The following is a 57,671-nucleotide window of genomic DNA, read 5'->3' as shown; positions in this document are numbered from 1 at the left end:
GCTGGCCGCCGCGGTGGCCCGCGGGCAGGTCAGGTAGTAGAGCGTCGGGAACGGCGTGCCGTCCTCGAGCCGTGGCGAGGTCTCGACGACGTCGGGCTGCCCGCACGGGCACCGGTGCGCCACCGCCACCAGGGCGCGCGGCGGGCGGCCGAGCTGCCGGGCGACGATGTCCCGCTCGGCCTCGGTGACGGGGGTGTGCACCAGGAGAGTCTGCGGCAGGCGGTCAGCAGGCCGCGCACAGCCCCCCTCCAGGCCCCGCTGCAGGGGCCCGCGCCGAGCGTGCGAGGCGTGGGGGGCAGCGGGGTCCTCTTACGAGGCGCGGGAGGCAGCGGGGTCTTCTCACGAGGGTGGGGAGGACGGGTCCTTCTGCTCACCCGTCGGCATCGGCGAGCGACTGCATGAGTCCCTCGTACCAGGGCAGCTCGGCGTCCCGGCCGGCGTCGGCCAGCGTGCCGGCGTCACCCTCCACCGCCTCGCCGTCGACGACCACCACGAGCCGGTCGCCCGGGAGGACGTAGGTGAGCCGCTCGCGCGCCTGCCGCTCGGCGTACGCCGGGTCGGACTGCCGCTCGAGCTGCTCGCGCAGGTCGGCGGCGCGCTGGTCCAGCTCACGCCCCTCGGCGGCGAGCTGCTCCAGCTCCGCCTGCCCGGCCAGGTACTGGCGGATCGGACCGGCCAGGGTCAGCGCCAGTAGCAGGATCAGCCCACCGAGCAGCACGGCCCGGCCGGTGACGAGCGGCCGTCGGCGCTGCGGCGTCCCCGCGGACCGCGGCGCCCGGCGGCCCGGGCGCCGGACGCCCGGGCGGCTGGCGGTGGCCGCCCGCACGTTGGTCCCCACCGGGCGCGTCGAGTGCACCCGCGGAGCCCGGCCGGTGCTGCGCCGCGCGTCGGCCGGAGGGCCGCCCCGCCGGCCCCGGACGCTGCTCATCCGCTGGTGCTCATCCCGCTGCAGTCGGTCCGGCCGCTGTCGAGCCGGCAAGGCGCGGGAACGCGGCGGCGCCGGCGTAGCGGGCGGCGTCGTCGAGCTCCTCCTCGATGCGCAGCAGCTGGTTGTACTTGGCGACGCGCTCGCTGCGCGCGGGGGCGCCGGTCTTGATCTGCCCGCAGTCGGTGGCGACGGCGAGGTCGGCGATCGTGGTGTCCTCGGTCTCGCCGGAGCGGTGGCTCATCATGCAGCGGTAGCCGTTGCGGTGGGCCAGGTTGACCGCATCCAGCGTCTCGGTCAGCGTGCCGATCTGGTTCACCTTGACCAGCAGCGCGTTGGCGGCCCCGCGGGCGATGCCGTCGGCCAGGCGGGCCGGGTTGGTGACGAACAGGTCGTCGCCCACGATCTGCACCCGGTCGCCGAGGGCGCCGGTGAGCGCGATCCAGCCGTCCCAGTCCTCCTCGGACAGCGGGTCCTCGATCGAGACGATCGGGAAGGCGGAGACGAGCTCGGTGTAGTAGTCGACGAGGTACTCCGCCGACCGGGACTGGCCCTCGAAGTCGTAGCCGCCCTCCTGGTGGAACTCGGTGGCCGCCACGTCGAGCGCGAAGGCGATGTCGGTGCCGAGGGCGTACCCGGCCTTGTCCACCGCGTCGGCGATGAGCTCCAGCGCGTCGCGGTTGCTGGGCAGGTCCGGCGCGAAGCCGCCCTCGTCGCCGAGGCCGGTCGCCAGCCCGCGGCCCTTCAGCACCGACTTGAGGGCGTGGTAGGTCTCGGTGCCCATGGCCAGCGCCTCGGCGAACGTCGCGGCGCCGATGGGGGCGATCATGAACTCCTGCACGTCGACGTTGCTGTCGGCGTGGGCCCCACCGTTGAGGATGTTCATCATCGGCACGGGCAGCAGGTGCGCCGACGGGCCGCCGACGTAGCGGAACAGGGGCAGGCCGGCCGAGTCGGCGGCGGCCCGCGCGACCGCGAGGCTGACGCCGAGGATGGCGTTGGCGCCGAGCCGGGACTTGTCCGGCGTCCCGTCCAGGTCGATCAGCCGCTGGTCGACCAGCCGCTGCTCGCTGGCCTCGTAGCCGACGAGCTCGGGTCCGATGACGTCGAGGACGCCGTCGACGGCCTTGGTCACCCCCTTGCCGCCGTAGCGCTCACCCCCGTCACGCAGCTCGACGGCCTCGAAGGCACCCGTCGAGGCGCCGCTGGGCACGGCGGCCCGGGCGATGGTCCCGTCGTCGAGGGCGACCTCGACCTCGACGGTGGGGTTTCCGCGCGAGTCGAGGATCTCCCGCGCGCCTACGGCATCGATGGTCGGCACGGAGGCAGCCTAACCACCCGCACGCCGGGGCAGCGCCAGCCCGGCCCCGGCGCGCGGCCTCGGGTGATCAGCGCGCCGGAACGGGCTCGGCCGTGCGGCCGGCCGGCTCCTGGTCCGAGGGCCCGCTGAAGGCCCTCGACCGCTCCCTCGCCTCGCTGCTGCCGGTGAACAGCGCGGCGTTCTCCGGGGCCGGGGCCGCCCGGGACGGCCGGGCCGGCGGCGTCCCGCCGTCCAACCGGAGCCGCGGCAGGCCGTACCCGTGGTCGCGCTGCAGCCAGACGACCAGTCCCTCGCGGACGTGGCAGCGCAGGTCGAACAGGGTCGGCCCGTCCTTGGCGCTGACCAGCGCCCGCACCCGGACGACGGAGCCGACCGCGTCGGTCACCTGCAGGATCCCCACGCGGCCGTCCCACAGGTCGTTCCCGTCCAGGAGTCGGGCGAGCTCGGCCCGCATCCGGTCGAACGGCACGCTCCAGTCCACGTCGATCTCCACCGAGCCGAGGACCGCCGACTGGGTGCGGGTCCAGTTCTCGAACGGGGTGCTGGTGAAGTAGGTGGACGGCAGCACCATGCGCCGGTCGTCCCAGATGTGGACGACGACGTAGGTGAGGGTGATCTCCTCGATCCGGCCCCACTCGTCCTCGACCACCACGACGTCGTCGACCCGGATGGCGTCGGTGAAGGCCAGCTGGAGCCCGGCGAAGACGTTGGCCAGCGAGGTCTGCGCGGCCAGGCCGGCGACGATCGAGATGACACCGGCGCTGGCCAGGATGCTGGCACCGGCGGCACGGGCCGACGGGAACGTCAGCAGCATCGCCGCGGCGGCGAGGACGGCGACGATCACGACGGCCAGCCGGCGCAGCAGCGAGATCTGGGTGCGCACCCGGCGTGCGTGCCGGTTGTCGACGACGTCGACGTCGTACCGGGCCAGGGCGAGGTCGGCGACCACGAACACGGCCACCGCCAGGAACCAGCCGACGGTGGCGATCAGGGCGAGCCCCAGAACGCGGACGACCGGCCCGTGCCAGCCGCCCAGCACCGGCGCCGCGTCGAGGACGAGGGTCACCGCCGCCAGCACCAGCAGCGCGCGCAGCGGCGTGCGGCCGCGCCGGGACAGGCCGGCGACGGCCGGCGACCGCCGCGCGAGCCGACGCACCAGAGCGCCGATGAGGACCCCGGCCAGCCAGGCGAGCGCGGCCGCGGCGGCGAGGACCACGAGCACCTGCCAGGTCTGCGTGGGCATGTGGCTCTGCACCTCATCGATATCGGTGGCGGAGAGGCCGGTGGCGGACGGATCGGCGGCAGACGGGGAAGATCCGCGGAACAGCGGAATCGCTCCTTTCGGACAGCGGCCGGTGGACGGGTCCGCGGCGCTGCGGTTCGGGGCGGGCGTGCTGGAGGGGCGCATCGGCGCGCCGGGCCCACGGCAACCCCGGGACACGGGGGGCGGACCGGCCCCTGAGGGGCGCAGCTCCACGCTAGGTGGTGCTTCCCCGGCCCGTCACCCGGAACTCCGTGGGCTGCACCACAGCTTTCCGTACCGGAAGCTGCGGTGGGCGCCGCCGCTTCCGGTACGGAAAGCGGGGTCGCGGGGTCACGCGCCGGCGCGGGCGGCGGCCTCGGCGTCGAGCTCGCCGGCGTAGCGGCGGACGGCCTCGCGGAGGGCGTCCTCGACGTCCCAGCCGCGGTGCTCGGCGGCCGTGACGACGGCGAGCAACCGCTCCCCCAGCTCCTCGGGGCTGGCCGTCGTGAGCTCGGCCGGCTCGGGGGTGCGCAGGCCGGCGCGGGCCGCGCGCCGGACGAGCGCCGCTCCCCAGGCGGCGGCGGGCTGGGACCGGGAGACGCCCTCGGTCGGCGAGCGGCGCTGCTTCTCGGCCCGCTTGATCTCCTCCCAGCCCTCCTCGACCTCGGTCACGTTCCGGGGCCCCGCGTTCCCGAACACGTGCGGATGCCGGCGGACCAGCTTGTCGACCAGGTCGCCGGCCACCGCATCGACGTCGAACCGGCGTTCCGGCGAGGCCTCGGCGGCGACGCGTGCGTGGAACACCACCTGCAGCAGCACGTCCCCGAGCTCCTCCCGCATGGCCACCGGGTCGTCGTCGACGATCGCGTCGTAGGCCTCGTGGGCCTCCTCGAGGAGGTAGCCGCGCAGCGAGGCGTGGGTCTGCTCGGCGTCCCACGGGCAGCCGCCCGGCGAGCGCAACCGGTCCATGACGGCGACGACGTCCAGCAGCCGCGAGCCCACCGGCTCGGGGGCGCCGTCGACGACGTCGGCCCCCTCCGGCACCTCGCCGGGCGTCGCGAGGAGGACGACGTCGCCGGCGAGGTCCTGCGGGTCGGGAACGTCGGTGACGTCCCATCCCGCGGCCCGCAACACCGCCGCCGTCCCGGCGGCACCGGGCAGCGCGGCCAGGGGCCCTCCGGCCGTGACCGCGCGCCAGCCGGCGGGGCAGAGCAGGCCTGGGAGACGGGGGCTGACGGTGACGACGAGGGCGACGGGCACCCGGTCAGTCTCCGGGACCGTCGCGCCGGGGCCTACTCGGCCGGGGCCGCGGCGCTCTCCTCGTCGCCGAGGATGTCCACGACGCCGCCGTCGCCGGGCACGAGCCGGCCGTCCTCCAGCACGCCGTAGCGTGGGTTCACGGTGACCCCGAGGTCCTCGCGCACCTCCTGGACGACCCGGTTGCCGGCCTCCTCCACCGACTCGGAGGCCTCGTTCTCCAGCCGCGGGCGCACCTCCTCGAACGACGGGTAGACGGTGCCTGCGACGAACGTGACGACGATGCCGCCGGTCTCGGGGACGGGGGTCGTGAATCCCGTGTTGGGCGCCGCGGCGGCGATGCCCTCGGCCAGGACGCCCGGCACGTCGTCGGGCCCCCGGGACTCCAGCGCGGGAAGGGTCGTCGGCCCGGGGTACTGCGCCGCGACCGCGGGGTAGTCCGCGGGCGCCGCGGTGAGCTGGGCGAGCACGGCGTCGGCGGTGGCCTGGTCGGGCACCGTGATGTAGCCGAAGGACACCTCGGCGAGGCTCTCCCGGACCTCGGCGTACCGGGCCCGCAGCGCCTCGTCGGAGAGGGCCTCGGCCTCGCCCTGGATCTCGGCGATCTCCCGGCGCACGAGCTGCTGCCGCACGTTCTCGAAGACGTCCTCGCGCCCGATGCCCTGCTGGGCCAGCTGGCCGAACACCGCGTCGGGGTTGTCCTCGCCGAGCAGCTGCTCGATCCGGGCCCGGACCTCGGCGTCGTCCACCTCGATGTCGTAGCGGTCGGCGGCCACCGCGTAGACCTCCTCCTGCACCAGCAGGCCGAGCACACGGCGGGTGAACCCGTCGGGGTCGGTCTCGGCGAAGGCGGCGACGGCGTCGTCGCCGAGCCGCTGGTCGACGGCCGACTCCAGCTCGCCGACCGTCACCTGGGTGTCCCCCACGTAGGCGGCGACGCTGGGCGAGGTGCGGCAGCCGGAGAGGCCGACCGCCGTGACGGCCAGGAGGAATCCGGAGACCAGCACCCGGGGAGCGCGACGCTTCAGCACAGCCGCGAGACTCCCACACGTGACGGCGATCATGGCGTCGTGACCACCGATCCGGCCGGAACGGTGGTCCCGGCGCCATGATCGCGGGGCTGCGCGGTCCAGGAGGCGGCGGCTCAGGCCCCCTGCAGGGCCCCGTCCCGAGCCTGCGGGTGGTGGGGGGCAGCGGGTCCTTCACCGAGGACGGCCCGCAGCGTCGCGTGCAGGTTCTCCAGCAGGGCCACGTCGCGCAGCGGGGTGCGCCGGTCGGGGCCGACCGGCACCTTGAGCGAGATCGTCTGGACGGCGGCCTTGTAGGAGGCGCCCTCGGCGAGGCGGGCCAGCCGCATCTGCTTGGACTCCGGCAGCGTGACCGGGCTGATCCGGATCGCGCGCCCCTGCAGCGACACCTCGGTGATGCCCAGCGCCCGCATCGCCGTCCGGAAGCGGGCGACGGCCAGCAGGTTGAGGACCGGGGCCGGCGGGGCGCCGTAGCGGTCGGTGAGCTCATCGAGCACCGCCTGCGCCTGGTCGTCGTCCTGGATGGAGGCGACCTTCCGGTAGGCCTCCATGCGCAGCCGCTCGCCGGGCACGTAGTCGTGCGGCAGGTGGGCGTCCACCGGCAGGTCGACCCGCACCTCGACCGGCTCGACCGGCGCCGACTCGCCGGTGACCTGGGCGCGGTAGTCGGCCACCGCCTCGCCCACCAGCCGGACGTAGAGGTCGAACCCCACCCCGGCGATGTGACCGGACTGCTCGCCGCCGAGCAGGTTGCCCGAGCCGCGGATCTCCAGGTCCTTCATCGCGACCGCCATGCCGGCGCCGAGGTCGGTGTTGTGCGCGATGGTGGTCAGCCGGTCGACCGAGGTCTCGGTGAGCGTGCGGGTCGGGTCGTAGGTGAAGTAGGCGTATGCCCGCTCCCGCCCACGGCCGACCCGGCCGCGGATCTGGTGCAGCTGGGAGAGGCCGAAGGTGTCGGCGCGGTCGACGATCAGGGTGTTGGCGTTCGGGATGTCCAGGCCCGACTCGACGATCGTCGTCGCGACGAGGACGTCGTACTCCTTCTCCCAGAACCCGACCATGATCCTCTCGAGCTCGTGCTCCTTCATCTGGCCGTGGCCGACCGCCACCCGGGCCTCGGGCACCAGGTTGCGGATCTTGGCCGCGGCCTTGTCGATCGACTGCACGCGGTTGTGGATCACGAACACCTGGCCGTCGCGCAGCAGCTCGCGGCGGATGGCGGCGGCCATCTGCTTGTCGTCCCACGCGCCGACGTAGGTCAGCACCGGGTGCCGCTCCTCGGGCGGGGTGAGGATCGTCGACATCTCGCGGATGCCGGTCAGTGACATCTCCAGCGTGCGCGGGATCGGGGTGGCCGACATCGACAGGACGTCGACCGCCGTCCGCATCGTCTTCAGGTACTCCTTGTGCTCGACGCCGAAGCGCTGCTCCTCGTCGACGATCACCAGGCCGAGGTCCTTGAACCGCGTGGTGGGCTGCAGCAACCGGTGCGTGCCGACCAGGACGTCGACCTCGCCGGCGGCGAGCTCCTCGAGGATCTGCCGCGACTCCGCGTCGGACTGGAACCGGGAGAGCACGCGGACCTTCACCGGGAACTGGCCCATCCGCTCGGAGAAGGTCTTGTAGTGCTGGTTGGCCAGCAGCGTCGTCGGCACGAGGACGGCGACCTGCTTTCCGTCCTGCACGGCCTTGAACGCGGCCCGGACGGCGATCTCGGTCTTCCCGTAGCCGACGTCGCCGCAGATGATCCGGTCCATCGGCACCGGCTGCATCATGTCGGCCTTGACCTCGTCGATGGCGCCGAGCTGGTCGGGGGTCTCCTGGAACGGGAAGGCGTCCTCGAGCTCGCGCTGCCACACGGTGTCGGGGCCGAACGCGTGCCCCTTGGTGGCCATCCGCGCCGAGTAGAGCCGGATGAGTTCGGCGGCGATCTGCTTGACCGCCTTGCGGGCCTGGTTCTTGGTCTTCTGCCAGTCGGCGCCACCCAGCTTGGACAGCGCCGGCGCCTCACCGCCGACGTAGCGGGTGAGCTGGTCGAGGGCGTCGGTGGGCACGAAGAGCCGGTCGGGGGGCTGGTTCCGCCGGGAGGGCGCGTACTCGACGATCAGGTAGTCGCGCTGCCCGCCGTTCACGGTGCGGCTGATCATCTCGATGTAGCGGCCGATGCCGTGCTGCTCGTGGACGACGAGGTCGCCCGGCTGCAGCTGGGCGAGGTCGACGGCGTTGCGGCGGCGGGCCGGCATCTTCACGGCGTCGCGCATCGAGGTGCCGCGCTGGCCGGTGAGGTCGTGCTCGGTGAGCAGCGCCAGGCCGATGCCCGGGAAGGCGAAGCCGGACTCCAGGTTGCCCTGGGTGACGTGGGTGAGACCGGCGTCGGGGGGGCCGGGGATGTCGGGCACCAGCCGGACCCCGAGGTCGGCCTCGGTGAACTGGTCGGCCGCGCGCTGGGCGGGTCCGGGACCGGCGAAGGTGACGACCACCCGCCAGCCCTCGCGGGTCCAGCCGCGCACCTTGTCGATGGCGCGCGGTAGATCGCCGGAGAACCGGTCGACGGTGGTCGCGTCGAGGGTGACGTGCTCGTCGTCGTCCTCGGACTGCAGGGTGAAGGCGCCGGTGGTCCACCAGGGCAGCCCGCGCATCCGGGCCGCCGTCTCGATCTCGGCGAGGTCGCGGAAGGACGAGGCACCGAGGTCGATCGGCGCCTGGCCGGCCTCCGCCGCCGTCGACCAGGACGCGGCCAGGAACTCCTCGGCCGTGCGGACCAGGTCCGCGGCGCGGCTGCGGACCCGCTCGGGGTCGCACACCACCACGTGGGTGCCCCCCGGCACGAGGTCGGTGAGCAGTTGCATCTCGCCCGTGACGAGCGCCGGGATCAGCGACTCCATGCCCTCGACGGCGATGCCCTCGGCCAGCTTGCCGAGGATCTCGGCCAGCCCCGGGTGCTGGACGGCCAGCGTGGCGGCGCGCTCCCGCACCTCCGGGGACAGCAGCAGCTCGCGGCAGGGCGGGGCCCACAGGCGCTCGGGACGCTCGTCGAGGGAACGCTGGTCGGCGGCGGAGAAGTAGCGCAGCTCGTCGACCTCGTCGCCCCAGAACTCCACGCGCACCGGGTGCGGCTCGGTGGGCGGGAAGACGTCGAGCAACCCACCGCGGACGGCGAACTCACCGCGCTTCTCCACCAGCTCCACGCGGGTGTAGGCGGCATCGGTCAGCGCACGCGCGACGTCGTCGAGCTCGGCGGTGTCGCCCGGCTCGAGCTCGACCGGGACCAGCTCGCCGAGCCCGGGGGCGAGCGGCTGGAGGACGCTGCGGACCGGTGCGACCAGCACGTCGATCGTGCCGTTCTCCCCCGGGTGCGTCAGGTCGCGCAGGACCGCCAGCCGCCGGCCCACTGTGTCCGCGCGCGGGCTGAGCCGCTCGTGCGGCAGCGTCTCCCAGGCGGGGAAGGTCTCGACCCGCCGTCCCGGGACGAAGCAGCGCAGCTGGTCGGCGACCTGATCGGCGTCCCGCTCCCCCGCCGTCACCACGAGGACCGGCACGCCGGCACCCGGGTGCTGCTCCGCGAGAGCGGCGGCGACCAGCGGCTGGACCGGCGGCGGCGCCGTGACGGCCAGCGAGGCGCGGCCGGCCGCGGCGACCACCCGCGCCATGCCGGGGTCGGTGAGGACGACGTCGAGCACGCCGCGCAAGGTCACGCTTTTTCTCCCGGGAGCTCGGAGCCGCACACGCGCCGCCGACTGCGGCAGGGGCCGAGGACCCAGGTTAGTCCGCGCCCGCGCACCTCGCCCTCGTCGTGCGGGGCCTGCTCGTCCTCACCCCGGGATCCCGCGACGGCGGCGCGCCCCCGGTCGGGAGGCAGCCCGTTCGGCGTCCCCCCAATCCGGGTGAGCCGTGACCGAGAAGTGATTCCTGACCACGGTACGTGGTCGCACGCTGGTCCTTGTCGTGCGGGGCCGCCCCCGCCACGGCGGACGGCGGGGCCCCCGGGCCGGCCACACGGAAGGGGGACCCGGTGACGATCCCGGCTGAGCTGGTACCTGTCGGCACCGTCTCCGTGATGCCCATGACCGAGGCCGAGGTCGCCGACCACGTCGCCACCGCCTGGCAGCACGGCGAGGGCGGCTCGATCCTGACCGTCAACGTCGACATCCTGCGGTCGCTCTCCCGCAACAGCGAGCTCGCCGCGCTCGCCGAGGACGCCGAGATCGTGGTGGCCGACGGCATGCCGCTGGTCTGGGCCGCCTCGCTGGCCGGCTACACCGTGCCGGAGCGGGTCACCGGCGCCTCCCTCGTGTCCACCCTCGCCGAGACCGCCGCCGGGGCGTCCCGCACCGTGTACCTCGTCGGCGGTGAGCCCGGCGTGCCCGAAGCCGCCGGCCGGGCGCTGCTCGCTCGCTTCCCCGGGCTGCGCATCGCCGGCGCGGACTCTCCCCCGTTCGGGTTCGAGAACGATCCGCAGCAGCTCGCGGCCCTGGTCGATCGCATCGCGGCCGCGCGGCCCGACCTCGTCCTCGTCGGCCTGGGCTTCCCCAAGCAGGAACGGCTGATCGCCCGGCTGCGACCACGGCTGCCCGCCGCCTGGATGCTGGGCTGCGGCGCCGGCATCCCGTTCGCGGCGGGACAGTTCCGCCGCGCGCCCGCCTTCCTCCAGCGGATCGGTGCCGAGTGGCTGCACCGGCTGCTCCTGGAGCCCCGCCGGCTGGCGCGGCGCTACCTCCTGCACGACCTGCCCTTCGCGGTCCTGCTCCTCACCACCGCGCTCGCCGTGCGGGTCGGCCGGAGCCGCCCGCTGCTGCCGCCCGACGACGCGCTGCCGGCCCGCCAGCCGGCGTCTCGCTGAGGTGGGCACCGCGTCCTCCCGGCACGAGCGGCCACTGGCCGTCGTCGTCGTCACCTACCGCAGCGCCGGCCTGATTGCGGAGTGCTTGCAGTCGGTCGCCGCGGCCCTCCAGGCTGCCGGTCGCCGCGACGCCCGGGTCGTCGTGGTCGACAACGCGTCGACCGACGACACCGTCGCCACCGCGCGGGCCGCCGCTCCGGGCGCGACGGTGATCGCGCGCGGCACGAACGACGGGTTCGCCGCCGGCGTGAACGCCGGCCTCGCCGCGGCCCCGGGACACGACGTCCTCGTGCTCAACCCCGACGTCCGCCTCGAGCCGGAGGCGATCGGACACCTGCTGGACCAGCTGGCGGAGCCCGGGACCGGGATCGCCGTCCCCCGGCTGCTCGGCGCGGACGGGCGCTTGCAGCACTCGCTGCGGCGAGAGCCCTCCGCGGCCCGGACTCTGGGCGAGGCAGTCCTCGGCGGACGTCGCGCCGGACGTCTGGCCGCGTTCGGCGAGGTCGTCACCGACGACCGGGTGTACGCGCGGTCGGCGACCCCGGACTGGGCCACCGGCGCCGCCTGGCTGGTGTCCGCCGAGTGCCTCGCGGCGCTCGGACCGCTGGACGAGCGCTACTTCCTCTACTCGGAGGAGACCGAGTTCATGCTCCGCGCCCGCACGCACGGGTTCGCGGTCCGCTACACGCCCGACGCGGTCGCCGTCCACATCGGCGGCGAGCAGTCGACCGCCCCCGCGCTGTGGGCCCTGTCGGTGACCAACCGGGTTCGGCTGCAGCGCGAGCGCCTCGGCACCGCCGCCGCCCTGCGGATGTGGGGGGCGGCGCTCGTCAACGAGTCGGTGCGAGCCCTGGTCCGCCGGGGGCCCGCCGGCGCCACGCACCGGGCGGCGCTGCGCGACCTGCTGCGCATGGACCACTGGCCCGGGCGCCCAGCCGCTCCGGCATCCCGCGGTCCCGACTACGTCTGCTTCGCGGCCCAGGACTGGTGGTACCACAACACCGCGCACTCGGACTTCCAGCTCATGCGGTCGGTCGCCGAGCAGCGGAAGGTGCTGGTGGTCAACAGCATCGGCATGCGGATGCCGGCACCCGGCCGCAGCACGCACGTGACCCGCCGGCTCCTGCGCAAGCTGCGCAGCGTCGCCAAGCTGGTGCGGCGCCCGGTGCCCGGCCTGCCGGGCTTCCACGTGATGTCGCCGCTGCCGCTCCCCTTCTACGGATCCCCCGCCCTGCGCCGGGTCAACGCCACGCTGGTCCGGGCGCAGGTGCGCCTGGTCTGCCGCCTGCTCGGCATCCGCCGGCCGGTGGTCGTGGTGACGATCCCGACCGCGTGGGACGTGGTCGCGCCCATGCGTCGCACGGCGTTGGTCTACAACCGGTCTGACAAGCACTCCGACTTCCCCGAAGGCGACCGGGCGACCCTCGAGGCGCTGGAGGCGCAGCTGCTGGAGCACTCCGACTGCGTCCTCTACGTCAGCCGGGCCCTCATGGCCGACGAGCGCGCGCTCACCGGGGACCGTGCCGCGTTCCTCGACCACGGCGTGGACGTGGACCACTTCCGGCCCCGGCCGGCCGAGGAGCTGCCCGCGGACCTGCGCGCCGTCCCCGGACCGCGGATCGGGTTCTTCGGCGCCCTGGACGACTACGTCGTGGACTTCGACCTGCTCGAGCACGTCGCCGGGGAGATCCCCGAGGCGTCCCTCGTGCTCGTCGGTGACTCGACCTACCCGATGGAGCGCTTCGCCCGCTACGGGAACGTGCACTGGCTCGGCCGCCGCCCGTACGAGGAGATCCCGGCCTACGGCTCGGGCTTCGACGTGGCGATCATGCCGTGGGTGGACTCGCCTTGGATCCACCGCTCGAATCCGATCAAGCTCAAGGAGTACCTCGCTCTCGGCCTCCCCGTGGTGAGCACGGAGTTCGCCGAGCTGGACGGCTACCGCGACCGGGTGCGCGTGGCGACCGACGCGGGGGGGTTCGTCGCGGCGATCCGCGAGTCGCTGGAGTTCGGGCCGCTGCTGGACCCGGGGAAGCTGCGGGAGTCGGTCCTGGATTACTCGTGGCGCTCGCGCGCCGAGGTGCTCACCGCCGAAGCCGAGGGCTGACGCCGGCGCGCAACGGCGCCGCTCCGTGTGAGCGCCCGGTCAGGCGTCGACGAGCGCGCCGCCCTGCGGGTACGCCCCGGTGACCGCCGTCCCCTTCCGGCGCTCGCGGCCCACGATCCGCCACAGTGCCGCCAGCAGCCCGATGAGGACGAACGTGAGAGCCCGGCCGGTCGGAAAGCTGAGGGCGTCGTAGGTGAGCCAGGTCGACGCCGCCACCGCCACCCCGGCGAGCAGGGACGCCGCGAGCTCCCGGTCGTCGTCCCGGTCGACGCCGGCAGCGACCCGCCGGGCCCGCAGGGCGAAGCCCGCGGCGAGCAGGAACAGCGCCGCGTACGCGACCTGCCCGATGATGCCGATCTCGACCGTCCCCAGCAGCACCTGGTTGTCGATGTAGCCGTAGCGCTCAGGCATGAAGGTGCCGAAGCCCCGGCCGAAGAGCGGGCGCTCGGCGATCACGTCGAGGGCGCGTTCGAGGCCTGCCTGGCGGGACTTGATGCTCGTGTCGCCGCCCGGCTCCAGCAGGAATCCGCGCAGCGTCCCGATGAGACCGGGCACCACGCCGCTGAAGGCGACCAGGCCGACGCCACCCGCGGCGAGGAGGCGGATCCGCCGGCACCAGGTCCACGTCGGCAGGAGGACGGCCAGGGCGACGATGACGCCGACGACACCGGTGCGCGACACGGTCATCGGGATCGCCACGGCGACCAGCACGAGGCAGCCGCCCCACCAGATGCGGGCGTGACCGACCGCGCGCAGGAACAGCCACAGGGCAAGCGGGAGCACCATGACGAGCACGACCGCGAGTTCGATCGGGTGCGAGGTGGTGCTGACCACACGGGTGAATCCGGCCCGGGCGGAGTCGAAGACCACCGGCGTGAAGGTCAAACCGGGCAGATGGAGCTTGGCCGCGAGGTCCAGCCCCAGCCCGAACTCCACGATGCCGACCGCGGCCACGACGGCGCCGGCGGACACGATGGCCGTCACGGCCCTCCGCAGCGCCGCCCGGTCGCGGACGACCTCGGCGGCGATCAGGGCCACGCCGATCACCGACACGATCGTCAGCAGCCCCCGGTCGGCCGCTCGGGCCTCGACCACGTCCAGCGGACGGAAGCCGGCGGCGACGTAGCTGACCATCGTCGTGAGCACGACCGCCAGCAGCGCCCAGCGCAGGGGTGTGCTGCGGGCGATCCGGGGACGGCCGGTGACGAATCCGAGGGCCCAGAGCGCCATGCAGGAGAGCCCGACGAGCGAGGCCGGTGTCCCGGCGACGCCGAGCGGCTCGATCCGGAAGCGCGCGGGGACCACGAGGAGCACCACGACGAGGACCAGGAACACCTGCGAGGCCCGCACACCGCCCCGGAACGTCCAGGCCAGCGCGGCGAGGACGAGGAGGCCGCCGAGGAGGAGCGGCCCTCGCCCCGCCGACGTCGCCAGCGCGCCGAGGACGATCAGCGCCGCTCCCGCGCCGACTACCGCCGGACCCGCGTACCTCAGCCGCGCGGGCGGCACCTCAAGCCTCGGGATAGCCGAGTCCACCGATCCGCTCCCCCGTCCGCGCCGGAGCGGCGCCCACGGGCTCCAGGTCGCGGGCGGGACCGGTTCCGCCGTCGGCCGAGGCGCCGGACGCCGGCGGTCGGGACGCATTCGGCGCACCCGTGCCGACGGCTTCCCGGGCGGTCTCCCCCGCCGGGCGGCTGCCGCGCTGCCGGCGCAGGCTCTCCAGGAGGACGACGACCGCGGCGCTGACGCCCAGCCCGATGGCCGCCGCCACGCCGGTCAGCTTCGTGCGGTCGCTGGTGAGGGGCACCGCCGCGCTGGGGGTGGTGAGGCTGGTGACCGTGATCAGCGTCCCCTCGGGAGCGCCGGCCTCCTGCTGGCGCAGCTGCAGTTCGGCCGCGAGCTGCCGGCCGACCAGGTCGACGTCGCGGGAGGCGGCGGCACCGTCGGATCCCGCCGCCGTCAGCTCGAGGATGACGCCGCCGCCGTAGGGGGCGACGGCGACGGTCGTCGTGCTCTGGACGCCCGCCTCCTGGAGCGCGGCCAGGAAGGCGTCACTGCTGCTGACGTTGGCCAGCGCCGAGGCGGCCACCTGGGTCGAGAGCACACCCACGCTCAGGTAGGGATTCACCGGCACGGGCTCGGAGGTGTCGTGCAGGCTCTGCTTGGGCAGCAGCACGATCATCGTGGCCTGCGACTGGTAGGTCACCGGCACCCGCTGCCATACGAACGCCGTCGCCGCCGCCGTGAGCGCGAGCATCAGCGCGATGACGCCGACGTTCCGGCGCAGAGCTGCCAGCGCTTCCCCAAGACTCACCGATCCCCCTCGTGTGCCGGAGCGGCGTGTCGCGCCCTCCAGGGCCGTGGCCCTGTCCCCCGATAGTCGTGATTCTCCGTGCGCACGCGGCCACTGTCGGCAGAACCGGTAGCGGCGTCACCCCAAGGTGGCAGGGGGCTTCGGGCGCCTCCGCGGACGTGCCCCTTCCGGGTGGCACGCCGGGGGTTCCTGCTGCTCGCGCTGACACACTCCGACCGGCGGGATCCACGGACGGCGGGAGCGGGAGCGCATGAGCGGGGGCACCACCGATCCGGCGCAGGGCGTCGGCTCCCGGGTCGGCCGGGGCGCGGCGTGGAGCCTGCTCAACACCGTGGTGCTCAAGCTGGGCTCGTTCGCGGCGGGCGTGGTCCTCGCCCGGCTCCTGGCCCCCGAGGACTACGGGGTCTACGCCGTCGCGCTCGTCGTCCTCACCCTCCTGCACGCATTCAACGAGCTCGGGGTCAGCCTGGCGCTCGTCCAGTGGCCGGACGACGAGCGGCGCATCGCGCCGACCGTCATGACGATCGCGCTGACCTCGAGCACGGTGCTGTACCTGCTCGCCTACGCGGGGGCGCCGGCACTGTCCGATGTCATGGGCGCGCCGGACGCCACCCCAGTGCTGCGCCTGCTCTGCCTCGCGGTGATCGTGGACGGGGTCGCCGCGGTGCCGGTGGGCCTGCTGACCCGGCACTTCCTCCACGTCCGGCGCTTGGTCGGTGACGTCGCCTCCTTCACCGCCTCCACCACGGTGACCATCGGGCTGGCCGCGTCCGGCGCCGGCCCCCTGTCGTTCGCCTGGGGCACCCTGGCCGGCTCGGTGCTGGCCACCGTGGTGTTCACGGCGCTGGCCCCGTTCCGGGTGCGCCCGGGATGGGACCGGGCCCTCGCGCCCCGGCTGCTGCGCTTCGGCCTCCCGCTCGCCGGCGCCAGCCTGCTGGTGCTCTCCGTGGTCAACGCGGACAACCTCGTGGTCGGGGCGCTCACCGGCCCGGCGGCGCTCGGGCTCTACCTCATGGCCTTCAACCAGTCGAGCTGGCCGCTGAACGTCTTCGGCGAGGCGGCGCGGCGGGTGGCGCTCGCCGGCTTCTCGCGGCTGACCGGGAACCCCGACGCGCTGAGCCGCGCCTTCGCCCGTGGTCTGGGGCTGCTCATGGCGGTCACCGTCCCGGTGTGCGCGCTGCTCGCCTGCTACGCCGACTCCCTGCTCCGGTTCGTGTACGGCGCACCGTGGGCCCCCGCCGCCCAGGCGCTGGTCTTCCTCGCGCCGCTGGGGCTGGTCCGCGTCGGCCTGTTCGTGGTCTACGACCTGTTCGTCGCGCTCGACCGCTCCCGGGTGCTGCTGAAGGTGCAGGGGCTGTGGCTCGTGCTCATGGTGCCGGCGCTGGCCGCCGGCACCGCGATCGGCGGCATCCGCGGAGCGGCGATCGCGCACCTGCTCGTGGCCGTGCTGGTGATCGCCCCGGTGTTCCTCCGCGCCGTCGCGACGCACGGGATCGCGGTCGGCCCCGCCCTGCGGTCGTGCCTGCGCCCGGCGCTGGGTGGACTGCTGATCGTGGCCACTGCGCTGCTGGTCCGGGCTGCGGTCGACGAGGACCTCCCCCGGCTGCTCCTCGGCGGGCTCCTTGGGCTGGCCGTCCACCTGCCCGTCGTCTGGCCGATGCGGACCCTCTTGCCGGGACGGTCCCCGGCCGAGGAACCGACGCCCGCACCCGGGACCACCGCGCTGCCCACCGCCGTTCCCTCCGTGCCGCCCGCGGCCGGACTGCCCGCAGGAGAGATGCGATGACGACGCACCAGGCACCCACGGCCGGGCGGCGCGCGCAGCGGGGGCGCGCCTCGCGCCTGGTCCGTGACTGGTTGCGCGACCGGTTCGGCATCTGGCCGCTCCACGAAGCGCGCAACAGGGCGCTCATGGCGCCGGGCACCTGGCGCGTGCGGCGGTTCGAGGACGCCGAGGTCGCCGCCCTGCTCGCCCGGCACGGCCGCCTGGGCCCGTCCCTGGTGACGACCGTGATCCCTACCTTCCGCCGCCCTGAACTGCTGCTCCGCGCGGTGGAGTCGGCGCTGGCGCAGACGGTCGAGGACAACCTCCTCCTCGTCGTCGACGACGGCGGCGGCCTGCCCCCGCTTCCCGATCACCCGCGGCTGCGCGCGGTGTCCCTGAGCCGCAACAGCGCCGTCCTCGGCGTCGTCCGCAACGTCGGCATCCGGCTCAGCAGCTCGACCTACGTGGCCTTCCTGGACGACGACAACGAGTGGCGCCCGGACCACCTCGCGGTGGCCCTCGACCGGCTCGAGGCAGGCGCGGACCTGGTCTACACCGCGCTGGAGCGGCGGCGCTCCGACGGCACCGTGCTCGACCTGCTCGGCGCGGAGTACGACCGCCGGCTGCTGGCCGACGGCGACAACTACGTCGACATCAACGCGGTGGTCGTGCGGCGCGCTCCGGACGTGCTGTTCAGCCGCATCCCCCGGGTGAAGGCGACGCTCCCCAAGGAGGACTGGGAGTTCGTGCACCGGCTGTCGGCCACCCGCGCGCCGGTGTTCGAGCCGGTTCCCACCGTCCGCTACCTGGTCAACGACGGGAGCTACTACACCGACTGGACCGGCTGAGCAGGCGGCGTCAGACCCCGGTGTACCGCCACCGGCGCCACCACAGCTCCTCCCGCGCGCGACGCCAGTAGGCCCGCGGCACCAGTCGCCCGACGGCCTGCATCCGTTCCGGCCCGATGCGCCGGCGCAGCAGCAGCGCGCGCCATTCGGGAAGGGTCTCGACCTCCGGGGCGATCTCCTCGGCGAAGCCCACGAGCTCGTCCACCGGCTCGGTCCGCCAGCGGCCCCGGTCGTAGGAGCGGCACGCCGCCCACAGGGCCTCGCCGGCGAGCTTGTCGCGCACCGTGCGCTCGGCCCCCGCCCGGTCGGTGACCCGGCCCCCCTCCTTGGCGAAGAACGCCGAGTAGGCCGCCCACCGCTGACGCAGGTCGCGCAGCCCGGCGTCACCGAGCCACTCCACCGACATGTTGTTCCCGTGCACGCGGTAGTACGCCTGGTCGACACCCGCCAGGTAGCCGACGTCGGCCCGGGCGGCGAAGCGCATCCACATCTCGATGTCGCCGGTGTGCGGCAGCTCGGGGTCGTATCCGCCCACCGCCCGCTGCACCGACGTCCGCACGACGACCTCCGGCGAGGCGATGCAGCCGTTGCCGTGCCGGAACCGGCGCTCCAGCCAGGCCCGCCCCTCGTACGTGCGGGGCCGGGGCCGTCCGGTGCGTGCCTTCGGCAGCGCCCCTGTTCCGTCGAAGCGCAGGTAGTGGCCGTAGACCATGCCCGACCCCGGGTTCGCGTCGAGGTAGTCGACCGCGCGCCGCAGCGCGCCCGGGGTCAGCCGGTCGTCCGCCGAGAGCAGCACCGCGTAGTCGGCGTCGCACCACTCGAGGAGGCCCTCGTTGTACGTGGCGATGTGCCCGCGGTTCTCGGGGTGCACCACGACCTCGACCCTCGGGTCCCGCTCGGCGAGCTGGCGCGCGCGGTCGCCGCTGTCGTCCGGGGATGCGTCGTCGATGACGAGGACACGGACGTCCAACCCAGGGTCGGCCAGCACGCTGCCGACTGAGTCCTCCAGGAAGTGCCCGTACCGGTAGCACGGGACGACGACGCCCACCGAACCCACGCGTTGCCTCCTCCTGGGACCACGGGGCGGACCTCCGCGCGCCCCCGCCGTGAACGGTCGTCGCCCGCGGCGGCCAGGTCAACGACCGGCCGACGGTGGCGACCCGAACTGGGCAGAGGGGGTCCGCGCGCCGCGGCGCGCGGACCCGGCCGTCACGGGGACCGGACGGTGAAGACCACGTCGACCCAGTAGTTGCGGCCCGCCCCCCCGGTGATCGGGAAGGCGCCCGCGGCGCCGTACACCCCGTTGGCCGACTGGCCGTTCGCCAGCCCGCGCAGGGGCCCGTTGGCCTTCTCCGCCGCGAAGTAGTTGGCCGTCTCGCTCCACCGACCCTGGGGCGCGGTGTAGCTGACCACGTAGACGGTCCCGGCAGTCACCGGCACCGGCTTGGACAACCTCGCAATCTGCCATCCTGCGGAGGTCTCGGCCGTGAAGGTCACCTGCGCGAGGCGCTGCCCGGACGCGCTCCACAGGTTCCCGGTGTGCGTGCCACGAGCACCGAGGCTCTTGTAGAACCGGATCGCGTCGATCTGCCCGTCCGCGGTCGCCCGGAACTTCATCCCCAGCTCACGGGCGGCGCCCGAGTTGGTGGCGAGCCGCGGCGCGGTGTCGGTGGGCCCGAAGAGGCTGCACGGGCAGACCGGCGGGGGCGGACCGGCCGTCGTGAACGACCAGCTGTACGGAGCCGTCAGCACGTTCCCCGCCAGGTCGGTGACCCCGGTCAGGGTCACCGTGTAGGTGGTGCCCGCGCGGAGCGGGACCACCGGGTTCACGGTGACCGTCCGGTCGCCGCTGACCACGGTGGTGGCGGGGACGGTCGAGCCGCCCGACGTCAGCGTGGCCAGGATCGAGTCGACCCGCACGGGTTCGTCGAACGTGGCACTCGGGGCCGCGGTGGCCGCCACGTCGCGGCTGCCGCCCGCCGGCGTCACCGCGGCGATGCCCGGCGCGACGGTGTCGGGGACGACGAACGTCCACGTGTACGGACCGGGCATGGCGTTGCCGTTCCGGTCCGCGGCGAGGACGCTCGCCGCGTAGGAGCCCGGAGCCAGCGGCGAGGACGTCCGCGCCGTCAGGCCGGTCCCTGCCGCGTCGAGGCCGGCGGCCGCGGGCACGGGCCCGGACGCGCCGGTCAGGACGAACTGGAGCGTCCCGGCGTCGACCGGTTCGGAGAACGTGGCGGTGACGGCCGTCGTCGGCGCGACGTCGGTCGCTCCGGCCGCGGGAGCCGAGGCCACGACGGAGGGGGGAGTCGTGTCCGGGGGCGGGGGCGGCGGGCCGGCCGGCGCGAACACGACGTCGACCCAGTAGTTGGCGCCGCCGCCCGACGACACCGGGAACGGCGAGCCCTCGGCGTAGGTGTAGCGGCCGTTGAACTCGGTCGCCGAGCTGGCCGGTGCGGTCAGCGGGCCGGCCGTCCGCGGCGCCGAGAAGTAGTCCCGCGTGTACCCGAACCGGCCATGGCTCGTCGAGTAGGCCACGACGTAGCTCGTCCCGGCCGTGACGGGCAGGGGCGAGGCCAGCTGCAGCGTCTGCCACCCGGACGCCGTCTCGTCGGTGAACGTCCCCGTGGCGAGCGGGACGCCGCCGATGCTGAACACGGTGCCGGTGTGCGTGCCGGTGTCCCCGCTGACCTTGTGGAACCGGATGGCCGTCACCGCGCCGTCGACCGTCGGTGCCCAGGTCATGCCGAGCGACACGGGCGTTCCCTCGTCCGCGGTGGCGGCGGGGGCGTCCGTGGGCCGGAAGAGCGAGCAGGGGCACGCGGCGCCGGCCGTGGCGGTCGCGAAGCTCCACGTCTGGACCGGCATGGCGTTGCCGAACGTGTCCGTGGCCCGGACCGCCACCGTGTAGCCGGTGGCCGGGGCCAGGTCGCTGGTCGGCCGCAGGGTCGCGGTGCGGCCGTCCTCCGACAGCCGAAGGTCGCCGGCCACCGCGGCCCCGTCCGGCCCGGTCAGGGAGACGCCGAGAGCGGAGACGCGCACCGGCTCGCTGAAGGTCACCGACACGACGCCGTCCAACGGCACCTGTGTCGCGCCGGGAGCCGGAGCCCTGGTCGTGACCGTGGGCGGCGTGGTGTCCGCGCCCTCGGTGGTCACCACCACGTCGACGTAGTAGTTGGCGTCGTTGTGGCTGTCGGTCGGGAACCCGCCGCCGTACCGGTACAGCCCGTTCCCGGCGGTGCCGCTGCCGGCCGGTGCGGTCAGGACGCCGGTGCTCACGGACCTGCCGGTGAAGTAGCCGGGATCGGCAGCGTAGTGGCCCGAGGGGGCGAGGTAGCTGGCCACGTACGTCACGCCCGCCTGCACCGGGACCGGCGTGGCGAAGGTCAGCGTCTGCCAGCCGCGGGCGGTCTCACCGGTGAAGGTGCCGGTGGCCAGCAGCTCACCGGACGACGACCACAGGCTGCCGGTGTGCGTGCCGGTGTTGGCCACCGACTTGTAGAACCGCACGCCGGTGACGACGGCGTTGACGCTCGGCACCACGCGCATGCCCAGCTCGACGCCGTTGCCGTCGCCCGAGTCGGGGTTGCTGGGCGTGGCCTGGCCCAGCACGGTGCAGGGGCAGGCCCCCGACGCCGTGGTGAACGACCAGAGGGCCGGGGCGGCCATGGGATTGCCGGACCTGTCCTCGGCGCGCACCGACGCCTCGTACCTGGTGGAGACCACCAGGGCGGCCGCGGGGCTGAAGGTGGCCGTGCGGCCGTCGGCGGACACCGCGGCGGCACCCGCGACCGCGGTCCCGTCCGGGCCGGTGAGGGTGAACTGCAGCCCGGCGGCGGTCACCGGCTCGGTGAACGTGACCGTCACCCGGCCGGCGGGTGCGACGCCGGTCGCCCCCGTGCCCGGGCTCGTGGCCTCCACCGACGGCGCCGTCGTGTCCGGCCCCGACGCGGTGGTGAAGCTCCAGGTGCGCGGTGCCGCGGCGACGTTGCCGGCGAGGTCGGCGGCCCGGACCGACGCGGTGAACCGCGTGGCCGTGGCGAGCGCCGATGCGGGGGTGAAGGTTGCCGAGCGGCCGTCGGCGGCGAGGACCGTCGTGCCGGCCACGACGGCGCCGTCGGGGTCGGTCAGCCCCATCTGCAGGCTGCCGGCGGCGACCGGCTCCGAGAAGGACGCGGTCACGGAGTCGGTGGCCCGCACGCCCGTGGCCCCGTCCGCGGGCGCGACGCCGGTGACCGACGGCGCGGTCGTGTCCGGCGGGGGTGCCGTGGTGAACGACCAGGTGACCGGGGTGGCCATGGCGTTGCCGGCCCGGTCGGTGGCCCGCAGCGACGCGGTGTAGGTCGTCGAACCGGAGAGCGCCGCGCCGGGTGTGAAGGTGGCGGTGAGCCCGTCGACGGACAGCGAGGGCGCCCCGGCCACCGGCGCACCACCGGCGGTGGTCAGCGTGAACTCGAGGCCGGCGGCCGCGAGGGGCTCCGACATCTGGGCGCTCACCGGCCCGGTGAGCGCGACGTCGGTCGCCCCGGCGGCCGGCGTCGTGGCCGTGACCGCCGGCGGGACGCTGTCGGACGCGGCGCCGGTGGTGAAGGTCCAGGTGTGGGGACCGGCCATGGTGTTGCCGGCCGGGTCGGTCGCCCGCACCGAGGCGGTGTAGGTGGCCGACGGGCTCAGGGTGGTGGCCGGGGTGAAGGTGACGGCGCGACCGTCGGCGCTCAGCGCCGTCGTCCCGCTCACCGTGGCCCCCCCGGGACCGGTGAGGCCGATCGTCAGCCCCGTCGACGCGACGGGCTCGGAGAACTCGGCCACGACGGTCGTCGCCGGGGCCACGCCCGTGGCACCGCTGGCGGGGGACGTCCCGGTGACCGTCGGCGCCTGGCTGTCCGGGGTGGCCCCGGTGGTGTCGAGCACCGCGTCGACCCAGTAGTTCGTGTCCTTGTAGCTGCCGGTCGGAAAGCCCCCGGTGCCGTACAGGAAAAGGCCGTTGCCGGCGCCGGCGGTGCTGGCCGGCGCGATGAGCGGCGACCGCCCGGCCCCCTTGCCCGTGAAGTAGCCCTGGTCGGCGGCGTAGTTGCCCGACGGGGTGTGGTAGCTGACGACGTAGGTCTGCCCCGCCGCAACGGGGACCGGCGCGGCGAAGGTGAGCTTCTGCCAGCCGGTCGCCGTCTCGTCGAGGAACGTGCCCGTGGCGAGCCGCTGACCCGTCGTCGTCCAGAGGCTGCCGGTGTGCGTGCCGGTGTTGCCGGCCGACTTGTAGAAGCGGACGCCGGTGATGCGCCCGTTGACCGACGGCACGATCCGCATTCCGAGCTCGACGGCGCTGCCGTCGGGCGCGGCGGCCGTGGTGGGTGTCGCCGAGCCGAAGACGGTGGCGGTGCTCGCGGGGTCGGGAACCGTCCCCGTGGTGAAGGACCACGTGACGGGGGCCGACATCGCGTTGCCGGCGGTGTCGGTCGCCCTCAACGACGCCGTGTACGTGGTGGAGGCGCTGAGCGGAGCCGCGGGGGTGAAGGTGGCGGTCACGCCGTCGGCGGACACGGTGCTCGAGCCGCCCACGGCCGCGCCGCCGGCCGGGGTGAGAGTGAACTGCAGGCCGGTGGCGGAGACGGGCTCGGAGAAGCCGGCCGTCACCGAGGCGCCCACGTCGACCCCCGTGGCGGAGGCCGCGGGAGAGGTGGTGATCACCGCGGGCGGCGTGATGTCGGCGCCACCCTGGGACGGGGAGAAGACCACGTCGACCCAGTAGTTCGTGTCGTTGTAGCTGTTGATCGGGAAGCCGCCGCCGTAGACGTAGAGCCCGTTCGGCGCGGCGGCCGTGCTGGCCGGCGCGGTCAGCGGTGAACCACCGGCGCCCTTGCCGGTGAAGTAGCCGGCGTCGGCCGAGTAGTGACCGGTCGTCGTCTTGTACGAGACGACGTAGGACGTGCCCGCCGTGATGGTGACCGGCGACGCCAGGGTCAGGGTCTGCCACCCGGACGCCGTCTCGTTGCTGAAGGTGCCGGTGGCCAGGAGCTGCCCGGTGCCGGTCCACAGGCTCCCGGTGTGCGGGCCGGTGTTTGCGAGCGACTTGTAGAAGCGGATCCCGGTGACCTGACCGGCCTCGGCCGAGGTGAAGCGCGTGCCGAGCTCGACGGTGCCGGTGTCCAGGGAGTCCACGTGGCCCGGGGTCGTCTTGCCGAACAGGGTGCAGGGGCAGATCTCGGCGCTCACGGTGACGGTGGTCGAGGTCACCGGCCCGAGGTTGGCCGAGTCGTCGGACGCCCGGGCCGACACGGTGGCCGACCCCGGCGCCTGCGGCGTCCAGGAGTACGACCAGGTCGACCACGAGCCGTTCGGGCCGGTGGGGGTCGCGCGGGTGTAGGTGCGCCCGCCGTCGACGGACACCTCGACGGCGGCGACCACGCCACCGGTGTCACGGGCAGTGCCGGTGACGACCTGCTCCGCCAGCGCCGGAACCGCCGCGGAGGAGGTCGGCGAGGTGATCGTCGCTGTGGGACCGCTGGTGTCGGTCGTCTCGGTGGCACGCACCAGCCCCGACTGGAGCGTGGCCGGCTGCGCGCCCATGTCGGCGAAGAGGTTCACCGTGGCCTGCTGCATGTCCCGGTCGGTGCCGGGGCCGGGGTACAGGTGCACCTCGTCGAGCCCCCAGGACCACTGCACCGTGCCGGCGCCGAAGACCAGGGCACCGCTGCTCGCCCGGTAGAGAACCAGGCTGTGGCTGGCGGTCCCGTTGCCGTAGGTGTTGCCGTGGTCGAGCAGGACCAGCCCGTCGTCGCGGGTCATGGTGGTGCGCGACATCTGGATGGATCCGGCCGGGCGGAAGCCGTTGTCCGGGTCCTCGTCCCACTCGTAGCCGAGGCTGCCCAGCAGCAGCGTCTCGCTCCGCCCGACGGCCAGGTCCGCGACGGAGGTGTTCCGCCAGAAGCGCAGGGCCGAGAACTGCGACCCCACGGTGATGGCGTCCTTCGTGTAGCCGTTGACCCGGAAGAGGGTTCCGGTCAGCGCGTTCTCCGGGCGGCCTCCGTCGGACGGCGGCGAGAGCCGGGGGTCCCGCCACGTGCCGGTCCACTCCGGACTCGGGTCGATCTTGGCCCCGGCCTTCGTCTCCTTGTAGGTGACCAGGGTCCGGTAGGGCGTCTTGTCCGCGGAGATGCTCGGCTCGTACCGGGTCTTCCAGAACATCTCGTTGCCGCTGAAGAAGGCCAGGTTCACCCCGGCCGCGCGGGCGTTCTCGACGTTGGTCCGCTGGGCGCCGGCCCAGTACTCGTCGTGGCCGCTGGAGATGAAGGTCTTGTGCCGGAGCAGCAGCGAACCGTCCCGAGTGGTGTCGGTCGCCGAGATGTAGCTGACGTCGTAGCCGTTACGCTCCACCCACCGCAGCAGCGGCAGCTCCGCGTTCATGAAGCTGGCCGTGCCGGTGTTCAGGTACGGCCGGTTGTAGCTGACCTTGTAGGCGCGTCCGTCGCTCGAGCCGGGGAAGTTGCTCTCGTAGACGCTGTTGCCGCCGTACTTGTTGTAGGCCTGCCACGTCGAGTCCGACGCCTGGATCAGCAGGTCGGACGTGGACGCGTCGTTGCGCACGATGAAGGGGAACTGGCTCGCGCCGCTGACGTCGTCGCGGATGAAGTTCGCGACGTAGTAGCCGGACACCGCGCTGGTCGGCACCGTCCAGGTCGCCGAGACGGCCCAGTTGCCGCAGTCGGTCATGCCGGTCGAGCCGTCGTAGAGGCAGTCGGGCTGGCTCTGCGGGAGCCGGGCCGACGGCGTCAGCTGCGTGATCAGCCGCGCCCCGTCCCCGCCGTACCAACCCAGACGGAAGATGTCGATGTGGTAGGCCGTGGCCGGCGTGAGCACCTTGAAGGGCAGCTTCTCCCCCGGCTGGACGCTGGTCGCCGCGCCGAAGCCCATGATGTCGCCGTAGTAGCCGTCGACGCGCCAGTCGGCCTGCGGGGAACCGGGCTTGCTGTTCTCGCACACGATGGGGTTCACCGGCGGGTCGCAGGGCCCGGCCGCGCGCGCGGGGCTCGGCACCAGCGCCATCCCCGTCGCCGCCAGCAGGGCGATGACGATGGTGACCAGGCCGCGCTGCGCGAGACGCCCGAGCGCGTGACGTGCCTGCATGATGTTCCCCCCGTGTGCCGACCAGCCGCTCAAGGCAGCGCATGTCGCTACCCTGCGTAGCGATTTTCCCGTCCGCTGTTCGCTACGACAAGGCACGGAGCTGGGCTTTTCCCCCTCTAAAGAGTGAGGGTCCGCGCGCGTCGTGACGGTGCGTTACACGCCCGAAGTCCCCCACCCGGGTGGCGGCGAAGCGGCCTACGGCAGCTCGGCGAGTCCGTCGGGGGCCTGCTGGTACCGGCGCCCGCACCCGCAGGCGAGGTCGGCCCCCAGCCGCTCGCCGCACTCGCACACCCATCCCCGGTGCACGGCCGGGTTGCCGGCCACGAACGAGTGCGCCGCGACGTCCCGGGTGATCACCGAGCCCGCGGCCGCGAAGGCGTGCCGGCCGATCGTGGTGCCGCAGACGACCACGGTGCCGGCACCGAGGGTCACACCCTCCTCCACGACCGTCGGCAGCAGCGCCTCCGGGCCCTTCTTCACGTGTGTCCGGGGCCGCAGGTCGTTGGTGAAGAGCACGTTGGGTCCCAGGAAGACGTCGTCGCCCACGTCGACGCCGTCGAACACGAGGACTGCGTTCTTCACCGTCACCCGGTCCCCCAGCCGCGCCCCGCCCTCGACGTAGGCGTGGTCGCAGATGTTGCAGTCGGCGCCGACCCGGGCGCCCGGCAGGACGTGCGCCCACGCCCACACCCGGGTGCCGGAGCCGACGTCGTCGCTCTCGCACAACCCGAGGGGGTGCACCCGCACGCCCTCGGGCCCGCTCCGCTCAGGCATCCCGGCGCACCGCCGCGCGGAGGGCGTCCGCGACGCGCTCCTGCTGGCCCGCCGTGATCCCGGGGAAGAGCGGGAGGGAGAGGATCTCCCCCGCGGCCCGCTCGGTCACCGGGAAGTCGCCGCGCTCGTACCCGGAGCCGGCGAAGGCGCCGGTGTGGTGCACCGGGACCGGGTAGTGGATCCCGGCACCGATGCCGGCCGCGTTGAGCTCGGCGAGCACCGTGTCCCGCCGGGCGACCCGCACCACATAGAGGTGCCACACGTGCTCGTTCCCGTCCGCAACCGACGGCAGGCGCACCTCCGGCACGTCGGCCAGCAGCTCGGCGTACCGGCGGGCCGCCGCGCGACGCTCCTCGTTCCAGGCGTCGAGCCGCGCCAGCTTGGCGCGCAGGACCACCGCCTGCAGCGTGTCCAACCGGGAGTTGAAGCCGAGCACCGGGTGCTGGTACTTCACCTCGCTGCCGTGGTTGGCCAGCAGCCGCACGCGGCGGGCGACCTCGGCGTCGTCGGTGACCACGCCGCCGGCGTCGCCGAAGGCGCCCAGGTTCTTGCCCGGGTAGAAGCTCGTCCCGGCCGCGGCCCCCCAGCCGCCGATGGGCACGCCCCGGTGGGTGGCGCCCTGCGCCTGCGCGGCGTCCTCCACGACGATCAGCCCGTGCCGCTCGGCGACGTCCCGGATGCGGTCCATGGGTGCCATCTGGCCGAACAGGTGCACCGGCAGCACCGCCCGGCAGGTCGCGGCGACCTCCCCGAGCGCGTCGGGGTCCAGCAGCAGGTGCTCGTCGTCCACGTCGACGAGGACCGGCTCCGCGCCGGCGCGCAGCACCGCCTCCGCCGTGGCCACGAAGGTGTTCGCGGGCAGCGCCACCCGGTCGCCGGTGCCCACACCGGCCGCGCGCAGGGCGAACTCGAGCGCGTCGGTGCCGTTGCCGAGGCCCACGGAGAAGGCCCGCCGGGTGTAGGAGGCGAACTCCTCCTCGAACGCGCTGACGTCCGGGCCCTGGATGAAGGCGGTCGCGGCCAGCACGCGGGCGAACCCCTCGGCGACCTCGTCGGCGATGCGGTCGCGCTGGATGCCGAGGTCGACCAGCGGCACCGGCGGCGCGCCGATCGGGGACGGCGGAACCGTGCGGGTCGGCTGGGTCATGGTCACCGGAGTGCCTCCTGGACGGACAGCGGGCGGTTCGAGGCGCCCTGGGCGGGCGGCTGGTGGGCCGGGTGGTCGGCCGGCTGGTCGGTCGCCGGGCGCAGGCGGCGGGCGGGGGAGCCGGCCCACACCTCGCCGGCGGGCACGTCGTGCAGCACGGTGCTGCCCATGCCGACGACCGCGCCGGCCCCGACGCGGCGGCCCTCGCGGACCAGCGCACCGGAGCCGAGGTAGGCGGCGTCGCCGACGGTCACTCGCCCCGCGAGCCGGACGCCGGCACCGAAGGTGGCGTGGTCGGCGACGACGTCGTCGTGGGTGAGCACGACCTGGGGCATGACGGCGACGTGCCGCCCCACGCGGACGGCCGCCGTGAGCACGACCCCGGCGTGCAGCACGGTGCCGGCGCCCACTGCGCAGTCGGGGGCGACGCTGGCCAGCGGGTGCACGACGGTCGCGTACGCCTCGTCCGGCAGGTCCAGCCGCGCGGCCAGCGCCCGCCGGGAGGTGGGCGCGCCGGGGTTCCCGACGCAGACCAGCAGCGCCGCGCCGCGCTCGGCGTGCTCGCGAGCCAGCCCGGTCGGGCCGAGAACGGGCGTGCCGTCGACGAGGGTCCCGTGCCGGTCGGCGTCGTCGTCGAGGAAGCCGGCGACGACGTAGGACTCACCGCGTGGGCCCACCCCGGGGTGCTGCCGGAGGAGTTGGACGGTCTCGCGGGCGAACCCGCCGGCTCCCACGACCACGAGGGGCCGCGGCGCCGGGCTCATCGGCTCGCGACGTCTCGGAGGACGTCGATGACGCGGTCCTGGTCGTCCTCGGTCATCTGGTGGAACAGCGGCAGGATCAGGCTGTCGCGGGTCAGCCGCTCGGTCACCGGCAGCTCGACCCGCGGCAGGTCGGCGTACGCGAGCTCCAGGTGCGCGGCCATGATCCCCCGCCGCGGGGAGATGCCGGCGCGGGTGAACTCGACCAGCAGGTCGTCGCGCGACACCGGGAAGTCCTCGGGCAACAGCACCCAGCAGGACTGGTAGTTGGTGGTGCCCCAGGCGGGGTCGCCGACCATCCGCAGGCCCGGCACGTCGGCCAGCAGCGCGCGGTAGCGGTCGGCCAGCTGCCGGCGGCGGGCCACCATCGCGTCCAGCCGGCCGAGCTGTACCCGGCCGATGGCGGCCTGGACGTCGGTCATCCGGAAGTTGAAGCCGGGCTCGAGGTACTGCTCCGGGGCCACGCTGCCGGTGGCGTGCCGCTCGGCGGCGCTGGCGCTCATGCCGTGCTCGCGCAGGCGGCGCGCGCGGGCGGCCCACTCCGGCCGGCGGGTGGCGATCATCCCGCCCTCGCCGGTGGTGACCAGCTTCCGCGGGTGGAAGGAGAAGACGGCGAGGTCGACCCCCGCACCCACGGGTGCTCCGTACAGCGTGCTGCCGATTGCGCAGGCGGCGTCCTCGACGACGGCGATCCCGCGCGACTCGAGCAGCGCGTACAGCGGCCTGGTGTCGGCGGGGACGCCCGCTTGGTGCACCACGATCACCGCGCGGGTCCGCTCGGTGAGCACCGCCTCGACGGTCTCCGCGGTGAGGTTGCCCGTGACGGGGTCGACGTCGGCGAAGACGGGCGTGGCCGACACGTAGCGGGCCGCGTTGGCGGTGGCGATGAAGGAGAACGACGGGACGACGACCTCGTCGCCCGCGCCGACCCCCAGCAGGTGCAGGGCCAGGTGCAGCCCGGTCGTGCAGTTGGACACCGCCACGCCCTCGACCGCCCCGACCCGCTGGGCGAACTCCTGCTCGAACAGGCGGACGCGGGGGCCCTGCGCCACCCAGCCCGACGCCACGGCCTCGGCGGCCGCGGCCGCCTCCTCCTCGCCGAGCCAGGGCTTCATCACCGGGATGGTGGGCAGCGCGGGCGCCGGCTCTGTGGCCGTGGTCATCGAATCTCCTTGTCGTCCTACCCGGACGCCGACGGCGTCCGGCTTCCCCGAGAACGGGTGTCAGGGCGTGGGCGCCGGAACGGCGGCCTGCTCGGCGCGCCACCACTCGACGAGCCCGCGCAGCCCCTCGTCGAGGCCGATCTCCGGGCGCCAGCCCAGGCGCTCGCGCGCGGCGGTGATGTCCGCGAGCCGGCGGGTGACGGCGTTGACCTTGCGCGCCTCGCCGTGCTCCGGGACCAGGTCGGCGTCCATGACGTGCAGCAGCCGCTGGGCGAGCTGCAGCAGGCTGGTCTCCTCGCCCGCGGCGATGTTGAAGACCGCGTCGGTGACGTCGGCCTGCGCGGCGAGCAGGTTGGCCCGGGCGATGTCCTCGACGTGGACGAAGTCCATCGTCTGCTTCCCGTCGCCCAGGATCAGCGGCGGACGGCCCGCGGCGATGCGCTCCATCCAGCGGATGAGGACCTCGGTGTAGACGCCGTGCACGTCCATCCTCGGGCCGTAGACGTTGAAGTAGCGCAGCGCCACGTAGTCCAGGCCGTACATCGCGGTGAAGCTGCGCAGCATGCCCTCGTTGAACGCCTTGGCCGCGCCGTAGAACGTGTCGTTGTTGTACGGGTGGTGCCGCTCGGTGGTGGGGAACTCCTCGGCCAGGCCGTAGACCGACGCCGAGGACGAGGCGACCACCTTCTCCACCCCGTGCTCCACCGCCGCCTCGAGCACGGTGAACGTGCCGTCGACGAGGGACTCCAGGGCCAGCCGCGGCTCCTCGGCGCACTGGGTGATCCGCAGCGCCGCGAGGTGGAAGACCACGTCCTTGCCGGCGGTCAGCTCGTGCACGGTCCGCACGTCGCGGATGTCGCCCTCGACCAGCCGGACGACTCCGGGGCCCTCGGCGAGCGCCCGGTCGAGGTTGGCCACGCGGCCGCGCACCAGGTTGTCCAGGACCACGACCTCCGCGGCCCCGGCCTGCACGAGCTGGTCGACGATGTGCGATCCGATGGTGCCGGCACCCCCGGTGACGAGCGCCCGGGCCCCCGCGAGGTCGACGCCGGCGCTCATGCCTGCACCTGCACCGGGACGCTGACGCCGTTGCTGCGCAGGCTCTCGCCGGCGGCCTCGAGCATGGCCAGCACGCGCAGGCCGGAGCGGCCGTCGGTCAGGGCCGGGCGGCCTTCGGTGATGGCCGCGGCGAACTCCGTCATCATGCTGCGCAGGGCTTCCTTCTCGGGGAGGGCCGGGGCGACCATGTCGCCGATCCGGTAGGACACGCGGGTCTGGTTGCGGACGTCGATCCCGAGCGTGCTCGGGTCGTGCGTCTCGACGCTGCGGTCGTAGACGGCCAGCCGCTGGGTGGGGTTGAGGTCGTCCCACACCGCGGTGCGGCGCGAGCCGCCCACGATCGTGGTCCGGACCTTGGTCGGGGACAGCCAGTTGACGTGCACGTGGCCGATCGCCCCGTTGGACAGCTCGATGGTCAGGTGGGCCACGCACACCTGGCCGCAGCCGAGCGGGTCCGAGCCGCGCGCGGCCACGGCGACCGGCGAGACGTCGTCGGGCAGGACGGCGTCGAAGATCGACAGGTCGTGCGGCGCGAGGTCCCAGATCACGTCGACGTCGGACTGCACGAGCCCGAGGTTGATGCGGACGGAGTCGAGGTACTGCAGCTCGCCCAGGTCCCCGCCGCGCACGAGCTCGCGCAGGTGCTGGACGGCCGGCGTGTAGCAGTAGGTGTGGTCGAGCATGAGGACCAGGCCGGCGTCCTCGGCCGCCTGGACGACCTTCGCGCCGTCGGCGAACGTGGACGCCAGCGGCTTCTCGACCAGGACGTGCTTGCCTGCGGCAAGCGCGGCGAGCGCGATGTCGACGTGGGTCGACGCCGGGGTCGCGATCGCCACGGCCTGGACGGCCGGGTCGGCGAGCACGTCGTCGAGGCTCGTGCTCACGCGGACGGTGCTGTAGTCGCCGATCACCTGGCGGGCGCGGGCCTCGTTGAGGTCGCAGAGGTACTCCATGCGGAGCGCCGGCGTGGCCTGGGCATTGCGGACCAGGTTCGGTCCCCAGTACCCGGCCCCCACGACCGCGATGCCGATCTTGTCGTTCACGTTCTCCCCCAGGTCGACGCGCAGGTGCGCCTCGTCAGTGTGGGTGAGCGGTGACCGTCTGCGACCGGTTCGGCGGGTCCCCTCCCCCCAAGGGAGGTGCCCGGACTCGTCTCCCCGGCGATGGAGGACGTGCTGGTCGGCGGCGTGTCCGGTCCGCCACCAGGGCGTGCGCCGACGCCACCAGCAGCGCCGACGGCGACGGCTCGGGGAGGTGCTCGGCGCAGAGACGGGTCAGTAGGCGCCGCGGGCGCGGACGACGGCGAATCCGGTCTTCCAGAGGATCATGACGTCGAGCAGCAGCGACCAGTTCTCGACGTAGCGCAGGTCGAGCCGAACCGACTCCTCCCACGTCAGGTCGCTGCGGCCGGAGACCTGCCACAGACCGGTCAGCCCCGGCTTCACCAGCAGCCGGCGCCGCACCGAGTCGTCGTAGAGGGCGACCTCCGACGGCAGGGGCGGCCGGGGTCCCACCAGCGACATGCGGCCGCTGAGCACGTTGAACAGCTGCGGCAGCTCGTCGAGCGAGAACCGCCGGAGCAACCGGCCCACCGGAGTGATCCGCGGATCGTCGGCGATCTTGAACAGCAGGCCGTCGGCGTTCTGGTTCTGCCCCAGGAGCTCGGCGCGGCGCAGCTCGGCGTCGGCGACCATGGTCCGGAACTTCAGCATCGTGAACTCGCGGCCGCCCTGGCCGACGCGCACCTGCCGGAAGAGGACCGGGCCGGGGCTGTCCAGCCGGACCGCGAGGGCGATGGCCGCGAGGACCGGCGCCAGGAGGAGGAGGGCGCCACCGGCCACCAGCCGGTCCATGGCGACCTTCACCAGGCGCTTGGCGCCGGTGAACTCCGGCTCCTCCACGTGCAGCAGGGGCAGCCCGATGAACGGCCGCATGTGCAGGCGGGGGCCGGCGACCTCCATGAGACCGGGGGCGACCAGCAGCTCCACGCCGCTGCCCTCGAGATCCCAGGACAGGCGACGCAGGTACGCGGCGGCAGTCTCGCTCGAGTTGGTGACGGCGACCGTGTCGGCACCCAGGGCGCGCACGGCGTCCGCGACGTCCCCGAGGTCACCGACCACGACGACGCCTTCCGCGCGCAGCTGGTCCGCGCGCGCCGGGTCGGGTACGCAGACCGCACGGACGTCCATCCCGCAGTGGCGGTCCCGGCGCAGCTGCCGGACCAGCTCGAGCACCGCTCCCTCGCGGCCGACGGCGACGACCGTGCGCATGCACCGGCCGCGCAGCCGCAGATGGTGCAGCCGGCGCCGCAGGGCGTACCTGCCCAGGGCGCTGAGCACCACGCCGGCCGGCAGGGCCACGACGACGAACCCGCGCGAGAGCTCCAGCTGCAACGTGTACGAGGCGAAGGAGACGGCCGCCATGACCACCAGCCCGGCGCGCAGCAGGCTCCGGAACTCGGCGTCACCCGCTCCGAGGTCGCCGGCTTCGTACCCGTGGGCCAGCGAGACCGCGAGCACCCAGATCGCCGGGAACAGCAACAAGCTCGTCCACGCCATCGGACCGAGCTGGACCGTGATGGGCAGGGCATCGACCAGTTGGGTGGCCGCGAGCATCGCGAGCGCGTCGGCCGCGACGGCGGCGGCGACGTAGCACCGGATCCACCGGCGCATCGGGGGCCCAGCGGTGGCGGGGGCGAGAGGGGTGGCCGAGGCCGACGTCGGCAACTCGGCGCGGGGAGCCGGGAGGAGCGGCGCCGGCGGCTCCGTGCGGGCATCGGCAGCCGACGTCATCCAGCCCACCAAGCTCACAGGTCCCCCCGACCATCGGTCACGCTGAGTCGCTCTCGACCGGCGGCGCCGGCCCCGGCCACCGAAGGCGGCGGCGGACGACCGTGACGCTGCGTAGTCCCGGCAGCTAGCAGACCAAGTGCCGCGCGCGCGGGCAACGCCGACGAGGGGATCTGCCCCTGAAGGAGTGAGGGAATCCGTGGCGGGGCGGTCACGGAGGGTTGCTGACTCGGGTTACCGCTCCGGGCGGACGACGGAGGGCGAAGCCGCGTCCGGGACCAGGAGCCGGGGCGGCCCTCCCGCGACCGGGGCCGACCAGACGTCGGACCCGGCGGTCGGGGCCTCCTGCCGTGCGACGGTGTAGAGGACGGTGTCCTCGTCGGCCCAGGAGGCCTGGTCGTCGACCACCCGCACCTCGTCGAGCGGGACGACCCGGCTCGACTCGAGGTCCAGGGTCACGAAGCCGGCCTCGCCCGAGGCGGCGACCCGCTTGTAGACGACGGACGTGCCGTCCGGGGAGACAGAGGGGCAGGCGCCCGAGACGCCGATGACCTCCATGGTCCGGGCGGTGACGTCGCCCTCCACGAGCAGGAACTGCCCGCCGGTGCCCAGGGTGGCGTAGAAGCGAGGCCCGTCGCCGAGGAAGGTGACTCCCCAGTAGTTCCGGTCGACGGCGGTGACCTCGGCGCCGCCCTGGAACGTCGTCCAGGTCTCGAGCTCGCCCAGTGGGGTGCCCGACTCCAGGTCGGTGATCACGGTCTCGGTCGAGAACTGCGCGTCGGTGTAGGCGTGCCCGGCGACGAAGGCGGTGGAGGCGGCGTAGCGGCCGTCGCGTGAGAGGCGCGCACGGCTCGGGATGCCGGCCAGGTCCTGCCCACCGATCTCGCGGAGGCGGGAGTCGAGGAAGACCGTCCGGTAGCTGGTCAGCATCCCCGGCACCTGCTGCAGGCAGACCGCTCCGCTCGCGGTGGCCGAAATCCGCTCGCAGGAGATGTCCACGATCGCCCGCGGCCCGTCCGGGTCGTCGAGCGGGATCAGCGCCACCTTCCCGAACGAGGGGCCCGCCTCGGTGTTCCGCACGACCAGGTGCGGAACGCCGAGGATGTCCTCGTAGGGCAGCCGTGGGGTGCCCGCCTCGCGCTCGGCGGCCGCCGCCGTGGCGGCCGCAGTCTCGGAGCGCTGCACCAGCAGGTAGGCGACGGTTCCCCCGACCAGCAGCACGACGACGGCGAGGAAGGCGAGCGCGCGGCGACCCGAAGACGATCGGAACCGGCCGCCGGGCTCAGGCATCGACGTCCTCCCGCGACGGAGTCGGAGCCACCGCGCGCAGCAGGGACCACGCCAGCGGGAGAGCCACCCCCAGCGCCGCGGCGAAGAGCACCAGAGCGATGTGCTGGTCCCAGGCGGTCCAGAGAAACCCGAAGAGGATCGCGGAGAAGAGGCGACCGGCGGCCACGGCGGTCTGCACGAGAGCGATGCCGGTCGCCCGCAGCCGCTCCTCGGTCAGCCTGGCCGCGACGGCGGCCAGAACGCCGTCGGTCGCCGCGTAGTAGACGCCCAGACCACCGAGCACGGCGGCGACGAGAACCGCACCCCCGAGCAGGTCGGTGTCCAAGAAGGTCAGGTATGTGAGCAGCAGGGCCACGTGGCCGCCGAGCAGCACCGGCACCCGACCCATCCGGTCGGCCAGCCGGCCCAGCGGGACGGCGAGGACCAGGTAGACAGCGGCGGTGCCCACGAACAGCAGCGGGAAGAAGGTGGCGTCGACGGCACCGCGGTCGCGCAGCAGCAGGTAGAGGAACCCGTCGCTGACGGTCAGCAGACCGAGGGCCAGGCTGACGAGGGCGACCCGCCGCAGCCGGGCGTCGGCGACCAGTCCGCGCAGAGCGCGCACGCGCACCGGGTCGCGGCCGGGCAGCGCGGGGCGCTCCCGCACGAAGGCCCACAGCGCCGCACACCCGAGCACCGCGACGGCGAAGCTGGTGAGGAAGACGCTGTCGTAGTCCCCGGGCAGATACACCAGGAGCGCGAAGGCCAGCAGCGGGCCGAGCATGGCGCCGGCGGTATCCATCGCCCGGTGTACGCCGAAGGCGCGCCCGAGCAGGGCGGGCGGGACGGCGGCCGCGATCAGCGCGTCGCGGGGCGCGGTCCGCAGCCCCTTGCCGGTGCGGTCCACGGCAAGGACGGCACCGATGCCACCGGCACTCGTGGCGGTGACCAGGCCGAGCTTGCACGCCGCCGAGAGGCCGTAGCCGAGCTGGGCGGTGGCCTTGGGCCGGCCAGACCGGTCGGCGGCGTACCCACCGACGAGGCGGACCAGGACCGAGACACCCTGGTAGATGCCGTCCAGGAAGCCGAACGCCAGCGGCGAGAGACCCAGCGCGAGGGTCAGGTAGACCGGCAGGACCGCGGTGACCATCTCCGAGGAGATGTCGGTGAGCAGGCTGACGGTGCCGAGGGCCAGCACCGTGCCGCCGACGCGACCCTGGACCCCGCCCGCCGTGCGGGTGCCGGGCAGGTCGCGGACAGATGGGTACACCGTGGAACTCCCCGTCGTCGGACCTGGCCGTGAAGGCCAGCTGCGCTGCCGGCCAGCCGATCGTAAGCGACCGGTCACTCTGCGTCTGCCCATCTCACCCCGATTGGGGCCGTGGCGTCCGGGGCGTCAGGCGCGGCTCAGGTGCGGGCGTGGACCTCGTTCTGCGCCGCCTCGAGCCCCTTGACCAGGAGCGTCTCGACCGCGTCCGCTGCTTCGCCGACGAGGAGGTCGAGTTCCTTGCGCTCCACCGCGGAGAAGTCCTTCAGGACGAAGTCCGCGGGATCCTGCCGGCCGGGCGGGCGACCGATGCCGACGCGGACCCGGAGGTAGTCCTTCGTGCCGGTCGAGCGGGTGATCGACCGGAGGCCGTTGTGCCCGCCCTCCCCGCCGCCGCGCTTGAGGCGCACGGTGGCGAACGGGAGGTCGAGCTCGTCGTGCACCACGACCAGGTCGTCGACGGGGATGCGGTGGTAGTCCAGCAGGCCGCGGACCGGTCCACCGGACTCGTTCATGTAGGTCAGCGGGCGCGCGAGGACCACCCGGCGGCCGGCCAGGCGGCCCTCGCCGCTGACCGCCCGGGAACGGGCGCCCTTGCCGGGCGAGAGCCGGATGCCCGCCCGCGCCGCGAGCTCGTCGAGCACCATCACCCCGACGTTGTGGCGATTGCCGGCGTAGCCGGGGCCTGGATTGCCGAGGCCCACGACGAGGAAGGGGCCGTCGGACGCGCGCGAACCGGGGGCGCCGGCGGTGCCGGCGCCCCCGGGGCTCGAGCTCTCGGTCAGCGCCTGCCTCAGCTGTTCTCGGTGGACTCGATCGACTCGCCACTGCCCTGGGCGAGCGGCTCGGGCACGACGTCGCCCTCGCCGGTGCCTCCGGCGGCGGCCTCGGACTCCTCACGCTCGATGCCGGCCTCGGCCTCGGCCTGCTCCAGCTCGGCCTCGAGAGCCTCCGCGCTCGGCGCGCCCAGGAAGCCGATGACGAGCGCCTCGGCGTCCGTGATCAGCGTGGAGCCCTGGGGCAGCGCGAGGTCACCAGCGGTGATGTTCTGGCCGGCGCTGCGGCCGGTGATGTCGACCTCGATGCTCTCGGGGAGCCTGGTGGCGTCCGCCTCGATCGAGACGGTGTTCAGCTGGTGGTTGGGGATCGAGTCGGGGGCCGGCTCCCCCACGACGACGATCGGCACCTCGACGGTCGTCCTCTCGCCGCGCCGGACGAGCAGCAGGTCGGCGTGCTCGTGGGTGCGCTTGAGCGGGTCGCGCTGTACGGACTTGGTGAGCGCCAGCTGCTCCTTGCCGTCGAGGACGACGGTCAGCAGGGCGTTGGCGCCGCCGTTGCGCAGCGCCGCGGCGAACTCGCGGGCGGGCAGCGACAGGTGGACGACGTCCTGACCGTGCCCGTACAGGACGGCGGGGACGCGACCGGCGCGGCGGGTGCGGCGGGCGCTGCCCTTGCCGAACTCGGTGCGGATCTCGGCTTCGAGGCGGAAGTCAGCCACGGTGATGTGCTCCTCAGGAGGTGGATCAGGTCTGCGGGCCGGCGCACGAGCGCGGCACACCGCCAGGGCTTTCGACCACCGGAGCGTGCACGTCGATCACGGAGCGGAAACTCCCTCGCCGGGCTCCGCAACCTTACCCGACCTCCGGCCGGGAGCGCGGCCAAGGGCCGTACCCGACCTCCTGCCGCGCTCCCGTCGCTCCTCGGGGGAGCCTCCGGCCCCTCGCTCGGAGCGACCGCTGCGCGGAGCCCGGCCCCGCCTCGGGGACCCTCCGGGCCCCGCTCGGCGGGACCGATCAGCTGTTGCCGTCGAAGAGGCTCGTCACCGAGCCGTCCTCGAAGACCTCCTTGATCGCCCGCGCGAGCAGCGGCGCGATCGACAGCACGGTGAGCTTGTCGAACTGGCGCTCCGGCTCGATCGGCAAGGTGTTGGTGACGATGACCTCGCTGACGCGGCTGTTCTTGAGCCGGTCGACGGCCGGACCGGAGAGCACCCCGTGGGTCGCGGTGACGATGACCTCGGCCGCGCCGGCCTCGAAGAGCGTCTCGGCGGCCTTCACGATGGTCCCGCCGGTGTCGATCATGTCGTCGACCAGGATGCAGACCCGGCCCTCCACCTCGCCGACGACGCGGTTGGCGACGACCTCGTTGGGCCGCATCGGGTCGCGGGTCTTGTGGATGAAGGCCAGGGGGACGCCCCCGAGCTTGTCGCTCCAGCGCTCGGACACCCGCACCCGGCCGGAGTCCGGGGAGACCACCGTGAGCTCGCGGTCGCCCCAGCGCTCGCACACGTGGCCGACCAGCAGGTCGAGGGCGAAGAGGTGGTCGACCGGGCCGTCGAAGAAGCCCTGGATCTGGGCGGTGTGCAGGTCGACGGTCATGAGCCGGTCGGCCCCGGCGGTCTTGAACATGTCGGCGACCAGGCGCGCCGAGATCGGCTCGCGACCGCGGTGCTTCTTGTCCTGCCGGGCGTAGGGGAAGAACGGCGCCACCACCGTGATCCGCTTGGCCGAGGCGCGCTTGAGCGCGTCGACCATGATCAGCTGCTCCATGAGCCAGGTGTTGATCGGCGCGGTGTGGCTCTGCACCACGAAGGCGTCGCAGCCGCGCACGGACTCCTCGAACCGCACGAACAGCTCGCCGTTGGCGAACTCGTAGGACGCGGTCGGTGTCGGTGTGACCCCCAGGTGCCCGGCGATCTCGCCGGCCAGCTCGGGGAAAGCCCGTCCGGAGAAGAGCATCAGGCTCTTGCTGGTCGCCTGCCGGATGGCGCTCATGGAATCCTTCGTCCCTACTTCTCGGTGTCCGCTCCGGAGACCTCGGACGGGTCTGTCCCGGCCGCGTCCGCCCGGCGCTGAGCCGCTTCGGCGGCCTCGGCCGCGGGCGTCCCGGGGCGGCGACGGCGTACCCAGCCTCCCACATTCCGCTGGTGCGCCCGCGCGACGGCCATGGCGCCCGGCGGGACGTCGGACGTGATGACCGATCCGGCGGCGGTGTAGGCACCGTCCCCGACGGTGACCGGCGCCACGAGCATGGTGTCCGAGCCGATGCGCACGTGGTCGCCGACCGTGGTGTGGTGCTTGGCCACGCCGTCGTAGTTCACGAAGACGGTCGCCGCGCCGATGTTCGCCCCCCGGCCGATGGTGGCGTCTCCGACGTAGGACAGGTGAGGCACCTTGGACCCCTCTCCCACCTCCGCGTTCTTCGTCTCGACGAAGGCGCCGACCTTCGCCCCGCGGGCCAGCCGGGTTCCCGGCCGCAGGTAGCTGAACGGGCCGACCGAGGCCTCGGGGCCGACCACCGCACCGAGGACGTGGCTCCGGACGACGGTCGCCCGCTCCTCCACCTCGGTGTCGAGGAGCGTGGTGTCGGGGCCGACCACCGCGCCGGCGGCCACGGAGGTGGCGCCCTGCAGTTGGGTGCCCGGCTCGAGGACGGCGTCCGCGGCGACGGTGACGGTGACGTCGACCCAGGTGGTCTGCGGGTCGACGACGGTGACCCCGCTGCGCATGAGCTCGTCGAGCACGCGGTCGTTGAGGGTGCGCCGCCGGGCGGCCAGCTCCCGCCGGTCGTTGCAGCCCAGGACGTCGTCGGGGTCCTGGGCGACGAAGCCGCCGACCGGGGCGCCGTCGCCGACCAGGAGGCCCACCACGTCGGTGAGGTACAGCTCGCCCTGGTCGTTGTCGGTGCCGATCCGGGCGAGGGCCCGCCGCAGCGCCGCCGCGTCCCCGACGTAGACCCCGGCGTTGATCTCCCGGTTCTCCCGTTGCTCCGGTGTGGCGTCGCGCTCCTCGACGATGGCGCGGACCGCGCCGTCGGCGCCGCGCACGATGCGCCCCAGGCCCGTCGGGTCGTCGACCTCGGCGGTGAGCACGGTCAGCGTGCTGCCGGCCGCGTGGTGGGCGCCGACGAGCGCCGCCACGGTGGCGGCCCGCAGGAGCGGCGCGTCGCCGTTGAGGATGAGGACCGGCCCCTCGAGGTCGGGCACCGCCTCGAGCGCCACGGCCGCCGCGTGCCCGGAACCGCGCTGCTGCTCCTGGACGACGGGCAGCGCGGCAGGCGCCACCTGCGCCAGGTGCTCCTCCACGAGCGCGCGCCCGGCGCCGACGACCACCACCGTGGCGCCGGCGCTCAGCGGCTCCGCCGCCGCGAGGACGTGCCCGAGGAGGCTGCGACCGCCGAGGGTGTGCAGCACCTTGGGCGTCGCGGAGCGCATGCGCGTCCCCTGCCCTGCCGCGAGGACGACGACGCCGGCCACCGCCGGGAAGGGGGAGGACGGTGCTGCGGCGGACGACTCCTGCGCGATCACGGATCTCCTCGGACGGACGGCACGGTCTGAGCTGGGGGACTCGGACTCGAACCGAGACTGCACGGCTCCAAAGGCCGGCGGGCTGCCGATTACCCCATCCCCCACCCGCGGTGCCCGTCCGGGCACACCGCGGAGGCACCGTGTCGGAGCGGCGCCCACGGCGAGCCTAGGGCCCGGCCGCCCGGAGGGCACTCACGGGCACGGGTTGGCCAGGGGTTCCACCGGGTAGTGCACAACCGACCGGGGTTCCCTCCGGTCGCCCGGTTCCCTACGCGGCCGTAGGTTACGGGCACGCAGCCTCGGCTGCGGCCTCGGTCACCAGCGCCGATGACCCCTGACACCGCCCCGGAGGGCACTTGTCCGCTCCTGCTCTGACCCGGCCCACTGCTCCCCCTCGCACGGCGGACCCCAACGCCGGGCTGCCCGCGAACGCGCTCGGCGCCGAGAAGGGCGCAGTCGAGCAGATCACGCTCTACGTGTTCGTGATCGTCCCGTTCCTGGCCCTCGCCGCCGTCGTCCCCGCCGTCTGGGGCTGGGGGCTGTCGTGGACCGACGTCTGGCTCTCCGTCGGCTTCTACTTCCTGACGCTGCTCGGCGTGACGGTCGGCTACCACCGGCACTTCACGCACGGCTCGTTCAAGGCGGCCCGGCCGCTGCGGGTCGCGCTCGCCGCCGTCGGCGGCATGGCCATCCAGGGACCGGTCGTCCAGTGGGTCGCCGACCACCGCCGGCACCACGCGTTCGCCGACCGCGAGGGGGATCCGCACTCCCCGTGGCGCTACGGCACCGGCGCCCGGAACCTGGCCAAGGGCATGTTCCACGCGCACATGGGCTGGCTGTTCGACCGCCGTCAGACCAACCCCGCCCGCTACGCCCCGGACCTCGTGAAGGACACCGCGGTTCGCCGCACGAGCCGGCTCTTCGTGGTCTGGGCCTTCCTGAGCCTGGCGATCCCCACGGTCGCCGGCGGGCTGATCGCCGGCAGCTGGGCCGGCGCCTGGTCGGCATTCTTCTGGGCGGGCCTGGTCCGCGTCGCCCTCCTGCACCACGTCACCTGGTCGATCAACTCCGTGTGCCACCTGGTGGGCAACCGGCCGTTCACCTCCCGCGACCGGGCCACCAACTTCTGGCCGCTGGCGATCCTCAGCGGCGGCGAGTCGTGGCACAACCTGCACCACGCCGACCCCACCTGCGCCCGGCACGGCGTGCTCCGCGGGCAGATCGACATCAGCGCCCGGGTCATCTGGCTGTTCGAGAGGCTCGGCTGGGCGCGGGACGTGAAGTGGCCGGACCCGGTCCGGCTCGCGGCGAAGCGCTCGGTCCCGGCGACGACGCCCGCACCGGCGTCGACCTGAGCCCGACCGGCTCCTCGGATCCTCCTCCGCCCGGGCGACCTGCGCGCCGCAGGTCGCCCGGGCGCAGCCGTGCCCAGGGCAGGATGGCGGTGAGGGAAGGAGCCCCCATGAGCAGCACCGTGGCCCGGCCCCGCGTGCGGATGAGCGGCGTGCAGCGGCGCCGGCAACTGCTGGACATCGGGCGCGAGCTGTTCGCCCAGAAGGGTTTCGAGGCCACCTCCATCGAGGAGGTCGCCGCCCGCGCCGACGTCAGCAAGCCCGTCGTGTACGAGCACTTCGGCGGCAAGGAGGGGCTGTACGCCGTCGTCGTCGACCGCGAGATGCAGGCGCTGCTGGAGCGGTTCACGTCCGCGCTGTCGGCTCCGGGCCATCCGCGCGAGCTGCTCGAGCGGGCGGCGCTGGTGCTCTTGGACTACATCGAGGAGGAGACCGACGGCTTCCGGGTGCTGACCCGCGACGCCCCCGTCACCAGCGGCGCGGGGTCGTTCTCCTCGCTGATCGGCGAGGTGGCGCGCAAGGTCGAGCACATCCTGGCCCGGCAGTTCGCCGAACGGGGGTACGAGCCGGAACTGGCCGAGCTCTACAGCCAGGCGCTGGTGGGCATGGTCGCCCTCGTCGGCCAGTGGTGGCTGGAGACGCGGTCCCCGGGCAAGGACGAGGTGGCCGCCCACCTGGTCAACCTCGCCTACAACGGGCTGGCGCACCTGGAGCCGCGGCCGCGGCTGTCGGGCGGGTTCGGGGCGCCGCCCTCCGGCGCCTGAGGCGCCGGGCGGCCGCTCAGACCAGTCGCGCGCCGGGCACCGGGCCGTGCACGGCCCGGACGGTGCGGAAGACGCCGGCCCCGGCCAGCGCGGCGGTGAGCCGGAGGGCGTCCCGTTCGTCGTCGGCGAGTGCCGCCACGGTGGGCCCGGAGCCGCTCACCAGCGCGGCCGCCGCGCCGGCCTCGGTCGCAGCCCGCAGGGCGCGCGCCAGACCCGGACGCAGGGCGAGCGCGGGCGCCTGGAGATCGTTGGCCAGTGACGCCGCCAGCACGGCCGTCGGCCCGCTCCGGAGTGCGGCGATGACCGGTTCCGCGGCGGGGAGGTCGCGGCCGTCGGGTACCCGCCCGGCGGCCCGCAGCCGGTCCAGCTCGCCGTAGACGGCCGGCGTCGACAGCCCCTCGCCGGCGATGCCGAGCACCCAGTGCCACGTCGTGCGCGCCAGCACCGGGGTCAGCCGCTCCCCCCGGCCGGCCCCGCGGGCCACGCCGCCGAGGAGGCTGAAGGGCACGTCGCTGCCCAGCTGGGCGGCCAGCCCGGCGAGGTCCTCGCGGCTCGCCCGCGTGCCCCACAGCGCGTCGAGCGCGACGAGGGCGGCCGCCGCGTCGGCGCTGCCCCCGGCCAGCCCGGCGGCGGCGGGGATCGACTTGGCGATCTCGATGGTGGCGTCGGCGCCCACGCCGGCGGACGCGGCCAGGAGCTCGGCGGCGCGCCAGACGAGATTGCGCCGGTCGGTGGGCACGAGGTCGGCGCCGCCGGGCGGCCCGGTCCCCTCACCGCTGACGGTGAGGGCGAGGCCGTCGCCGGGGCGCACGGTGACCGTGTCGAAGAGCGAGACGGCGAGGTAGACGGTGCGCAGCTCGTGGAATCCGTCGGGACGCAGGGGGCCGACCGCGAGGTGGACGTTCACCTTCGCGGGAGCCTGGGCTGCGACGGCGGTCATCGCTCCACCGGGTCGGTGGCGGCCAGCCGGGCGAAGTCGGTCACCGAGAGCTGCTCCCCCCGCAGAGCGGGATCGATGCCCGCCGCCCGCAGCCGCGCCTCGGCGGCCGCCGGGCTGCCGGCCCAGCGCGCCAGCGCCGCGCGCAGGCTCTTGCGGCGCATCGCGAAGGCCGCGTCCACGACCGCGAACGTGGCCCTCCGGTCACCGGCGGGAGGCGGCCGCCGGACCAGGGCCACCAGGCCCGAGTCGACGTTCGGCTCCGGCCAGAAGACCTTGCGCCCGACGGCACCGGCGCGACGGACCTCGCCGTACCAGGCGGCCTTGACCGAGGGGACCCCGTAGGCGGGGGCGCCCGGCGGTGCCGCCAGCCGCTCGGCCACCTCGGCCTGGACCAGGATCAGGGCGCGGTCGAGCGTGGGCAGCAGTTCGAGCAGGTGCAGCAGCACGGGCACGGCCACGTTGTACGGCAGGTTGGCGACCAGCGCCGTGGGCGGCGGTCCCGGCAGCTCCCGCACCCGGAGGGCGTCGGCGGTCACGACCGTCAGCCGGTCGGCCAGGTCGGGGCGTCGTTCCCCCACGGTCCGGGGCAGCAGGTCGGCCAGCCGCGGGTCGATCTCCACCGCCACCACCCGGTCCGCGGCCGGCAGCAGGCCGAGGGTCAGCGAGCCGAGACCGGGCCCCACCTCGAGGACGACGTCCTCGGGCCGCAGCTCCGCCGTCCGCACGATCCGCCGGATGGTGTTGGCGTCGTGCAGGAAGTTCTGCCCGAGGGCCTTGGTCGGTCGCAGGTCGAGCTGCTGGGCCAGCTCGCGGATCGCGGTAGGGCCCAGCAGCCCGTCTGGTTGCTCGGCGTGCGTGCTCAGCAGCGTCCGATCAGAGGTACTTGCCGCAGTGCGGCCACTGACCGCGACCGGCCTTGTTGTACAGCTGCTGGGCCCGGAACGTCTGCTCGTCCGGCGAGGCCTGCGAGGGCAGGCCGGAGCCGCCGACCGACCGCCAGGTGGCGACGGAGAACTGGTAGAGCCCGTGGTACATCCCGTTCGGGCTGACCGCGTTGGCCCGACCGCCCGACTCGCACTTGGCCAGGGCCGCCCAGTTCAGCCCGTCGGCCGCGGGGGTGTTGGCCGGGCGGGGCTTGGAGCCCACGGTGACCAGCTCCGGCACCGGCTCCCGGCTGACGGTGGTGCCCAGGACCTCGCGGGCGGTCTGCACACCGTCGACGACGGTCACGCGGACCGTGGCGACCTGCTCCCCCGCGACGCCGGGCTGGGTGACGGTCTTCTCGCCCTCGAGCACGTTCGGGTCGGCGGTCTCCACGCGCTCGTGCGGGATCGGCGTCGTCTCGGTCACCTCCGAGACCTGGACCCGGAACACCTGCAGGCGCATGCGGTTGAGCAGGCCCTGCTCCAGGTAGAGGCTGGTGCGGTCGGTCTCGCCGAGCGCGATCCCCTGCTCGGCGAGCAGGTCGCCGGCGGTCGCGGCGGTCGTGGTGACCACGCGCTCCTGGCCGTCGCTGACCAGGACGATCTCCTTCGGCGTGGTGATCGTCAGCTGCATGCCGTCGAGCGGCAGCCGCTCGCTGCGGCTCGCGGAGAGCACGAGCCCGTCGGCGCGGTAGCCGAGCTGGGCCAGCGCCTCGTCCACGGACAGCGCCGTGACGTAGACCTGCCGGGAGACGCCGTCGACGGTCAGCTCCAGCGGCCGGGCCCGGTTGAGGACGACGGCGTCGCCGTCGGCCACGACCTGGTCGGCGGCCGGCAGCAGGACGTCGTGGGCAGCCGGCTCGAGGCCCTCCTCGTCCAGGACCTCGCCGACCGTGCCGGCGTAGGTCCCGACGGTGCGGACCTGCCCGTCGACGGTCAGCGTCACGGACTTCTGGGCGGCGAGATAGGCGAGCGTGCCGCCGACCAGTCCCAGGAGGACGACGGCGAACAGGCTGAGCTGCAGCGAGCGGCGCACAAACACTTCCACGGGGTCACAGAACCCGGGCAGGAGAACGGGCCCGCCGTCCGAGGACGGCCCGCCCGTCGCGGTCGCGTTCCCGGGCGGCATCCAGCCCGGAGTGACTACTCCCGGCCGCGGAACGCCGTCCGGGTCGGTCTCCACCCCGGCTGTCGGTCACGACACGATAACGAACACGGAACGAGTGGCAATGGTGCGCAGCGAGTGAACCAGAGGTCGACATGGACACTCGGTGGACGCGCCGACACGCTATGTGACGGACGTGCCGAGTGGGGCAGGTGTTCTGTGGGGTGCGCTACACGATCAGGTAGTGATCAAGGGCACAGTGCCGATCGGCCCCCGACGGGTATCCGCACCCGGCTGATCAGCCCGCCAGCGCCCGGGCACTCGACCGCACCGGCCGCAGCCAGCCGATCAGGAACACCGCGACGGCGACGCCGGCCGCCAGCGCCGAGAAGCCGCCGGCGACCAGGCCGACCGGCAGGAAGTCGTAGCCCTCGCTGACCCCGTCGGGATCGATCCCCGCCACCAGCAGGAGCGTGCCGAGGGGCAGCAGCGCCAGCACGGTCGCCGCCGCGGTGACCAGGTGCGCGGTCCAGGTGCGCAGCGCCTCGTCGACCGGCACGTCGGCACCAGCCGCCGGCAGTGGCCGGACCACCGCCCGCAGCAGCGCGATCTCAGCCAGCGCCCACGCCGCGACCGGCGCCACGAGGGCGGCCCAGGCCACGGCGTCGGACAGCTCACCGGAGCGCCACTGCGGCACGGTCGCGGCCACCTGAGCGGCCACGACCGCCCGCATCGTCCACACCAGCCAGCCGGAGACGAGCTCCGAGCGCCGGGGGCGGCGCGGCGGCACGGCCGTCGTCCACCGCGGTCGGGGCCGGGTGGCCTCGGCGAGCAGGACGCCGGCGAGCAGGCCGAGGACCAGCACCGGCACCCAGAGGAAGACCGACGCCTCGGCGAGGATCACGACACTGCCGATCACCCCGGCCACGCCCAGGAGCAGGCCCAGGCGGCGGACCCGGCGACCGTGCTGCGCCTGGCGCTGCAGCGTGCGGGCGCCCTCCGGCGTCGGCTCGGCCAGCTCCACGGCCCCGGCCGCGACGGCCCGGCGGCCGCCGGCCAGCCACCACGCCCGCCCCAGCAGGACACCGGGGACGAGCACGGCGATGAACAGCAGAACGGCGATCAGGCGGCCCACGGTTCACATTGTCGCCCTCCGGGCGACACCGCGGCCACGAGCCGTGCCCCTGCCGCTCGGAGCCCTTCCCTTTCCACGTCGGGGAGGCCTCCGGCCCCTCCGCTCCGCGGAACGGCTTCGCTGGGTTGACCTCGTCGTTCCTCGGGGCACCCTCCGGGCCCCTGCTGGTCACGACCCTCCGGGCCCCGTCGCGACGACACCACTACCGCGGCGCGTCCTTCTCCCAGGCGCCGAAGACGCGCTCAGCGGTCGCGGTCAGGGCGGCGCACAGCTGCCCCACCTCGGTGCCGGTGACCTCGGCGAGGGCCCGCACGGTGTGCGGCACCAGCCGCGAGGCGTTCGGCCGCCCGCGGTGCGGCACGGGGGTCAGGAACGGCGAGTCGGTCTCCACCAGCAGCTGGTCGACCGGCGTGAGGGCCGCCGCCTCCCGCAGGTAGCCGGCGTTGCCGAACGTCAGCGTGCCGGCGAAGGAGAGCACGTGGCCCCGCTCGACGCAGGCCTTCGCGAACGCCGCGTCGCCGGAGAAGCAGTGGAAGACCGTGTGCTCGGGCGCGCCCTCGTCGTCGAGCACCCGGAGGATCTCCTCGTGGGCGTCGCGGTCGTGGATGACCAGGGCGACGCCGCGCTCCTTGGCGATCCGGATGTGCGCCCGGAACGCGACCTCCTGCGCCACCCAGCCCTCGGGACCGGTCCGGAAACGGTCCAGGCCCGTCTCCCCCACCGCCCGCACCCGCGGCAGCGCGGCCAGCCGGTCGATCTCGGCGAGGGCCGCCTCGTCCGCCGCGCCCGCCCCGGCCTCGTTCGGGTGCACCGCTACGGCGGCCAGCACGTTCGGGTGCCGCGCGGCCAGGGCCGCCGACCACTGCGACGAGGCGACGTCGACACCCACCTGCACCAGCCGCGGGACGTTCACCGCCACCGCAGCGGTGATCTCGGCGTCCACGTCGTCGTCCGGCGGCCAGTTCCCCTGCCCGCCCGCCGGCCGTTCGCCCAGGACGATGTCGAGGTGGGTGTGGCTGTCCAGAGCCGGAGACGGCAGCGGCTCGGGCGACGGCGGGGGCTCGCCCCGCCGGTTGGCGCGCGAGGACGCCGACCGGCTCACGCGCCCAGCCCGATGGCCAACGTGGCCACGACGGCCCTCGGGCTCATGCGCTGCCCTCCTCCAGGCGCCGGATCTCCTCCTCGACGACGGACTCGTCGAGCTTGGTGAAGATCGGCTTCGGCGGGCTCAGCGGCGTGCCGGGTGCGGCCAGCGGCGTGGAACCCCACACCGCCTGGCCCTGCTCGTAGGGTCCGGTGATGATCGGGTACGGCGAGCCGTCGTCGAGGTCGGTGACCTCGTGGACCTCCGGCGCGACCGACCAGACCCCGGTGCCGCCGAGCAGCTCGTGCACCTGCTGCGCCGAGTGCGGGAGGAAGGGCGTCAGCAGGGCGTTGCAGTCCTTGATCGCCTGCAGCGCGGTGTGCAGGACGGTGTCCCGGCGGGCCGGGTCCTCCTTGAGCTTCCACGGCGCCTGGTCGGACAGGTACTTGTTCGCCTCCCCGACGACCCGCATCGCCTCACCGATCGCCGCCTTCTGCCGGTTGCGGGACAGCAGCTCGCCCACCGGGCCGAAGGCGCCCGAGGTGGTGGCCAGCAGCGCCCGGTCCTCGTCGGTCAGCTCACCCGGCGTCGGCACGGCCCCAACGTTCTTGGCCGCCATGGACACCGAGCGGTTGACCAGGTTGCCCCAGCCGGCCACCAGCTCGTCGTTGTTGCGGCGCCGGAACTCCGCCCAGGTGAAGTCGGTGTCCTGGTTCTCCGGCCCGGCGACGGCGATGAAGTAGCGCAACGCGTCGGCGTCGTAGCGGGCCAGGAAGTCGCGCACGTAGATGACGACCTGGCGGGACGAGGAGAACTTGCGGCCCTCCATCGTGAGGAACTCGCTGGACACCACCTCGGTCGGCAGGTTCAGCCGGCCGAGCGAGCCGGGGGTGCCGCCCTTGTCGCCCTCGCCGTTGTAGCCGAGCAGCTGTGCCGGCCAGATCTCGGAGTGGAAGACGATGTTGTCCTTGCCCATGAAGTAGTAGGCGTCGGAGTCCGGCGCCTGCCACCACTGGCGCCAGGCGTCGGCGTCGCCGGAGCGGCGGGCCCACTCGATCGACGCCGACAGGTATCCCACGACGGCGTCGAACCAGACGTAGATGCGCTTGTCCGGCCGGTCCCGCCATCCCTCCAGGGGCACCGGGACGCCCCAGTCGATGTCGCGGGTGTAGCTGCGCGGCTTGAGGTCCTCGAGCAGGTTGACGCTGAAGTTGAGGACGTTGGGCCGCCAGCTCCTGCGAGTGGCCAGCCAGTCGCCGAGCGCCCGCGTGAACGCCGGCAGGTCGAGGAAGTAGTGCTCGCTCTCGACGAACCTCGGCGTCTCGCCGTTGATCCGGCTGACCGGGTTGATCAGGTCGGTCGGGTCGAGCTGGTTGCCGCAGTTGTCGCACTGGTCGCCGCGGGCGCCGTCGTAGCCGCAGATGGGGCAGGTGCCCTCGATGTAGCGGTCGGGCAGCGTGCGGCCGGTCGACGGGCTGATGGCGCCGAGGGTCGTCTGCGGGAAGACGTAGCCGTTCTTCAGGAGGCCCAGGAAGATCTCCTGGCTCACCGCGGCGTGGTTGGCCGTCGTCGTCCGGGTGAACAGGTCGTAGCTCAGCCCGAGGCTGGCGAGGTCCTGGACGATGATCCGGTTGTTGCGGTCGGCGATCTCCCGGGGCGTGACGCCCTCGGCGTCGGCGGCGACGGTGATCGGGGTGCCGTGCTCGTCGGTGCCGCTGACCATCAGCACCTTGTCACCGGCCATGCGGTGGTAACGGCTGAAGACGTCGGAGGGGACGCCGAACCCGGAGACGTGGCCGATGTGCCGCGGCCCGTTCGCATAGGGCCAGGCGACTGCCGTCAGGATGTGCCGATCACTCACGCTTTCTCCTCGCTGGCGCTCGTCGGTCGCGTTCGTGACACTGCTGTGCCGCTGCGCGAGTTCGCCAGCTCACTCGCGTGACGAGACTAGTGAGCGCCGTCCACCCGGATCGGATCAGTCCTGGGTGAAGACCGCCGACGCGGGGTCGCCGGCCGCACCGTGCGGGACCGGCGTGAGGACCGCCAGGGCGCAGAGCCCGGCTCCGATGACGCCCAGCGTCAGCGTGGCCAGGAGTCGGTGGGCCTGCACGGGGTCGTCGCGGCGGACGCGGGTGCGCGGGCCCGCGGCGACCCAGCGGGTCGCCGAGGGCGCGCCCGCCAGGAGCAGCTTGCCCACGGGGACGGCGAGCGCGAGCAGGCCGAGCGCCGGCACCGGCAGCGAGGTGGGGTTCGGGACCGGCGTGACCGTCGCGAGGACCAGCAGCAGGGCGACCAGGACCATCTCGGCGAGCGCGAGGCCGACGAGCACCGACCGCCCGGTGCCGTCGACGAGAGCGGCAGCGCTGCCGGCGCACAGCACGATCCACGCCGCGAGGACGAGCAGCCCGGAGGCGACCAGCCAGCCGGACGGCCGGACGGCGGTCAGCACGCCGTCGAGACCGGTGAGGGCGACCGCGAGCAGGCCGATCGCCTCGGTCACGCCGACGAGGCCGGCGGCCACGACGGTGAGCGGCACCCGGCGGGCGGCGGTCGCCGTCGGCGTCGCGACGGCCGCGGGCACGCGCACGTGCTGCGGCGCGAGCGTGTCGCGGACCTCGAGGACGCTGATCGCCACGGAACTCCCCTGACCGGTTGCTGCTGTCAGGGGTCAGCTCGGCCCGTCCGGGGCGCTCCTGGAGTGGGCGGGCGGCGCTGCTCACCCGAGGGGGTGAGGGTGTCAGGTCCTCCGGGCAGCGTTGGCCGCCGCTGCGTCCTCGCGGCCGCCTGGCGTGTTGAACCGGCTGTTCCGACGGCCGTAGAGGAAGTACATGGCGAACCCGAGCGCCATCCAGACGAGGAAGCGCCACCAGGTCTCGCCCGGAAGGTTGAGCATCAGCCAGAGGCACGCCAGCGCCGACAGGATGGGGAGCACCGGCATCAGCGGTACCCGGAAGGCGCGCGGCAGGTCCGGCCGGGTGCGCCGGAGCACGATCACGCCGACGGAGACCAGCACGAACGCGAACAGCGTCCCGATGTTCACCAGGTTGGCCAGCTCCTCGAGCGGCACCGCGGCCGCCAGCACCGCCACGAAGACTCCGGTGATGATGGTGATCTTGTACGGCGTGCCGTAGCGCGGGTGCACCGCGGCGAACCCTGCCGGGAGCAGGCGGTCGCGGCTCATGGCGAACAGCACGCGCGACTGCCCGAGCATCAGGATCATCACCACGGAGGTGAGGCCGGCCAGCGCGCCGACGGAGATGATCCCCGCGAAGATCGGCAGCCCGACGTCGGAGAAGGCAGCGGCCAGCGGAGCGTCGGCGCTGAGCTCGGAGTACCTCTGCATGCCGACCACCACGAGGGACACCGCCACGTAGAGCACGGTGCAGATGGCCAGCGACCCGAGGATGCCGCGCGGCAGGTCCCTGCCCGGGTTCCGGGTCTCCTCGGCCGCGGTGGCGACGATGTCGAAGCCGATGAAGGCGAAGAAGACGACGGCCGCGCCGGCCATCACCCCGCCCCAGCCGAAGGTTCCCTGGTCGTAGCCGAACAGCGTCTGGACGAGTGGCGCGTCCCAGCCCGTCGCCCCCGCCTCCGCCGGCTGCGCCGGGGGCACGAACGGGCTGTAGTTGGCCGCCTCGACGAAGAAGAAACCGACCCCGATGACCAGCAGCACGATGGCGACCTTGATGACGACGATCACCGCGGTCACCCGCGAGGAGAGCTTGATCCCCAGGATGAGCACCGCGGTCATCACGGCGACGATGACGATGGCCGGGATGTTGAACCTGGCCGTCTCGCCGGCGATCGACTCGGGGAGCGGGATGCCGAGGTCACCGAGCAGCTGGTTGAGGTACCCGGACCAGCCGACCGCCACGGTGGCCGCGCCGAGCGCGAGCTCGAGGACGAGGTCCCACCCGATGATCCAGGCGATCAGCTCACCGAACGTGGCGTAGGAAAAGGTGTAGGCCGACCCCGCGACCGGCACCGTGGACGCGAACTCGGCGTAGCAGATGGCGGCCAGACCGCAGACCACGCCGGCGATCACGAACGAGATCGCGACCGCGGGTCCGGCCTGGTCCCTGGCCACGACGCCGGTCAGCACGAAGATGCCGGTGCCGATGATTACGCCGACGCCGAACACCGTGAGGTCCAGGCCGGACAGGTGCTTCTTCAGCCGGTGCTCGGGCTCGTCGGTGTCGCGGATGGAGTCCTCGACCGACTTGATGCGGCGCATTCCTGCCGTCACGGGGTCCTCCTCGCGCCGGCGCCGGCCGGCTGCCGTCGTCGTCCTGGCAGCGTCGCACGGGTGTGCCTGGCCCGCATGCCTACGCTGCACCCACCCCGCGCATGGGGGCCAGGGGCAGGAGGTGGGAATGGTGGGCACCGGGACGCCCTCCGACATGCCGGCGGGTCCACCGCTGCCCGACGTGCCGACCTTGCGACCGCGCCCCGCCGGGGCGCCCAAGTCCCCGCCCGTCCGCCGGGCCGGCCAGGGCGTCGTCGTCGACTGCGCCGTCTACGTCGACGGCCGGCGTCAGACACCGGTCCCCCCGGAGGAGGCGCTGCAGGCGGCGGTCGCCCAGGGCGGCTTCGTCTGGCTGGGCCTCTTCGAGCCCACCGAGGAGGAGCTGACCGCGATCGGCGAGCGGTACGGGCTGCACCCGCTGGCGGTCGAGGACGCCGTCTACGCCCACCAGCGGCCCAAGCTGGAGCACTACGACGACGGGCTGTTCATGGTGCTGAAGACCGCGACGTACGTGGAGCACGAGCAGCTGACCGCGACCAGCGAGGTGGTGGACACCGGCGAGGTCATGGTCTTCCTCGGTCGGAACTACGTGATCACCGTGCGGCACGGCTCGCACAGCGGGCTGGCCGAACTGCGTGCCCGCCTGGAGGAGCAGCGCGACCTGCTCTGCCTCGGCCCCTCCGCCGTCCTGTACGCGGTGGCCGACCTCGTCGTCGACACCTTCGTCGAGGTCGCGGAAGCGGTGACCGACGACGTCGACGAGCTCGAGGCCTCGGTGTTCAGCCCGGAGCGGACCGACGACATCGGCCGCCTCTACCAGCTCAAGCGGGAGCTCATGTCGCTGCGCAAGGCGGTCGGCCCCCTGGAGGTGCCGCTGCAGCGGCTGGCGGAGCGGCAGATCGACGTCGTCCCCGATGCGATGCGGTCGTACTTCCGCGACGTCCAGGACCACGCGATCCGCGTGCGCGACCAGGTGAGCGGCCTCGACGAGCTGCTCTCCTCGATCCTGCAGGCGTCGCTGGCCCGGACGACGCTGGCCGACAACGAGGACATGCGCAAGATCTCGGCGTGGGCGGGCATCATCGCCGTCCCGACCGCGATCGCCGGCATCTACGGCATGAACTTCGAGCACATGCCCGAGCTGCACTGGCGGTACGGCTATCCGCTGGTGCTGCTGGTCATCGTGGTCGCCTGCGTGCTGCTCTACCGCGGCTTCAAGCGCAACGGCTGGCTGTAAGGGGCTCGGAGTCGTCGAGCGTGCACTCCGCGGGCCAAAGGTCGAGGTGATGGCCCGCGTTCTGCACTCTCACCGACCGAGGGCCGCGGCGATCCTTCTGAGGAGAAGAGCGGGGTCGCGCATGTCCTCGGCCGTCACGAAGACCACGGTCCACCCTGCTTCCCGCAGTCTGTTGAGGCGGCGGCGGTCCTTGGCGAACTGGCCAGGTTCGGCGTGCCACAGCCCGTCGTACTCGAGTGCGATCCTCTGTTCCGGCCACCCGAAGTCGACGAACGCCACGAAACGTCCGCGATCGTCGACGACGCGGTACTGGGCCGTCGGCATCGGCACGTCGCTCCGGTGCAGGAGCAGCCGCACCCGCGTCTCCTGCGGTGACTGGGCGAGCCCGTCGGCCAGAGCGCACGCCGCCTTCGCGCGAGCGGCACCGCGGCCACGAGTGACGGCCGCGAGGGCGCGAACCCCAGCCAGCTCGGCCCGACCCGTGTCGACCAACTGGTCAACGGCCACAACGGCCGCATCGGCCGGCAGCAGACCGGCGAGGCGCACCGCCGTCGCCTCCGGGGATGTCACGGGGACGCCGCGACGGTACGTCCGGTGGCCGGGTGGGATCACCGCGCGGCGCACACGCAGACCGGGGAGGCGGGTGGGATGCGACCCGGGAGGAACGGTGACCTCCACGTCGTCGTCCGCGCCGGCGAGGTCGACGCCCCAGAGCACCGCTGCGCTCCTGCCGCTCACGACCGCGAACGGCAGGAGGACGCAGGCGGCCTTGGCCCGCACCTCGTGCGTCAGCGAGATGTCCCGGTGCACGTAGACCCCGCGAAAGACCTTCCGCCAGGCACTGCTGCGCAGCTGGTCGGGCGTGAGCAGCCCCTCGTCGACGGCCCACCACCCGAGGAAGGGCTCAGCGGTGAGCAGCTCGCCGGCTGGTGAGGCGTGCGGGGCATCGACACACCCTGCTGGAACCACGGGCCGGAGCAGGTCCGTCGTCCACAAGCCCGCGCGACAGTGCAGATGCCGGGCCCTCCCTGTCCCGGTAGCCCCGGAACGTGCGCTCTCGAGCGCCGGCCGAGAGCTACGGGGTCTTGTGCGCGACGACGGCGTCGTAGACGGTCCGCCGCGGCAGGCCGGTGCGGACGACGACGGCGCGGATGGCGTCCTTGCGGCTGGCGCCCGCGGCCTCCTCCCCGGCCACCGCGGCGGCCAGCTGACGCGCGTCCATCGCCACCGGCCCGGCGACGGCGCCGGCCACCACGAGGGTGATCTCGCCCTTCACGCCCTCGGCGGCCCACGCGGCGAGCTCGGCCAGCGGGCCCCGCCGGACCTCCTCGTAGGTCTTGGTCAGCTCCCGGCAGACCGCCGCCTGCCGCTGCTCGCCCAGGGCGGCCGCCGCGTCGGTGAGCGCGTCGGCCAGCCGGTGCGGCGACTCGAAGAACACCATCGTCCGGCGCTCGTCGGCCAGCGCGGCCAGGGCCGACCGCCGCTCCCCGCCCTTGCGCGGCAGGAACCCCTCGAAGCAGAACCGGTCCACGGGCAGGCCGGAGACCGCGAGGGCCGTCGTCACCGCCGACGGCCCGGGCACGGAGGTGACGGTCACGCCCGCCTCGACCGCCGCCCGCACCAGCGTGTAGCCCGGGTCGGACACCGAGGGCATGCCCGCATCGGTGAGCAGCAGCACCGTCGCGCCGTCGGCCAGGGCTGCCAGCAACCCGGGCAGGCGCGCCCTCTCCACCGACTCGTGGAACGTGACCACCCTCCCGGACAACGTGACGCCGAGATCGGACGCCAGCCGGTGCAGCCGGCGGGTGTCCTCGACCGCGAGGACGTCGGCGCTCGCCATGACCTCGCGCAGCCGCGGGCCCACGTCGCCCGGCTGCCCGAGGGGCGCGCCGCCCAGGACCAACCGACCGCTCACGGCACGAGCCTGTCACGGCGGTCGCAGTGAGCCCGCCTGCAGGGGGCCGCCCCCTGCAGGGTCCCGCGCGAGCTTGCGACTGGCGGGGGGCAGGGGGTGTTCCTCGGGCGCCGGGGGGCCGAGGGCCCTGTCACTACCCTGACGGCATGGCGGTGCTGGCTCCCGAGCGCGCGGACCAGGGCCCGCGGCTGCCCCGGACGCCGTCGCCGGCCCGCCGCTGGCCGCTGCCGCGTCCCCGCCGCGACACCATCCCTCCCCTGCCGGACGACGCGCGGCTGTCCTGGGTCCTCACCGCGGTCCTGGGCCTGGCCGCGTTCGGTAGCCGGCTGTGGGGCATCAGCTACCCCAAGGACCTGCTGTTCGACGAGGCCTACTACCCGCCCCAGGCGCACCAGCTGCTCACCTGGGGATTCGAGTACAACCGCGGTTACTCGTTCATCGTGCACCCGCCGCTGGGCAAGTGGCTCATCGCCGTCGGCGAGCACCTGTTCGGCTACAACTCGCTGGGCTGGCGGTTCCCGTCGGCGGTGGCCGGCACCGTCGCCGTCGTGGTGCTGGTCCGGCTGGCCCGCCGGCTGACCGGGTCGACCCTGCTGGGTCTGCTGGCCGGCCTGCTGCTGGCCCTCGACGGCTTCTCGTTCACGCTCTCGCGGATCGGCCTGCTCGACGCCTTCCTCCAGGCGTTCGTCGTCTCCGCCGTCGCCTGCCTGGTCGTGGACCGGGACGTGGTGCGGGCCCGGGTGCGCGCCATGGGCGGGGTGCCGGACCGGATCGGGCCGCGCGGCTGGCGGATCGCCGCCGGCTTCCTCTTCGGCTGCGCGTGCGCGGTGAAGTGGAGCGGCGTCTGGTTCCTGGCCTTCTTCGCCGTCCTGTCGCTGTTCTGGGACCGGGCCGCCTGGCGGGAGGCCCGGGTGCCGGGCCCCACCCGGACGACGATCCGCCGCGGGCTACCCGGAGCCCTGTGGGCGCTGGCCGCCGTCCCGGTGCTCACCTACCTCGCGTCGTTCACCGGCTGGTTCCTCGGCGAGACCTCGCAGGGCAAGGCGTGGGCGCAGCAGAACCCGGACACCGCCTTCCCCTTCGTCCCCGACGCGCTGCGGTCGCTGTGGCACGAGCACGCCCAGTGGCTGAAGTTCCACAACGAGCTGTCCTCCCCCCACCCCTGGGAGTCCGGCCCCTGGTCGTGGCTGATCGACGGCCGGCCGATCCTGCTGTGGAACCCGCAGGGCCTCACCGACTCCGCGGGTGAGCAGGTGATCCGCTACATCCTCATGGTCGGGACGCCGACGCTGTGGTTCGCGTTCGCGCCCGCGCTGCTCTGGCTGGGCTGGCGCATCGTGGCCCGCCGCGACCCGGCCGCCGTGCCGGTCGCGGTCGGCATCGCCGCGGGGTGGCTCACCTGGTTCATCAACCTCGAGCGCACGATGTTCATCTTCTACATGGCGCCCGCACTGCCGTTCTTCGTCCTGGCGGTGGTGCTCGTGCTCCAGGACGTCCTCGGCCGGGACGGCGCCGACGCCCTGCGCCGGCAGGTCGGCCTCGGCGCGGTGTGCCTCTACGTCGCGCTGGTCGCGGCCACGTTCGTCTTCTTCTACCCCGTGCTCACCGGGCAGCCCCTGTCGCACCCGGAGTGGCTGATGCGGATGTGGTTCCCCTCCTGGTTCTGAGCCGGCCGTCAGCAGGAGGGGGTGAACGGCACGGAGACCGGGAGCGAGGTCCAGCCGCGGTACGAGGTCCGCAGGCGGTAGGTGTAGGAGGTGCCGTTGACCAGCGGTCCGTCCGTGGCCGATGTGGCCCCGACCGGGCTCACCGCCTGCGAGGCCTGGACCGTGCTGCCGACGACCCGCTCGAGCAGGTAGCCGGAGGCCCAGGTGCTGGGGCTCGCCGTCCAGCCCGCCGCTGCACCGGGGGTCCCGGGCATCGGACGGAGGGCCACCGTGTGGGTCACCCATTCGGTCGAGAAGCCCGTGGTCGACGTCCGCGAGGTCGTCGTGCCCGGTCCCGCGAACAGCTCGTCAGCCCCCGTGGCGCCTGCTGTCGCGGTGCCGTTGCCCGACATCAGCTGCCACCGTCCGGTGGTGCCCGCAGGCGGTGGCAGGTCCTCCTGGCGCTTCACGATCGTGTGCACCAGCATCGTGCCGGCCCGGGTGGTCGTCACCGACGGCGTGCTCGCGGTGGCACCGGCTCCGATGGCCGTCCCGAAGGCGTTCACCGGGTCGCTCGTGCTCACGCCCCGGTAGGCGGCGATCCCACCCACCATCTGCACCCCGGAGGACCCCACGAGGCCGAAGGTCGCACTGGTCGGCTCCGCAGCCGTGGCCACCCGCCAGAACATCGCCGACGTCACCGCGGACCCGCTGGTCGTGCGCCCGAGGAGCGTCCAGCCGGCGGGAGCGGTCAGTCCTCCGTACGCGCCGTAGCGGTTGGCGACCTGCGCGACGAGGACGTCGCCGGACGACGTGCCCGTCGGGGTGACCAGGGTGAGGGAGTCCTGGCCCTTCGCGGACGTGGTTCCCCGGAGCGCGATGGTCGCCGGGGGCGTGCAGGTCTGCGTCACGGTGAGCCCCGCCGGCGGCTCCAGGACCGCGGTGGACACGGTGGTGGCGAGCCCGGAGGCATCGGAGAAGACGGCGTAGGCGGCGGTGACCGTCGAGGTGATGGCGAGG

At 73.9% G+C, this 57,671-nt stretch carries 43 protein-coding genes and 1 tRNA gene (2 of these 44 cut by a window edge); 8 read left to right on the top strand and 36 right to left on the bottom strand.

All coding sequences use genetic code 11. From position 1 onward, the window contains the following. From ACFSHS_RS09840 to mfd, 7 genes are all read right to left on the bottom strand, one after another. On the bottom strand, window positions 1-201 hold the 5' end (the start) of the coding sequence (locus ACFSHS_RS09840) for a DUF501 domain-containing protein (RefSeq protein ID WP_376874615.1). The gene continues 321 nt to the left of window position 1, outside the view; 201 of the gene's 522 nt are visible here — the first part of the coding sequence; its start codon is at window positions 199-201; its stop codon lies off the left edge, out of view. A 169-nt stretch (window positions 202-370) separates the two neighbouring features. After that, window positions 371-928 (bottom strand): FtsB family cell division protein, encoded by a 558-nt coding sequence (locus tag ACFSHS_RS09835; RefSeq protein ID WP_376874612.1) that lies wholly within the window; start codon window positions 926-928, stop codon window positions 371-373. A 10-nt stretch (window positions 929-938) separates the two neighbouring features. Next, window positions 939-2,246, bottom strand: coding sequence for a phosphopyruvate hydratase (eno, locus tag ACFSHS_RS09830; protein ID WP_376874609.1), 1,308 nt, complete (start codon window positions 2,244-2,246; stop codon window positions 939-941). Window positions 2,247-2,313: 67 nt separating this feature from the next. After that, the gene (locus tag ACFSHS_RS09825; protein ID WP_376874606.1) at window positions 2,314-3,489 is read right to left on the bottom strand and encodes a mechanosensitive ion channel family protein; all 1,176 of its coding nucleotides are present in this window, start codon (window positions 3,487-3,489) and stop codon (window positions 2,314-2,316) included. Window positions 3,490-3,840: 351 nt separating this feature from the next. After that, a complete protein-coding gene (locus ACFSHS_RS09820) occupies window positions 3,841-4,749 on the bottom strand; it encodes a nucleoside triphosphate pyrophosphohydrolase (protein WP_376874603.1) in 909 nt (302 codons plus the stop codon). Between the two features lie 32 nt (window positions 4,750-4,781). Beyond that, a complete protein-coding gene (locus ACFSHS_RS09815; protein ID WP_376874600.1) occupies window positions 4,782-5,777 on the bottom strand; it encodes a peptidylprolyl isomerase in 996 nt (331 codons plus the stop codon). Window positions 5,778-5,890: 113 nt separating this feature from the next. Beyond that, on the bottom strand, window positions 5,891-9,469 hold the full coding sequence (mfd, locus tag ACFSHS_RS09810; protein WP_376874597.1) for a transcription-repair coupling factor: 3,579 nt from the start codon (window positions 9,467-9,469) through the stop codon (window positions 5,891-5,893). A gap of 362 nt (window positions 9,470-9,831) precedes the next feature. On the opposite strand from mfd, the gene ACFSHS_RS09805 reads away from it, so the two are divergent. Both ACFSHS_RS09805 and ACFSHS_RS09800 read left to right on the top strand, forming a co-directional pair. Then, complete coding sequence (locus ACFSHS_RS09805) at window positions 9,832-10,614, top strand: WecB/TagA/CpsF family glycosyltransferase (RefSeq protein WP_376874594.1); 783 nt, start codon at window positions 9,832-9,834, stop codon at window positions 10,612-10,614. A 1-nt stretch (window position 10,615) separates the two neighbouring features. Next, window positions 10,616-12,721: a glycosyltransferase gene (locus ACFSHS_RS09800; protein WP_376874591.1), complete on the top strand. Its 2,106-nt coding sequence runs from the start codon at window positions 10,616-10,618 to the stop codon at window positions 12,719-12,721. 39 nt (window positions 12,722-12,760) lie between these two features. Here ACFSHS_RS09800 and ACFSHS_RS09795 read toward each other — a convergent pair whose 3' ends face one another. Both ACFSHS_RS09795 and ACFSHS_RS09790 read right to left on the bottom strand, forming a co-directional pair. Further along, window positions 12,761-14,257, bottom strand: a complete 1,497-nt coding sequence (locus tag ACFSHS_RS09795) for an O-antigen ligase family protein (protein WP_376874588.1) — start codon at window positions 14,255-14,257, stop codon at window positions 12,761-12,763. Continuing rightward, window positions 14,232-15,035 carry a hypothetical protein gene (locus ACFSHS_RS09790; RefSeq protein WP_376874585.1) on the bottom strand — a complete coding sequence of 268 codons (804 nt, stop codon included), beginning with the start codon at window positions 15,033-15,035 and terminating at the stop codon, window positions 14,232-14,234. Before ACFSHS_RS09790 ends, ACFSHS_RS09795 begins: the two co-directional genes overlap by 26 nt. Window positions 15,036-15,285: 250 nt before the next feature. On the opposite strand from ACFSHS_RS09790, the gene ACFSHS_RS09785 reads away from it, so the two are divergent. Together ACFSHS_RS09785 and ACFSHS_RS09780 are read left to right on the top strand one after the other, a co-directional pair. Then, entirely contained in the window at window positions 15,286-16,821 is a 1,536-nt protein-coding gene (locus ACFSHS_RS09785; RefSeq protein WP_376874582.1) for a lipopolysaccharide biosynthesis protein, read from the top strand. Then, on the top strand, window positions 16,818-17,648 hold the full coding sequence (locus tag ACFSHS_RS09780; RefSeq protein ID WP_376874579.1) for a glycosyltransferase family 2 protein: 831 nt from the start codon (window positions 16,818-16,820) through the stop codon (window positions 17,646-17,648). Before ACFSHS_RS09785 ends, ACFSHS_RS09780 begins: the two co-directional genes overlap by 4 nt. A gap of 10 nt (window positions 17,649-17,658) precedes the next feature. On the opposite strand, the gene ACFSHS_RS09775 is transcribed toward ACFSHS_RS09780, so the two are convergent. The 16 genes from ACFSHS_RS09775 to ACFSHS_RS09700 all read right to left on the bottom strand — a co-directional run bounded on the left by ACFSHS_RS09775 (window position 17,659) and on the right by ACFSHS_RS09700 (window position 40,408). After that, window positions 17,659-18,705: a glycosyltransferase family 2 protein gene (locus tag ACFSHS_RS09775; RefSeq protein ID WP_376874576.1), complete on the bottom strand. Its 1,047-nt coding sequence runs from the start codon at window positions 18,703-18,705 to the stop codon at window positions 17,659-17,661. Window positions 18,706-18,857: 152 nt separating this feature from the next. Then, window positions 18,858-25,769, bottom strand: coding sequence for a DUF4082 domain-containing protein (locus ACFSHS_RS09770; RefSeq protein WP_376874573.1), 6,912 nt, complete (start codon window positions 25,767-25,769; stop codon window positions 18,858-18,860). Window positions 25,770-25,964: 195 nt separating this feature from the next. Beyond that, on the bottom strand, window positions 25,965-26,543 hold the full coding sequence (locus ACFSHS_RS09765; protein WP_376874570.1) for an acyltransferase: 579 nt from the start codon (window positions 26,541-26,543) through the stop codon (window positions 25,965-25,967). Continuing rightward, on the bottom strand, window positions 26,536-27,690 hold the full coding sequence (locus tag ACFSHS_RS09760) for a DegT/DnrJ/EryC1/StrS family aminotransferase (protein ID WP_376875177.1): 1,155 nt from the start codon (window positions 27,688-27,690) through the stop codon (window positions 26,536-26,538). Before ACFSHS_RS09760 ends, ACFSHS_RS09765 begins: the two co-directional genes overlap by 8 nt. A 2-nt stretch (window positions 27,691-27,692) precedes the next feature. Then, complete coding sequence (locus ACFSHS_RS09755) at window positions 27,693-28,454, bottom strand: acetyltransferase (RefSeq protein ID WP_376874568.1); 762 nt, start codon at window positions 28,452-28,454, stop codon at window positions 27,693-27,695. Then, complete coding sequence (locus ACFSHS_RS09750; RefSeq protein ID WP_376874565.1) at window positions 28,451-29,614, bottom strand: DegT/DnrJ/EryC1/StrS family aminotransferase; 1,164 nt, start codon at window positions 29,612-29,614, stop codon at window positions 28,451-28,453. The genes ACFSHS_RS09755 and ACFSHS_RS09750 overlap by 4 nt, the downstream gene beginning before the upstream one ends. 60 nt (window positions 29,615-29,674) lie before the next feature. After that, the gene (locus tag ACFSHS_RS09745) at window positions 29,675-30,673 is read right to left on the bottom strand and encodes an NAD-dependent epimerase/dehydratase family protein (RefSeq protein WP_376874562.1); all 999 of its coding nucleotides are present in this window, start codon (window positions 30,671-30,673) and stop codon (window positions 29,675-29,677) included. Further along, entirely contained in the window at window positions 30,670-31,716 is a 1,047-nt protein-coding gene (locus tag ACFSHS_RS09740; RefSeq protein WP_376874559.1) for a Gfo/Idh/MocA family protein, read from the bottom strand. The genes ACFSHS_RS09745 and ACFSHS_RS09740 overlap by 4 nt, the downstream gene beginning before the upstream one ends. Before the next feature lie 231 nt (window positions 31,717-31,947). Then, complete coding sequence (locus ACFSHS_RS09735) at window positions 31,948-33,465, bottom strand: sugar transferase (RefSeq protein ID WP_376874556.1); 1,518 nt, start codon at window positions 33,463-33,465, stop codon at window positions 31,948-31,950. A gap of 231 nt (window positions 33,466-33,696) precedes the next feature. Continuing rightward, the gene (locus ACFSHS_RS09730; RefSeq protein ID WP_376874553.1) at window positions 33,697-34,752 is read right to left on the bottom strand and encodes a TolB-like translocation protein; all 1,056 of its coding nucleotides are present in this window, start codon (window positions 34,750-34,752) and stop codon (window positions 33,697-33,699) included. Further along, complete coding sequence (locus ACFSHS_RS09725; RefSeq protein WP_376874550.1) at window positions 34,745-36,001, bottom strand: MFS transporter; 1,257 nt, start codon at window positions 35,999-36,001, stop codon at window positions 34,745-34,747. Before ACFSHS_RS09725 ends, ACFSHS_RS09730 begins: the two co-directional genes overlap by 8 nt. A 137-nt stretch (window positions 36,002-36,138) precedes the next feature. Continuing rightward, window positions 36,139-36,702, bottom strand: coding sequence for an aminoacyl-tRNA hydrolase (pth, locus tag ACFSHS_RS09720; protein ID WP_376874547.1), 564 nt, complete (start codon window positions 36,700-36,702; stop codon window positions 36,139-36,141). Window positions 36,703-36,791: 89 nt separating this feature from the next. Next, window positions 36,792-37,496 carry a 50S ribosomal protein L25/general stress protein Ctc gene (locus ACFSHS_RS09715; protein ID WP_376874544.1) on the bottom strand — a complete coding sequence of 235 codons (705 nt, stop codon included), beginning with the start codon at window positions 37,494-37,496 and terminating at the stop codon, window positions 36,792-36,794. A gap of 295 nt (window positions 37,497-37,791) precedes the next feature. Further along, window positions 37,792-38,772: a ribose-phosphate diphosphokinase gene (locus ACFSHS_RS09710; RefSeq protein WP_376874541.1), complete on the bottom strand. Its 981-nt coding sequence runs from the start codon at window positions 38,770-38,772 to the stop codon at window positions 37,792-37,794. 14 nt (window positions 38,773-38,786) lie between these two features. Continuing rightward, the gene (gene glmU, locus ACFSHS_RS09705; protein WP_376874538.1) at window positions 38,787-40,304 is read right to left on the bottom strand and encodes a bifunctional UDP-N-acetylglucosamine diphosphorylase/glucosamine-1-phosphate N-acetyltransferase GlmU; all 1,518 of its coding nucleotides are present in this window, start codon (window positions 40,302-40,304) and stop codon (window positions 38,787-38,789) included. A gap of 31 nt (window positions 40,305-40,335) precedes the next feature. Continuing rightward, window positions 40,336-40,408: transfer RNA gene (locus ACFSHS_RS09700), tRNA-Gln, on the bottom strand. A 252-nt stretch (window positions 40,409-40,660) separates the two neighbouring features. On the opposite strand from ACFSHS_RS09700, the gene ACFSHS_RS09695 reads away from it, so the two are divergent. After that, window positions 40,661-41,659, top strand: a complete 999-nt coding sequence (locus tag ACFSHS_RS09695; protein WP_376874535.1) for an acyl-CoA desaturase — start codon at window positions 40,661-40,663, stop codon at window positions 41,657-41,659. Window positions 41,660-41,766: 107 nt separating this feature from the next. Next, a complete protein-coding gene (locus ACFSHS_RS09690; protein ID WP_376874532.1) occupies window positions 41,767-42,420 on the top strand; it encodes a TetR/AcrR family transcriptional regulator in 654 nt (217 codons plus the stop codon). Between the two features lie 16 nt (window positions 42,421-42,436). Here the strand turns inward: ACFSHS_RS09690 and ACFSHS_RS09685 are convergent, their stop codons facing one another. The 8 genes from ACFSHS_RS09685 to ACFSHS_RS09650 form a co-directional block, all read right to left on the bottom strand. Next, window positions 42,437-43,360: a 4-(cytidine 5'-diphospho)-2-C-methyl-D-erythritol kinase gene (locus tag ACFSHS_RS09685; RefSeq protein WP_376874529.1), complete on the bottom strand. Its 924-nt coding sequence runs from the start codon at window positions 43,358-43,360 to the stop codon at window positions 42,437-42,439. After that, window positions 43,357-44,085 (bottom strand): 16S rRNA (adenine(1518)-N(6)/adenine(1519)-N(6))-dimethyltransferase RsmA, encoded by a 729-nt coding sequence (gene rsmA, locus ACFSHS_RS09680; protein WP_376874526.1) that lies wholly within the window; start codon window positions 44,083-44,085, stop codon window positions 43,357-43,359. The genes ACFSHS_RS09685 and rsmA overlap by 4 nt, the downstream gene beginning before the upstream one ends. A gap of 148 nt (window positions 44,086-44,233) precedes the next feature. Further along, complete coding sequence (locus tag ACFSHS_RS09675; RefSeq protein ID WP_376874523.1) at window positions 44,234-45,331, bottom strand: ubiquitin-like domain-containing protein; 1,098 nt, start codon at window positions 45,329-45,331, stop codon at window positions 44,234-44,236. A 355-nt stretch (window positions 45,332-45,686) separates the two neighbouring features. After that, complete coding sequence (locus ACFSHS_RS09670) at window positions 45,687-46,523, bottom strand: hypothetical protein (protein WP_376874520.1); 837 nt, start codon at window positions 46,521-46,523, stop codon at window positions 45,687-45,689. A gap of 202 nt (window positions 46,524-46,725) precedes the next feature. Beyond that, entirely contained in the window at window positions 46,726-47,625 is a 900-nt protein-coding gene (locus ACFSHS_RS09665; protein ID WP_376874517.1) for a TatD family hydrolase, read from the bottom strand. A gap of 43 nt (window positions 47,626-47,668) precedes the next feature. Continuing rightward, window positions 47,669-49,468 (bottom strand): methionine--tRNA ligase, encoded by a 1,800-nt coding sequence (gene metG / locus ACFSHS_RS09660; RefSeq protein WP_376874514.1) that lies wholly within the window; start codon window positions 49,466-49,468, stop codon window positions 47,669-47,671. 114 nt (window positions 49,469-49,582) lie between these two features. Continuing rightward, window positions 49,583-50,242 (bottom strand): hypothetical protein, encoded by a 660-nt coding sequence (locus ACFSHS_RS09655; RefSeq protein ID WP_376874511.1) that lies wholly within the window; start codon window positions 50,240-50,242, stop codon window positions 49,583-49,585. A gap of 102 nt (window positions 50,243-50,344) precedes the next feature. Then, complete coding sequence (locus ACFSHS_RS09650; protein ID WP_376874508.1) at window positions 50,345-51,853, bottom strand: amino acid permease; 1,509 nt, start codon at window positions 51,851-51,853, stop codon at window positions 50,345-50,347. Between the two features lie 127 nt (window positions 51,854-51,980). On the opposite strand from ACFSHS_RS09650, the gene corA reads away from it, so the two are divergent. Further along, the gene (gene corA, locus ACFSHS_RS09645) at window positions 51,981-53,090 is read left to right on the top strand and encodes a magnesium/cobalt transporter CorA (RefSeq protein ID WP_376874505.1); all 1,110 of its coding nucleotides are present in this window, start codon (window positions 51,981-51,983) and stop codon (window positions 53,088-53,090) included. Between the two features lie 69 nt (window positions 53,091-53,159). On the opposite strand, the gene ACFSHS_RS09640 is transcribed toward corA, so the two are convergent. Beyond that, a complete protein-coding gene (locus tag ACFSHS_RS09640) occupies window positions 53,160-54,059 on the bottom strand; it encodes a hypothetical protein (RefSeq protein ID WP_376874502.1) in 900 nt (299 codons plus the stop codon). A gap of 106 nt (window positions 54,060-54,165) precedes the next feature. Beyond that, window positions 54,166-55,005, bottom strand: coding sequence for a 16S rRNA (cytidine(1402)-2'-O)-methyltransferase (rsmI, locus tag ACFSHS_RS09635; RefSeq protein WP_376874499.1), 840 nt, complete (start codon window positions 55,003-55,005; stop codon window positions 54,166-54,168). A gap of 146 nt (window positions 55,006-55,151) precedes the next feature. On the opposite strand from rsmI, the gene ACFSHS_RS09630 reads away from it, so the two are divergent. Beyond that, window positions 55,152-56,672 (top strand): dolichyl-phosphate-mannose--protein mannosyltransferase, encoded by a 1,521-nt coding sequence (locus ACFSHS_RS09630; RefSeq protein WP_376874496.1) that lies wholly within the window; start codon window positions 55,152-55,154, stop codon window positions 56,670-56,672. 8 nt (window positions 56,673-56,680) lie between these two features. Here ACFSHS_RS09630 and ACFSHS_RS09625 read toward each other — a convergent pair whose 3' ends face one another. Beyond that, on the bottom strand, window positions 56,681-57,671 hold the 3' portion of the coding sequence (locus ACFSHS_RS09625) for a hypothetical protein (RefSeq protein ID WP_376874493.1). It continues 110 nt past the right edge of the window; only the last 991 of its 1,101 coding nucleotides appear in the window; its start codon lies off the right edge, out of view — the gene reads right to left on this strand; its stop codon occupies window positions 56,681-56,683.

The organism is Blastococcus deserti (assembly GCF_042682525.1).
Taxonomy (GTDB): domain Bacteria; phylum Actinomycetota; class Actinomycetes; order Mycobacteriales; family Geodermatophilaceae; genus Blastococcus_B; species Blastococcus_B deserti.
The sequence above is the reverse complement of the archived record's forward strand: the minus strand, read 5'-3'. Positions and strand labels throughout refer to the sequence as shown.

Bases quoted from the DNA above. Each gene is read 5' to 3' on its own strand.
- ACFSHS_RS09825 (WP_376874606.1), bottom strand. From the start codon at position 3,489: ATGCCCACGCAGACCTGGCAGGTGCTCGTGGTCCTCGCCGCCGCGGCC.
- corA (WP_376874505.1), top strand. From the start codon at position 51,981: ATGGTGGGCACCGGGACGCCCTCCGACATGCCGGCGGGTCCACCGCTG.
- ACFSHS_RS09835 (WP_376874612.1), bottom strand. From the start codon at position 928: ATGAGCAGCGTCCGGGGCCGGCGGGGCGGCCCTCCGGCCGACGCGCGG.
- ACFSHS_RS09805 (WP_376874594.1), top strand. From the start codon at position 9,832: ATGCCCATGACCGAGGCCGAGGTCGCCGACCACGTCGCCACCGCCTGG.
- ACFSHS_RS09760 (WP_376875177.1), bottom strand. From the start codon at position 27,690: ATGACCCAGCCGACCCGCACGGTTCCGCCGTCCCCGATCGGCGCGCCG.
- ACFSHS_RS09770 (WP_376874573.1), bottom strand. From the start codon at position 25,769: ATGCAGGCACGTCACGCGCTCGGGCGTCTCGCGCAGCGCGGCCTGGTC.
- ACFSHS_RS09785 (WP_376874582.1), top strand. From the start codon at position 15,286: ATGAGCGGGGGCACCACCGATCCGGCGCAGGGCGTCGGCTCCCGGGTC.
- ACFSHS_RS09630 (WP_376874496.1), top strand. From the start codon at position 55,152: ATGGCGGTGCTGGCTCCCGAGCGCGCGGACCAGGGCCCGCGGCTGCCC.
- ACFSHS_RS09710 (WP_376874541.1), bottom strand. From the start codon at position 38,772: ATGAGCGCCATCCGGCAGGCGACCAGCAAGAGCCTGATGCTCTTCTCC.
- ACFSHS_RS09745 (WP_376874562.1), bottom strand. From the start codon at position 30,673: ATGAGCGCCGGCGTCGACCTCGCGGGGGCCCGGGCGCTCGTCACCGGG.
- ACFSHS_RS09755 (WP_376874568.1), bottom strand. From the start codon at position 28,454: ATGAGCCCGGCGCCGCGGCCCCTCGTGGTCGTGGGAGCCGGCGGGTTC.
- ACFSHS_RS09765 (WP_376874570.1), bottom strand. From the start codon at position 26,543: ATGCCTGAGCGGAGCGGGCCCGAGGGCGTGCGGGTGCACCCCCTCGGG.
- ACFSHS_RS09780 (WP_376874579.1), top strand. From the start codon at position 16,818: ATGACGACGCACCAGGCACCCACGGCCGGGCGGCGCGCGCAGCGGGGG.
- ACFSHS_RS09750 (WP_376874565.1), bottom strand. From the start codon at position 29,614: ATGACCACGGCCACAGAGCCGGCGCCCGCGCTGCCCACCATCCCGGTG.
- ACFSHS_RS09690 (WP_376874532.1), top strand. From the start codon at position 41,767: ATGAGCAGCACCGTGGCCCGGCCCCGCGTGCGGATGAGCGGCGTGCAG.
- ACFSHS_RS09730 (WP_376874553.1), bottom strand. From the start codon at position 34,752: ATGCCTGAGCCCGGCGGCCGGTTCCGATCGTCTTCGGGTCGCCGCGCG.
- ACFSHS_RS09685 (WP_376874529.1), bottom strand. From the start codon at position 43,360: ATGACCGCCGTCGCAGCCCAGGCTCCCGCGAAGGTGAACGTCCACCTC.
- ACFSHS_RS09735 (WP_376874556.1), bottom strand. From the start codon at position 33,465: ATGACGTCGGCTGCCGATGCCCGCACGGAGCCGCCGGCGCCGCTCCTC.